At 49.9% G+C, this 57,671-nt stretch carries 48 protein-coding genes and 2 riboswitches (1 of these 50 running past the window's edge); of the genes, 22 read left to right on the top strand and 26 right to left on the bottom strand.

Features of this window, described 5'->3' with window-relative positions; all coding sequences use genetic code 11:
* Together ALO_RS10380 and ALO_RS10370 are read right to left on the bottom strand one after the other, a co-directional pair.
* A protein-coding gene (locus ALO_RS10380) for a cation:proton antiporter (RefSeq protein WP_004095458.1) crosses the window boundary here: on the bottom strand, positions 1-992 show its 5' portion. The gene continues 223 nt to the left of window position 1, outside the view; 992 of the gene's 1,215 nt are visible here — the first part of the coding sequence; its start codon is at positions 990-992; the stop codon falls past the left edge of the window.
* A 645-nt stretch (positions 993-1,637) separates the two neighbouring features.
* Positions 1,638-2,414, bottom strand: coding sequence for a M48 family metallopeptidase (locus ALO_RS10370; protein ID WP_004095456.1), 777 nt, complete (start codon positions 2,412-2,414; stop codon positions 1,638-1,640).
* A 376-nt stretch (positions 2,415-2,790) separates the two neighbouring features.
* Between ALO_RS10370 and ALO_RS10365 the strand changes: the two genes are divergently transcribed.
* The 5 genes from ALO_RS10365 to ALO_RS10345 all read left to right on the top strand — a co-directional run bounded on the left by ALO_RS10365 (position 2,791) and on the right by ALO_RS10345 (position 7,372).
* Positions 2,791-3,576 (top strand): aspartate dehydrogenase domain-containing protein, encoded by a 786-nt coding sequence (locus tag ALO_RS10365; RefSeq protein WP_004095455.1) that lies wholly within the window; start codon positions 2,791-2,793, stop codon positions 3,574-3,576.
* Positions 3,577-3,588: 12 nt separating this feature from the next.
* Positions 3,589-4,485, top strand: a complete 897-nt coding sequence (locus ALO_RS10360; protein WP_004095454.1) for a D-isomer specific 2-hydroxyacid dehydrogenase family protein — start codon at positions 3,589-3,591, stop codon at positions 4,483-4,485.
* A gap of 6 nt (positions 4,486-4,491) precedes the next feature.
* Positions 4,492-4,941, top strand: coding sequence for a GNAT family N-acetyltransferase (locus tag ALO_RS10355; protein WP_004095452.1), 450 nt, complete (start codon positions 4,492-4,494; stop codon positions 4,939-4,941).
* On the top strand, positions 4,938-5,855 hold the full coding sequence (locus tag ALO_RS10350) for a DMT family transporter (RefSeq protein ID WP_004095451.1): 918 nt from the start codon (positions 4,938-4,940) through the stop codon (positions 5,853-5,855). Before ALO_RS10355 ends, ALO_RS10350 begins: the two co-directional genes overlap by 4 nt.
* A 299-nt stretch (positions 5,856-6,154) precedes the next feature.
* Positions 6,155-7,372 carry a GNAT family N-acetyltransferase gene (locus tag ALO_RS10345; RefSeq protein ID WP_004095449.1) on the top strand — a complete coding sequence of 406 codons (1,218 nt, stop codon included), beginning with the start codon at positions 6,155-6,157 and terminating at the stop codon, positions 7,370-7,372.
* A 108-nt stretch (positions 7,373-7,480) separates the two neighbouring features.
* On the opposite strand, the gene ALO_RS10340 is transcribed toward ALO_RS10345, so the two are convergent.
* The 13 genes from ALO_RS10340 to ALO_RS10280 form a co-directional block, all read right to left on the bottom strand.
* Positions 7,481-8,830, bottom strand: coding sequence for an MATE family efflux transporter (locus tag ALO_RS10340; protein WP_004095446.1), 1,350 nt, complete (start codon positions 8,828-8,830; stop codon positions 7,481-7,483).
* Positions 8,811-9,782: a M14 family metallopeptidase gene (locus ALO_RS10335; protein ID WP_004095444.1), complete on the bottom strand. Its 972-nt coding sequence runs from the start codon at positions 9,780-9,782 to the stop codon at positions 8,811-8,813. The genes ALO_RS10340 and ALO_RS10335 overlap by 20 nt, the downstream gene beginning before the upstream one ends.
* A gap of 28 nt (positions 9,783-9,810) precedes the next feature.
* A complete protein-coding gene (locus tag ALO_RS10330; protein ID WP_004095440.1) occupies positions 9,811-10,764 on the bottom strand; it encodes an oligopeptide/dipeptide ABC transporter ATP-binding protein in 954 nt (317 codons plus the stop codon).
* Positions 10,757-11,542, bottom strand: coding sequence for an ABC transporter ATP-binding protein (locus ALO_RS10325; protein ID WP_004095438.1), 786 nt, complete (start codon positions 11,540-11,542; stop codon positions 10,757-10,759). Before ALO_RS10325 ends, ALO_RS10330 begins: the two co-directional genes overlap by 8 nt.
* 7 nt (positions 11,543-11,549) lie before the next feature.
* Positions 11,550-13,127: an ABC transporter substrate-binding protein gene (locus ALO_RS10320; RefSeq protein ID WP_004095436.1), complete on the bottom strand. Its 1,578-nt coding sequence runs from the start codon at positions 13,125-13,127 to the stop codon at positions 11,550-11,552.
* Positions 13,124-13,969, bottom strand: a complete 846-nt coding sequence (nikC, locus tag ALO_RS10315) for a nickel transporter permease (RefSeq protein WP_004095434.1) — start codon at positions 13,967-13,969, stop codon at positions 13,124-13,126. The genes ALO_RS10320 and nikC overlap by 4 nt, the downstream gene beginning before the upstream one ends.
* Before the next feature lie 6 nt (positions 13,970-13,975).
* Entirely contained in the window at positions 13,976-14,914 is a 939-nt protein-coding gene (gene nikB, locus ALO_RS10310) for a nickel ABC transporter permease (RefSeq protein ID WP_004095432.1), read from the bottom strand.
* 105 nt (positions 14,915-15,019) lie between these two features.
* Positions 15,020-15,274, bottom strand: a riboswitch (cobalamin riboswitch).
* A gap of 357 nt (positions 15,275-15,631) precedes the next feature.
* Entirely contained in the window at positions 15,632-16,357 is a 726-nt protein-coding gene (locus ALO_RS10305; protein WP_004095428.1) for a hypothetical protein, read from the bottom strand.
* A gap of 180 nt (positions 16,358-16,537) precedes the next feature.
* The gene (locus ALO_RS10300) at positions 16,538-17,017 is read right to left on the bottom strand and encodes an ACT domain-containing protein (protein ID WP_004095426.1); all 480 of its coding nucleotides are present in this window, start codon (positions 17,015-17,017) and stop codon (positions 16,538-16,540) included.
* Between the two features lie 124 nt (positions 17,018-17,141).
* Positions 17,142-17,243: riboswitch (SAM riboswitch) on the bottom strand.
* A 169-nt stretch (positions 17,244-17,412) separates the two neighbouring features.
* Entirely contained in the window at positions 17,413-18,822 is a 1,410-nt protein-coding gene (locus ALO_RS10295; protein ID WP_004095422.1) for a vWA domain-containing protein, read from the bottom strand.
* A gap of 5 nt (positions 18,823-18,827) precedes the next feature.
* Positions 18,828-19,952, bottom strand: coding sequence for an ATP-binding protein (locus ALO_RS10290; protein WP_004095419.1), 1,125 nt, complete (start codon positions 19,950-19,952; stop codon positions 18,828-18,830).
* Positions 19,953-19,975: 23 nt separating this feature from the next.
* Complete coding sequence (locus ALO_RS10285) at positions 19,976-20,782, bottom strand: hypothetical protein (protein WP_004095417.1); 807 nt, start codon at positions 20,780-20,782, stop codon at positions 19,976-19,978.
* A 168-nt stretch (positions 20,783-20,950) separates the two neighbouring features.
* The gene (locus ALO_RS10280; protein WP_274428127.1) at positions 20,951-22,903 is read right to left on the bottom strand and encodes a methyl-accepting chemotaxis protein; all 1,953 of its coding nucleotides are present in this window, start codon (positions 22,901-22,903) and stop codon (positions 20,951-20,953) included.
* A gap of 474 nt (positions 22,904-23,377) precedes the next feature.
* Between ALO_RS10280 and ALO_RS10275 the strand changes: the two genes are divergently transcribed.
* Positions 23,378-24,865 carry a DUF1538 domain-containing protein gene (locus ALO_RS10275; protein WP_004095408.1) on the top strand — a complete coding sequence of 496 codons (1,488 nt, stop codon included), beginning with the start codon at positions 23,378-23,380 and terminating at the stop codon, positions 24,863-24,865.
* Positions 24,858-25,535: a P-II family nitrogen regulator gene (locus tag ALO_RS10270; RefSeq protein WP_004095406.1), complete on the top strand. Its 678-nt coding sequence runs from the start codon at positions 24,858-24,860 to the stop codon at positions 25,533-25,535. The genes ALO_RS10275 and ALO_RS10270 overlap by 8 nt, the downstream gene beginning before the upstream one ends.
* 3 nt (positions 25,536-25,538) lie before the next feature.
* On the opposite strand, the gene yfbR is transcribed toward ALO_RS10270, so the two are convergent.
* A complete protein-coding gene (yfbR, locus tag ALO_RS10265; RefSeq protein WP_004095405.1) occupies positions 25,539-26,123 on the bottom strand; it encodes a 5'-deoxynucleotidase in 585 nt (194 codons plus the stop codon).
* 236 nt (positions 26,124-26,359) lie between these two features.
* On the opposite strand from yfbR, the gene ALO_RS10260 reads away from it, so the two are divergent.
* A complete protein-coding gene (locus tag ALO_RS10260) occupies positions 26,360-26,779 on the top strand; it encodes a bacteriohemerythrin (protein ID WP_004095404.1) in 420 nt (139 codons plus the stop codon).
* Positions 26,780-26,846: 67 nt separating this feature from the next.
* Positions 26,847-28,016, top strand: coding sequence for a Gfo/Idh/MocA family protein (locus ALO_RS10255; protein ID WP_004095402.1), 1,170 nt, complete (start codon positions 26,847-26,849; stop codon positions 28,014-28,016).
* Between the two features lie 109 nt (positions 28,017-28,125).
* Here ALO_RS10255 and ALO_RS10250 read toward each other — a convergent pair whose 3' ends face one another.
* Entirely contained in the window at positions 28,126-28,587 is a 462-nt protein-coding gene (locus ALO_RS10250; protein WP_004095399.1) for a hypothetical protein, read from the bottom strand.
* 376 nt (positions 28,588-28,963) lie between these two features.
* On the opposite strand from ALO_RS10250, the gene ALO_RS10245 reads away from it, so the two are divergent.
* Both ALO_RS10245 and ALO_RS10240 read left to right on the top strand, forming a co-directional pair.
* A complete protein-coding gene (locus ALO_RS10245; RefSeq protein ID WP_004095398.1) occupies positions 28,964-31,999 on the top strand; it encodes a bifunctional diguanylate cyclase/phosphodiesterase in 3,036 nt (1,011 codons plus the stop codon).
* Positions 32,000-32,145: 146 nt separating this feature from the next.
* Positions 32,146-33,459, top strand: a complete 1,314-nt coding sequence (locus ALO_RS10240; RefSeq protein ID WP_004095396.1) for an L-lactate MFS transporter — start codon at positions 32,146-32,148, stop codon at positions 33,457-33,459.
* Between the two features lie 282 nt (positions 33,460-33,741).
* Here ALO_RS10240 and ALO_RS10235 read toward each other — a convergent pair whose 3' ends face one another.
* The 8 genes from ALO_RS10235 to ALO_RS10200 all read right to left on the bottom strand — a co-directional run bounded on the left by ALO_RS10235 (position 33,742) and on the right by ALO_RS10200 (position 43,569).
* Positions 33,742-35,271 carry a tagaturonate reductase gene (locus tag ALO_RS10235; protein WP_004095391.1) on the bottom strand — a complete coding sequence of 510 codons (1,530 nt, stop codon included), beginning with the start codon at positions 35,269-35,271 and terminating at the stop codon, positions 33,742-33,744.
* Between the two features lie 89 nt (positions 35,272-35,360).
* Complete coding sequence (gene uxaC / locus ALO_RS10230; RefSeq protein WP_004095390.1) at positions 35,361-36,767, bottom strand: glucuronate isomerase; 1,407 nt, start codon at positions 36,765-36,767, stop codon at positions 35,361-35,363.
* A gap of 191 nt (positions 36,768-36,958) precedes the next feature.
* Positions 36,959-37,696, bottom strand: coding sequence for a response regulator transcription factor (locus tag ALO_RS10225; RefSeq protein WP_004095385.1), 738 nt, complete (start codon positions 37,694-37,696; stop codon positions 36,959-36,961).
* Positions 37,671-39,539 carry a sensor histidine kinase gene (locus ALO_RS10220; RefSeq protein WP_004095384.1) on the bottom strand — a complete coding sequence of 623 codons (1,869 nt, stop codon included), beginning with the start codon at positions 39,537-39,539 and terminating at the stop codon, positions 37,671-37,673. Before ALO_RS10220 ends, ALO_RS10225 begins: the two co-directional genes overlap by 26 nt.
* A 116-nt stretch (positions 39,540-39,655) precedes the next feature.
* Entirely contained in the window at positions 39,656-40,663 is a 1,008-nt protein-coding gene (locus ALO_RS10215; protein ID WP_004095383.1) for a TRAP transporter substrate-binding protein, read from the bottom strand.
* Between the two features lie 38 nt (positions 40,664-40,701).
* The gene (locus tag ALO_RS10210) at positions 40,702-41,709 is read right to left on the bottom strand and encodes a TRAP transporter substrate-binding protein (protein WP_004095382.1); all 1,008 of its coding nucleotides are present in this window, start codon (positions 41,707-41,709) and stop codon (positions 40,702-40,704) included.
* 49 nt (positions 41,710-41,758) lie between these two features.
* Entirely contained in the window at positions 41,759-43,048 is a 1,290-nt protein-coding gene (locus ALO_RS10205; RefSeq protein ID WP_004095379.1) for a TRAP transporter large permease, read from the bottom strand.
* Positions 43,048-43,569 (bottom strand): TRAP transporter small permease, encoded by a 522-nt coding sequence (locus tag ALO_RS10200; RefSeq protein ID WP_004095375.1) that lies wholly within the window; start codon positions 43,567-43,569, stop codon positions 43,048-43,050. The genes ALO_RS10205 and ALO_RS10200 overlap by 1 nt, the downstream gene beginning before the upstream one ends.
* 244 nt (positions 43,570-43,813) lie before the next feature.
* Here ALO_RS10200 and recA point away from each other — a divergent pair, with 244 nt between their 5' ends.
* The 4 genes from recA to ALO_RS10185 all read left to right on the top strand — a co-directional run bounded on the left by recA (position 43,814) and on the right by ALO_RS10185 (position 47,612).
* Positions 43,814-44,956, top strand: a complete 1,143-nt coding sequence (gene recA / locus ALO_RS10195) for a recombinase RecA (RefSeq protein ID WP_004095372.1) — start codon at positions 43,814-43,816, stop codon at positions 44,954-44,956.
* Between the two features lie 384 nt (positions 44,957-45,340).
* Positions 45,341-46,129: a GTP-sensing pleiotropic transcriptional regulator CodY gene (gene codY / locus ALO_RS10190; protein WP_004095367.1), complete on the top strand. Its 789-nt coding sequence runs from the start codon at positions 45,341-45,343 to the stop codon at positions 46,127-46,129.
* A 3-nt stretch (positions 46,130-46,132) separates the two neighbouring features.
* Positions 46,133-46,264: a hypothetical protein gene (locus ALO_RS23520; RefSeq protein WP_274428120.1), complete on the top strand. Its 132-nt coding sequence runs from the start codon at positions 46,133-46,135 to the stop codon at positions 46,262-46,264.
* Complete coding sequence (locus tag ALO_RS10185) at positions 46,257-47,612, top strand: MATE family efflux transporter (protein WP_004095365.1); 1,356 nt, start codon at positions 46,257-46,259, stop codon at positions 47,610-47,612. The genes ALO_RS23520 and ALO_RS10185 overlap by 8 nt, the downstream gene beginning before the upstream one ends.
* A 49-nt stretch (positions 47,613-47,661) precedes the next feature.
* On the opposite strand, the gene ALO_RS10180 is transcribed toward ALO_RS10185, so the two are convergent.
* Positions 47,662-48,570: a LysR family transcriptional regulator gene (locus tag ALO_RS10180; protein WP_004095359.1), complete on the bottom strand. Its 909-nt coding sequence runs from the start codon at positions 48,568-48,570 to the stop codon at positions 47,662-47,664.
* 249 nt (positions 48,571-48,819) lie between these two features.
* Here ALO_RS10180 and nifJ point away from each other — a divergent pair, with 249 nt between their 5' ends.
* From nifJ to ALO_RS10145, 7 genes are all read left to right on the top strand, one after another.
* Positions 48,820-52,350, top strand: coding sequence for a pyruvate:ferredoxin (flavodoxin) oxidoreductase (gene nifJ / locus ALO_RS10175; protein WP_004095358.1), 3,531 nt, complete (start codon positions 48,820-48,822; stop codon positions 52,348-52,350).
* Between the two features lie 229 nt (positions 52,351-52,579).
* A complete protein-coding gene (locus ALO_RS10170; protein WP_004095356.1) occupies positions 52,580-53,395 on the top strand; it encodes a transporter substrate-binding domain-containing protein in 816 nt (271 codons plus the stop codon).
* A 29-nt stretch (positions 53,396-53,424) separates the two neighbouring features.
* Positions 53,425-54,111 carry an amino acid ABC transporter permease gene (locus ALO_RS10165; RefSeq protein ID WP_004095355.1) on the top strand — a complete coding sequence of 229 codons (687 nt, stop codon included), beginning with the start codon at positions 53,425-53,427 and terminating at the stop codon, positions 54,109-54,111.
* 4 nt (positions 54,112-54,115) lie between these two features.
* Complete coding sequence (locus ALO_RS10160) at positions 54,116-54,850, top strand: amino acid ABC transporter permease (RefSeq protein WP_004095353.1); 735 nt, start codon at positions 54,116-54,118, stop codon at positions 54,848-54,850.
* Position 54,851: 1 nt separating this feature from the next.
* Positions 54,852-55,604 (top strand): amino acid ABC transporter ATP-binding protein, encoded by a 753-nt coding sequence (locus tag ALO_RS10155; protein ID WP_004095350.1) that lies wholly within the window; start codon positions 54,852-54,854, stop codon positions 55,602-55,604.
* Between the two features lie 16 nt (positions 55,605-55,620).
* Positions 55,621-56,112 (top strand): 1-aminocyclopropane-1-carboxylate deaminase/D-cysteine desulfhydrase, encoded by a 492-nt coding sequence (locus ALO_RS10150; protein WP_004095347.1) that lies wholly within the window; start codon positions 55,621-55,623, stop codon positions 56,110-56,112.
* Between the two features lie 326 nt (positions 56,113-56,438).
* Positions 56,439-57,638 (top strand): iron-containing alcohol dehydrogenase, encoded by a 1,200-nt coding sequence (locus ALO_RS10145; protein WP_004095344.1) that lies wholly within the window; start codon positions 56,439-56,441, stop codon positions 57,636-57,638.
* Positions 57,639-57,671: the final 33 nt, after the last annotated feature.

The raw sequence follows: 57,671 nt of genomic DNA, 5'->3' as shown, positions 1-57,671 counted from the left end.
TTAGCCGCTGCGCGGTGTGATAGCCCGCCAATACGCCCGGCAATCTGGCCGGCAAGAAAATTGGCGATTACCGTCAGCAATACTCCGGCAAGGGCGACTCCGACCGACCCACCCAAGGAAAAGGGGTCGATGCTCAGTCCGAAACTGAAAAAGAACATGGCGCCGAAGAAATCGCGAAACGGGATGACCAGGTGTTCAATTCGCTTCACATGCATGGAATCCGCCAGGACAATTCCGATTAATAATGCGCCGATAGCCTCCGCTACATGCAGGGTCTCGGAAAATCCTGCAACTATAAACAGCATGGCGACAACGAGGAGCAGGAAGATTTCTCCCGACTGAATGTTCAGTACCTTGTCGACGTGACCGATAATTTTTCGACCCATGAATAAACAGAACAGGATAAACCCGAGAGCCCCCAGGGAAGTTCCCAGTATACCCAGCAAAGTAGTCTGCCCGCTTAGCACCAACCCGGACAAAATGGACATGTGAATCGCGATGAATAGATCGTCAAACATAATCATGCCCATGATAATTTCCGTCTCCGGATTAGCCGTGCGTTTCAGATCAACCAGAACTTTGGCGACAATAGCGGTGGAAGAGCTGACCATAATACCGCAGACAACCATGGTTTCGGCTAGGGGATAACCCATCATCCAACCTAACAACAGCCCGGCGCCAAAATTGAGGGCCACATACAAGATCCCCCCTGTGATGATTGTCTTTCCGGATTTTAAGAGACGCCCCACGGAAAATTCCAGGCCAAGATAAAAAAGCAAAAACAGTACGCCGAGCCGGCCTAGAAAATCAATGAATACTACGCTCTCAATAAAGCGGAAATCAAAAATTCCAAGCTGCGGGGCATGTGGTCCAACCGCCATGCCGACGAGAATATAAAACGGAATAATGGAAAACTGAAATTTATTGGAAAGCAGCCCCGCAAAGGCAATTAAAGCAACGGCAAGGCCGAGCTCAAAAATGAGTATATGCATAGTTTCCCTCCCTCATTCCAAATTCGTATGAGTTGCTTTCATAAAATTGGCTTCCGTGCGGTAGGATATCTTTTAATGCTTTTACTTGTTGTATTCGCTGGCAATTACGAGGATGGAATCAGTGTCGAAAGTATAGTCAATCGTTTCTAACGCCTTAGGCACAGGCCATATCACCGATGATCCCGGTGAATCTGAGCTTCCTCATCATCCAGAATACCCACAGAGACGCTTGCGGCGGGGTTCTCCGACGCAAAAAATCAAATTTCTGCGGCCGTTGTTATGAATAACAATCGCCACTTTGTCACCGCTGCGGGGCATAAGCCGGAATTGCGCCCGATTTCTGGCAAATCGGATTCATAAATATCCACTGCAACCGTCTCTTTGACAAAACGGCAGTTGAAAATTTTTCTCACATTATTATTATAGCATAGGTAAAATTTTTGATCAAATTCCGTCTTTTTTGGTTGTTTTCTCATGTTAACTTCATAAAAGACTATTTAACTCAATATTACACCGGCTACCTTTATGATTTGAGGCCTAAAGTTGTGCTGACTCGATTTTTGCGCTGTACTGGCCGGGGAGTATCTGAATAACTATGGAAATATAAAACGGCATCTCGTAACGAGATGCCGTAGAAGTGCCCGGCTATGCGTTCGTATGTCCATATGCTGTGGGCGTTGCTGTGCGGGCATAATGGGCGCTCACATCGGTAATGGCCTTGAGTCGTTTTGTCAAGGGGGGATGAGTCGAAATAATGGTGGCCAACCAAACAAATAAACCGCGCTCCGTGTCGGCTTGCCGAAGAAAAGCGTTCACATTGACCTTGTTGTAGATCTTTTTGCCGGCGGCTAGAATCAACAGGCCGTTGACCGCGCCGTCAGGGACATAGTAAGCGCCGAAACTATCGCAAGTGTATTCGCAGCTGCGCGAATACGCTGGGCCCAAAAACGGAATCAACAAGCCTGGATACACCAACCAGCGGCGTGATAAGTGCTTCTGTTTGATGTGCGCCAGTTCATGGGCTACAATAAACGCCAGGGCATCCTCCCCTTCTTCATAGGCTAATTCCAAAACATCCGAAAAAATAATAACGAAGTTACGCCCCAGGAAACGAGTCGCCATAGCATTCAACGTTCCGCCAGCCTGCATGACATAAATATCCGGGACGGCCAGATTCATTTTGGCTGCCAGATCAGTGGCCAAATGATAGACCTCCGGGAATTGGCTTTCCGACACTTTGACGGAATTGGTGCGAACCTCTCCTAAGAATACTCCAGTAGCGATCCAGACCATTAAGGCAAGAAATAAGATATAAATGATTCCCACGATACTGAGGATTAACGCAAGATAGGTCATGATGCTGAATATGAGGCAAACAATAAAAAAAGCCTTTTCTTGCGGGTGTGGCAGTGGCTTATTCATGTACTCACTCCTTTGCAGTTATATTGGTTATCTATAATATATCGTAAGAACTTCGACATTTCTAAACAAAGTTGGCTAAGAAAACCGGCAAAATTGTGTGTCGGGGACGGGGTTATTAAGAAATGTCATAAAATCAAGCACCGGATGTTTCTTCTTTTCCGATAAGTTCTCGAAATCCTTTAACAGCTTTCCGCAGGAGCCATGACGCCACCTTTGTAGTTATAGGATGAAAAGGTTTAAGAGAAGTTCCTGCAATATGTTGATATTTGCAGGAACTTCTTTATTTGTATGGTAATTTATTGGTAGGAAGTAGAGCAGGAGTTGCCTGTTGGAGCTAAAGTACAAAAATCTAATAAGACTTGAAGAGAGGTAAACTATGGGTAAATTTAAATTAGCGCTTATCGGTTGCGGCTACCTTAACGAAATTGTAGCTAATGCATGGAAGGACGGCTATCTGCCGGAGTATGAACTGATTGGCGTTCTGGGAAGGGATTCTGAGCGTGTAAAAGCATTCGCGGAACGGCACGGTTGTAAGGCCTGGGCCGATATTGACGAACTTTTGGCAATAAAGCCGGATTTTACGGCGGAGGCCGCATCCGTTAAAGCTGTTCAGGATTACGGTGAGGCGATACTGAATGCCGGTTCAAACCTCGTTGTGCTGTCAATTGGCGCCTTTGCCGATCGCGAGTTTTACGAACGCATAAAAAATACCGCTGCCCGGAATAAGCGCCGGGTATACATCGCCAGCGGCGCTGTAGGCGGTTTTGATGTTCTGCGCACAGCCGCTCTGATGAGCCCGATTAGAGCTTCCATCGGCGCGCAGAAGGCTCCGGCTTCACTTAAAAATACGCCGCTTTTCAATGGGGAATTAATGGACATCACGGCGCCGCAACAGGTGTTCAGCGGCACCACCAAGGAAGCGATTGCCTTACTGCCGACCAAGGTAAATGTAGCAATTGCTACCGCCCTGGCCAGCGCGGGTCCGGAAAATACAGCCATGACAATCCAAGCCGTGCCGGGCTTCAAAGGCGATGAATATAAAATTGAAATACAAGGGGCAGAAGTACGCGCTGAGCTCAACATCTATTCACGTACCAGCGCGATTGCCGCTTGGAGCGTAGTAGAAGTTTTACAAAATGCCGTAGCGCCAATTGTATTTTAGGAGTATATGCAGATGTTTAAAAAAATAGTTGCCATAGAACCGGTAAGCCTGATACCGTCAGCTCAGCAGAAACTCTATGATTACGCAAAACAAGTCGTGTTGTTTGATAATATTCCGCAGGACGATGCAGAAATCATTCGCCGTATTGGCGATGCTGACGCCGTATTGCTCAGTTATACCAGCCGCATAGAAAAAAACGTACTTGATGCCTGCCCCAACATCCGCTATATTGGCATGTGCTGCAGCTTATATTCCGAAGCAAGCGCCAATGTGGATATCCGTACCGCCCGTGCCAAGGATATCACCGTTTATGGCATCCGCGATTATGGCGACCAGGGCGTTGTCGAATATGTAGTCTGCGAACTCGTCCGCTATCTCCATGGTTTCGGCGGTAAACAGTGGCAAGAACTGCCGGTAGAACTTACGGACTTAAAAGTCGGTATCGTTGGACTTGGTACTTCCGGTCAGATGATAGCCGCCGCACTTCAGGCCCTGGGGGCTGATTTATATTATTTCAGCCGCACCCGCAAACCGGAACAAGAAGCAAAAAATATCAAATACCTGCCGTTGAAAGAATTGCTGCCTACAGTGGATGTCGTCTGCACCTGTCTGAATAAAAACGTTATTTTATTCCACGACGAACAATTTGAGTGGTTTGGTCACCACAAAATCATGTTCAATACCTCCATAGGCCCGTCCCACGATGTTGCCGCCCTTGCCAAATGGCTCGCCCACGGAGATAATGAATTTTTCTGTGACACTGCTGCCGCCCTTGGGGATAACACAGGTAAGCTTCTTGCCAGTCCCCATGTAAACTGCATGAATATATCATCCGGTCGCACCCAACAGGCTTTTGACCGGTTGAGTGAAAAAGTGCTGAAAAATATTGAAACATTTCTAGGAGGCTAACTCACTATGTATCAGATCGTTATAATCCATGATTCGCAACAACTGGAACAAGCCTTTCACATCCGGCGTAAGGTCTTTATTGACGAGCAGCATGTGCCGGAAGAATTGGAAATGGATGATTATGATCGTCAGGCCGATACCCGGCACATTCTGTTGCTGGATGATCAGGGGCAGGCAGTGGGAACCGCCCGATTCCGCCCTTATGGCGGCGGCGTGCTGAAAATTGAGCGGGTAGCCGTGACGGGCAAGCAAAGGGGTCAGGGCGTTGGCAGAAGAATCATGGAAGCCATTGAAGCTGAGGCGAAAAAAGAAAAGTATGATTCGTTAAAACTATCGGCCCAGCTGCATGCCAAATCGTTTTACGAAGGTCTGGGGTATCAGGCTAAGGGGCCGATATATATGGACGCCGGCATTGAACATGTGGATATGTTCAAGCAGATATCCCAAGAACTATGACCGAGGTTAACAAAGCGTATGCTGCAGCTTTCCTATACGCGCTCATCATCGGCTTTTCCTTTTTGTTCGTAAAAATTGCTTTAAGCGCAGCCAGCCCAATGGATACTCTGGCTCATCGCTTTACCATTTCCTTTGCCGTTGCTTCTATCCCGGTTCTAACCGGGCATATCCGGCTGGAGTTGAACAGCAGGGATCTGATGACTATATTGCCCTTAGCGATATTTTACCCTGCCTTGTTTTTTGCTTTTCAGGCGTTTGGCTTAGCCTGTGCGTCTTCCTCAGAAGCCGGCATTATTCAAGCGACTGTCCCGATTTTTACCTTAATCCTGGCCGCACACTTTTTAAAGGAATATTCTACAACAAGGCAAAAATTCGCGACTCTAGTGTCCGTCGCCGGGGTTGTCTACATTTTCGCCATGAAAGGCGCTGCGCTTGAACTGACAAACGCCAAAGGAATGGCCCTGATTCTTCTTTCAGCGTTGTCCGCAGCGTGTTATAGTGTTTTGGCCCGTAAGTTGACCAGGCGATATTCACTGCCTTTATTGACATACATAATGACAGCGTTCGGCATGATTGCCTTTAACGGTATCTCAGTCATACAGCACTTCGCCGGTCAAACCCTGGCTGATTACTTTATCCCTTTGGCCAGCAGGAATTTTTTCATCGCCGTTTTATACCTTGGCGTATTGTCATCCCTGGGAACGTCCTTTTTGAGCAATTATGCCCTGTCTAAGATGGAAGCGGCTAAGATGAGTGTATTCAATAATTTAGCGACATTGATCACCATTTTTGCCGGCGTGGTTTTTCTGCAGGAACGGCTGGAATATTTTCATATCATCGGTGCGGTCATTATCATTATCGGCGTTATCGGCGCTGCCTCCCGGAGCCCAATGCATCGCGAAGAACGATCATAACAGACAGAAACCCTTGCGGCCGGTCCTGGCCGCAAGGGTTTCTGCTTTTCCGGAATTGATAAGGAGACCGTGCTGTTAGGAGCTGATCCGATGGTATTACAGAATAGAAGTAAACCGGCTCATTTTTGCCATACGACCCCAAATGAGCCGGTTCACTTTAACTGGCTTAACAGGGAAGGACTTCGTAAGAGCGCTTCGCGAAATATATAATTAAAGAAATGGGAATTGTAAAATGGCCAGTGACTATCATAATACTACCGATAAACAGTTGTAAGACCTTCTGCGAAAGGACGATTTATATGGCGAACAAAAGACAGTTGAAAATGAAAAGAGTTGGCGTGGAACATCTTGAACAGTACAATGAATTGCTGCGGTACGTGTTTCAGGTAACCGATGATGATCTGCGCAAGGTTGGCTGGGAGGAACGGGACATCGTTCATGCCAAATCGCCGGCTTTGGAACAGGCGGAGGTCTGGGGCTGGTTTAACGGCGATAAGTTAGTGTCGCAGGTGGCGGTTTATCCGCTTCAGGTAAGGATATTCAATAGAACCTACGACATGGGCGGCCTTACCGGTGTCGGTACTTTCCCGGAATACTCCAATCAAGGCTTGATGCACAAGCTGCTGTATCAGGCGCTGGAAAAAATGGCGGAGAAAAAGCAGTCGATTTCCTACCTGTATCCATACTCCATTCCTTACTATCGCCGCAAGGGATGGGAGATCATTTCCGATAAAATTGTTTTTGAGGTGAAGGATTATCAGCTGCCAAAAATTAAGCAGGTTTCCGGTGAAGTCGGGAGGGTTGGCATCGAAAGTGACGATGTAAAAAAGGCGTATCACCGGTTTGCCCTTCAAACCCATGGAGCCATGCTGCGGGATGATTTGGCCTGGAGCGAATACTGGCGGTGGGATCTGGATGATCTGATGGCCGCTGTGTATTACAGTGATGACGGACAGCCGGACGGCTATATTCTTTACTGGATTGCAGACGAAATTTTCCACATCAAGGATATGATTTCTGTCAATGAAGAAGCCCGCAGCGGGCTGTGGAATTTTATCAGCGCTCACTTTTCCATGATTTCAAAGGTCGTAGGCAATATTCATACGGACGAGCCGCTGGCATTTTTACTCGAGGACGCAGACATCAAGGAAGTAATATCACCTTATTACATGGCCCGTATTGTGGATTTGGAGCAGTTTATCGCCCAGTATCCCTTTAAGCCGGATACCAAAGAGCGGGAATGGAGTTTTATTCTCGATGATCCGATGCTTTCCTGGAACCAGGGGTCCTTTACCCTGCGCATCGACCCGGACGGGAAGGGGGCAGTCGTCCGCACGGCGGAGCGCCGCCGCCGCAGCGCCAGGATCGATATCCAAACCATGACGACCATGCTGCTGGGATACAAGCGGCCGGATTATTTGCATAAAATCGGACGCATTGCCTGCGGCCCGGACACGGTGGATATGCTGGAGGATGCGATTGAGCAACAGACCCCTTATTTTTCGGACTACTTTTAGAAAACGGAAAAATGGGGCTATCTCCTGCTTTAACGGACAGCGCCATTTTTTCCTATTATGTTTGAGATATTTCGACAGGCTTTGTTTTGTAGAATAAGCTGGCTCACGTTACCATTTTTTGCGAAGCTTCAGATAGTACAATCCCATACAGACACTTGTCGTAAGCCAGGTAATGGGATAAACCCAGGCAATCGCCACAGCGCCGGGCGCCATATGGGATATAATCATTACATAAATGGGGCGAATCAGACACATATTCACCAGAATAATTAAGGTTGGTTCCAAATTTTTGCCGCTTCCCCGAATAAACGCAGCCAAAATCTCTAAAAACACATACATAAAATACCAGGGAAAAACATTCATGGCAATCTGTGTCCCAATGCCAATGACTGCCGTATCCTTTGTAAACAGGCGAAAAGCCTGCTGGCAAAAGACCAGGGCTGTTATGCTGGATACAGCGGCAACCCCCAGCCCCAAAGCAATGCTTGCCCTGGTTCCCCGGATCGCCCGGTTCGGCTTGCATGCCCCGATATTCTGGCTGGTAAACGTAATGTTAGCCTGACCGATAGCGACAATCGGCAGGTAAATAAACAGTTCTACTTTGAAATATGCCGTAAATGCCGCGATGCTATCGATTCCCAGCAGGTTGATGTGATTTTGCACAATCAAGTTCGATAAGGTTACCAGCATGGCCTGTATGCCGGCAGGCACGCCGATTCGCATAATGCTGCGCAGGGTATGGACTTTAAGCCGTATTGCCCGTATGGTAAGGCAATACGGCTGATCCAAAAATGCCAGCCGCCGAAACACTAAAACAGCCGCGAGACTTTGAGAGAACAGAGTAGCCAATGCCGATCCCTGTACACCCCAATGGAACCAACCGATAAACAGCCCGTTGGCCGCAATATTAACTATGCCGCCAATCAACTGATAGATCATCGGCGAGCGGGAATCGCCAAGCCCTCTGAGCACACCTGCGCCGATATTGTATCCGGCCATGCTTGTCAGACTTGCAATATAAATTCGCAGGTATTCTAAGGCAAGGCCATAGATGGCGTCAGGGACATTGAGCCATCGCAAGAACAGAGGCGCAAGCCCATAACCGGTCAGTGTCAAAGCCAGTCCGCCGGCGATGCTTACCATAAAGGCCATGGATACAACGGCTTGGAGCTCCCCATGCTGTTTGGAGCCAAAGAACCGGGCTGCCAAAACATTAGAACCAATGCTGGCACCGGTGAAGAAGGCCACCATGGACGCCACCAGCAAACTGCTTGCTCCCACTGCCGCGGCAGCTTCTTTTCCCAGCAGCTGCCCGATGAAAATAATGTCGACCGTATTATACAGCTGCTGAATCAGGCTGCTGCCCAAAAGCGGCAAAGCAAACAGAACCAGCGGTTTTATGATGCTGCCTTGTGTCAGGCCTGCCTGCCTTGCATCGTCAGATGTTTGATTCGGCATACCGCTCCAGGCCGTAAGCTACCAACGCTTGGCCCTGCTTTACCGCCAAGCTGCCTGTATAATAAAACACCGTTCCGTCAGCTTGAGCCCGGTACTCAGTTATGGTGTTCCCGAAAAAATCCTCCATCCGTCCGAGCAAATCACCCTCTTTGACATCTGTATTGGCAGTAATGGCAGGGAACCAGAGGCCTGTGTGCAAGGCAGACAAATAGATCGTTTTATGAAACACCTTTTTGGGGCATACAGTATGATTGTCATCGAAAGGATATACAGCCAGATGCCTGAGCAAAAGCCGGATATCCCGGTAATATGCCTCAACCCAACTATCTTTGCACAGGCCGCTGTGGCCGCGTTCCAACAACAGCCCCGGGATTTTCAAGGAGTTAGCGGCATAGCTGTAGTGGCCAGTTGTTGCCGTTGAGGCGATCAAATACGGAATATCGGTGACGTAAGCAGCGGCTTTGGCTGCCTGCCGCACCGCATCGCCTGCGGTATCCGGGAAAAACAGGCATGGCGTCAGCGGCTCCATGGCGCTCCCGCTATGCAAGTCAATGATAAAGTCTGTTTGAGGAAATATGTCTTTCACAAAAAAATCGGCGATTCGCTCGCCTGCCGTGCCATTAGGCTTACCAGGGTAGTTGGCGTTGAGATTGGCGCCATCTGACGGCACATCCCGGCTGCCTGTCCAAAATCCGCCGGTGTTAACACAAGGGATGATCAAGATTTGCCCGGTTACAGCCGCCGGGTCAATTTCCTTTGCTGCTCTGATTGCCGCAGCGATACCCGGATATTCATCGCCATGAACCGCCGCCGTAATTAAAATAGTTTTTCCGGGCTTTACCCCTTTGATCATCACCGCCGGCATTTCGCAGCCGGCCATATCCGCCGCCAGCATAATCTGTTTTTTTCCACCGGATGCGACAGTCTGCCCGCATATTGTCCAGATATTCATAGTATCCCGCTCCTGTCACAGTGCGTATTTAACTCAACAATAGATGACACGCCGCCTGATGCTCCGCGGCAATCCTTCGCAGCGCCGGCTGCTCATGCCGGCAAATCTCCGCGCAGCTGGGACAGCGGGTATGAAAAGAGCAGCCCTGCGGCAGGTCAAGGGGACTGGGTACATCTCCTTCCAGCGTGTTGACCGGTTTGCCAAAATCCATATCTGTTGCGAAAACAGAACTCAAGAGCGCCTTGGAATATGGATGGCAGGCCTGATCCCACACCTGATCCCCGGGCAGCGATTCCACAACACCTCCCAGGTACATAATCATTACCCGATGCGCCATCAGCTGGACGAGGGCCAGATCATGACAAACAAAAATGATCGACAGTCCGCGCTGACGTTGAATGTCCGCCAGCAGCTCAATAATCTGCCGCTGCACCGACACATCCAAGGCGGAAGTGGCCTCGTCACAAATCAAAATATCCGGGTCAAGGGCTAGCGCCCTGGCTATACCCAGCCGCTGACGCTGGCCCCCGCTCATAGAATGAGGATATCGATTCGCGTACTCTTTGGGCAAGCCCACCAATTCCAACAACTCGTCCTGCTTGTCCCTCGTTTCTTGCCGGGAAAGCCTGCGAAAATTGCGGAGGGGTTCGGTAATGGCTTCGCCGGCCTTCATGCGCGGAAAAAAACTGGCGGCCGGATCCTGAAATACCATTTGGATATGGCAGCGATGGCGGCGCAATGATTCACCTTTGAGAAAAGTGATCTCTGTGCCATTGAAAAACAACTGGCCTTCCGCAGGGCGCTCCAATTGTGCCAAAATCCGCAGCAGTGTACTTTTGCCGCAGCCGCTTTCGCCCACGATCCCCAGTGTTTCTCCCTTGCGCAGCCTGACATCCACAGCGCGGCAAGCGGTGAGAATGCAACCGGTATCGGTTTTGTAGCGCTGGGTCAGTCCTTTCCCCTCCAAAATAAATTCAGACATAGCGTTTCCCCCTCATGGACGGGACGGCATCCAGCAGATCCCGGGTATAAGCGGCAGCCGGCTGATGCAAAAGTTCCTCCCGGGTTCCCTGGTCAACGATGCAGCCATCCTTCATGACAATGATGCGGTCTGCCATATAGGCAGCCACACCAAGGTTATGGGTTACCAGCAGAATCGCAGCGCCATATTTCTCGCGAAGCTCCAGCATCTGCCGGATAATTTGCGATTGGGTTGTAACATCCAGCGCGCTGGTGGGCTCATCAGCCAAAAGAAGCTGCGGCTGAAAAACCATCGCCATAGCGATGCCGACCCGCTGGCGCATCCCGCCGGAAAGCTGAAAAATATAGGAATTCATGATGGTTTCGCTATGGGGCAGCCCCATATGCTCCAGCATCACCCGTCCCATCTCCCAGGCCTCCTTCTTCTGTACAGACCGGTGGGTACAAATGTATTCAACAAACTGGCTTCCAATCCGGCGGATGGGGTTGAGCATAGCCCCCGAATCCTGAAAAATCATCGATATTTGCCTGCCGCGTAAAGCCCGCCATTCGTTGGGCGATAACGTGAGCAGAGAGTTTCCGTTAAACAGAATATCCCCGTTGACGACTTCGCCGTCGCCGGGTAAGAGCCCAATTGCCGTCCGGATGGCGGTAGTTTTGCCGCTGCCGCTTTCCCCGACCAAAGCGACAATCTCTCCTTCCGCTACATCCAGTGTAAAGTCTGTAAGGGATGGCTCTCCATCCCCATAGGCAACCGATATATTACGGAATTGAAGCATCATAGCATCACCTTGCAGGCTTGATGTCGGTGGTCAGCCAATAATAGTCGATAGTGGCAATATCTGCCCCTGAAACCTTGCTGGCCCGGCTGAACATCCGGCTGTTATAGTAGCCGTAGGCGATTGTAGCGGCATCGTCAATCAGAATCTGCTGCAGCTGGGTAATGAGCTCCACCCGGCGATCTTTGTCCATCTCTACCATCAACTGCTCAAAGATAGCGTCATACTTGGGATTGGAATAATAACCGAAACCGCCGGAATTGCCGGAGTACCAGTTACCTAAGAAGGCTTGGGGGTCACCTACACCCATGGTAAGCGTATTGCATGTCCACAGGTCGAACTCTCCTGCCTTTAACAGGGCCAGGGCAGTGTCATAAGCCCGGATATTGACCGTTACCTTAATGCCGATTTCGGCCAGCTGGAGGGCGACAGCCTCGGCGAAATCGTTCAGATTGCGGCTGGTAAAGGCAACATGATCCAGATTGATCATTTTTCCGTCAAGTTCCCGCCAGCCGTCACCGTCTGTGTCCACAATGCCGGCCTTGTCCAATAGGGCGATAGCCGCCTGTTTGTTGAAGGGGAACGGGTTGGTCAGCTGGTCATAATTATATGCCAGGGAGGAAGGCAATACCGAGATACCCGGTTTGTACATGCCTGCCGTCGTGATATCGCACATAGTTTGTTTATCCAATGCCATCATAATGGCCTGACGCAAGGCATCATTTTTCAGCACCCCGCGGAAATTCATATAGGCGTTGGCGGTACGCACGCCTGCCGCAGTGGAGACATAGTAGGCATTGTCACCGGAAAGCGCCTTCAAATCGCTGGCGGTGGTAATGTTCTCGACCAGATCCACATCGCCGCTCTTCAGGGCCATGGCTTTGGTGGAACTATCGTCAATAAACATAACCGTAACCTTTTCATAAGGAGCAGCTCCATTCCAGTAATGAGGGTTGCGGGACATCTCCACGCTGACGCCGGCTTTAAAATTGTCCACCTTATATGGCCCTGTCCCGATAATTTCCCGGTCGGCCACAGACGCATCAATAATGGCGAAATAGGGGTGAGACAGAATGCCGGGAATATTAGAGGTAGGCTTACTGCACACGATGGTTACCGTTCCGGCTGCGTCATCTGCCGTAATGGAATTGTAAATCAAGTAACCCTTCGGCTTGGAGTTGCCTTTGCCGCCCTGGGCGGCATCGGTATTTTTGTACAGACGTTCAATAGACTCCTTGACGGCGGTAGCGGTAACATCGTTGCCGTTGGAGAACTTAACGCCCTTGCGGATATGCAATGTCCAGACGGTGTAATCGTCCGAAGCCTTATAACTGTCGCACAGATTGGGCTCGGCTACCACCTTGGAGGAAAAGCGGAAAAGACTCTCAGTGACGGCAAACCGCATCGCGACCCAACTGGAATTCTCATTATTTGCCGGATCGAAGGAATCTGAATAATTGTAGCAGCCAAACTTCAGATGATTTTCGGCGGATACCTGCTGTGAACTGCCGCCGCAGCCCGTTAATGTGACAGCCAGGATGCAGACAACCAGCAGCAATGCTGCAATTTTGATTTGCTTGTTCATGTTGTTACTCTCCTTTTTTTCTGGAAAATATTGGTTTGCTCCTTCGGGTCAAGAATATCCCGCAAGCTGTCCCCTAAGAGGTTGAACGCCACCACGGTAATGAAAATGGCAAGCCCGGGAAAAATCATCAGCCAGGGCGCCGCTTCCAGGTAGGCCCGCCCTTCATTGAGCATATATCCCCACTCAATAGAGGTGGACTGTGCGCCCAGACCCAGGAACGAGAAGGCGGCAAGCTCCAGCATCATTCCCCCCATATCGGTGGCGGCCGCAATGGCTAAGGTGGGCAAAACCGAAGGCAGCATATATCGCCAAAGGATATACCGCGTGCGGGAACCGGACATAATGGCAGCTAAAATATAATCCTGATGTTTGGTTTTTAGTACCAGGCTGCGGGCCAATCTTGCGTACTTGGTCCAGCTAACGATAGTGATGGCGATTACGGCATTGGTGATGCTCGGCCCCATGATGCCGGCCATTGCGATGGCAAGCGCCATACCCGGGAAGGATACCATCATATCGGAAGCACGCATGATTACAGTATCGGTCTTGCCGCCTATGTACCCGGACAAAACCCCGAGTCCGCCGCCTACGGTAAAGATGCTTAGCACTAAGACCAAAGTGGAAGCCAGCGAGGTGCGAGTACCATAAATAACCCGCGAGAACAAATCCCGCCCCATACGATCGGTTCCAAACCAGTGATCGCTGCTTGGCGGTTTGTTGGCTGCCGTCAACACAGCCTGTCCCGGATCATGGGTGGCAATCTGCGGCGCAAACACCGCCACTGCCACGATGCATAACACAAAGGCTAGAAATATGTAAAATTGATATCTGCTCCGCGCCATCGCCGGTTATACTCCCTTCTTGAGGCGTGGGTCCAGAAAACCGTAAGAAACATCCACTGCCAGATTAACGATCATATAAATCAGGGCAATCCACAAGACATATCCTTGAATCAATGGGTAGTCCATTGACGTAATGGCATTAATGGCCAGGCTGCCCAGCGCCGGGTAGGAAAAAATGACTTCGACAACCGCTGTGCCGCCGAGCAGCGAACCTAAGGACAGACCCAGCAGCGTTAAGAGCGGCAGCATTGCATTGGGGATGATGTGCCGCCACAGTACAACCGCTTCCGATAGTCCTCTTGCCAAGGCTCCATAGACATAGTCCTGGCTCATTTCCTCTAAAATGGCCGCGCGAACCTGACGCGCATATTTTCCTGCCATGGCAAAGGCCAGGGTAAAGGCCGGCAGAATCATCTTTTGAAGTCCCATGCCGGTGGAAACGACCGGCAGCAATCCCAGCTTAAGCGCCACAAAATAGATGAGCAGCAGTCCTGCCCAGAAGTTCGGCAAAGAGATGCCAAAGAAGGTAACTCCCCGTATAAAGTAGTCCAAAAATCGGTTTTGATGTAAGGCCGATAGTACGCCTGCCGGTATCGCCATCACCATCATCATCACCAGGGATAAAAACGCCAGCTGCAATGTGGGAAGAACCCGCACCGCCAGCATTTGAGACACCGGCTTGCCCTGGGAATAAGAAGTGCCAAAGTCTCCGTGCAGGCAGTTCATCAGCCAATTTACATACTGCACCAGAAACGGACGGTTCAGCCCCATTTGTTCACGCATATCTTCCAATATTTCTTCTGGAGGAATATTGCCGGTGACGGCAAACATGGCCCGCACCGGATCGCCAGGCGCCAGATAAATGAGCAGAAAACTTAAGAAGCTAATACCCAGAAGCACGATGCCGATTTGAAGAAGCCGCTTCAGCAGTTGTCGCTTAAGCATACCCCATCACTCCTTTCATGTTAAATAAAAAAACAGATACGCCAATTTTGTTCCCAAAACTGGCATACCCGTTTTGCATGCACAGCACATGCATTTACCCTGCATGTGTACACAAAGAAAGATGTAAGTCTCCTGACTTGCGTTAGGGAAGCATTTGCTTCCTGCGTCCATATCCTACCTTCCCATGCTGCGATAAAACGCATTCACAGTGGCGGACTTTCGTCCATACAGCAAAATTTTGCTGCTTTGGTATGGCCTCACGCTTACAGTGCCGGTTGCGCGGGGAGTTTAACCCCATTCCATCTACGCTACAGACCATGTAAACACGGTCTTATAACGACAACTTTCTATTAATTTTTACACCTTTATTTAAAATATCATACAGGCGAGTTCAAAGTCAAGCCTTTATTGTCCAGGGCTTTGCACTGTTATTGTTGTTTATAGATCAAAGTTAATGCATCATTTACCTTTAATGTTTGAGATATCCGACAGGTCTACCGGAGGAAAATGTTAACGCCCGGTCGGGCCACAAGTGCAGGCCGAAGATCGCTGCTGTATCATCCGGCAGACCGTCCTGAATGAAATGGCAGGCGTTGCTCCTTCGCTGGCTGAAACAGCAGCTTGCCAGAAATCCAGGGATGGTTAGCCCGGCTGTAAAAAGTAAGATTATACAGTGGGGGCTGCCTCCGCTATAGAGACAGCCCCCACTGTAAGCGATTAGCTAATGTTTACCGTGCCTTCCTGCAGGATCTTCCATAAAGCTCCATTGCGGTTAATAACGCTCTTCAATTCAGCGTATGGAATCTTATATCCGCGCAGCCCTTCCGGCTGCACTGAATAAACTATTATGGAATCACTAAGCAGAACAAAGGAACCAGTTTCTTTATTCCATGTTTCGGAAAAATCTTCATAGGTCCATTGAATTGATGGGGATGTATTCGTAATTCGCAGTTTGCTGTCATTAGTTAAGCAGATTTTTTTAATTGTCCTTTCAAAATCAACTGGTTTGAAAAGATCTTCAAGTTTATATAGTTTTCCGGTCGTTAGATCGATATGTACGGTTTTATCAATATTACTTGGTTGGGAGCCTTCGGAGGATGAAGTTACGCCTTGAAAGTGAATACCTAGTAGTTTTGGGCTATAAAAGGTTACTTCAAAATCACCTTTTAAAGAAGTGTTCGGTGGTATTATGGATATCTTCAGAGTATTATTAATTGTATCCTGCAGAGCAGTATCTTTCATTCCGTCTATTTGAGGAATAGAGGCTTCACTGTTATTTTCGGAATATGTAGCTTTAAAAAGTTTAACCTGTCCCTGCTGTTCGGACTGCGCTTCTTGAGTTTCAGGTTCCTGTGCGGGTACGGCGCTGCTTGCATATACATTTACCGCACTAAGACTTGCTGCTAAAAAAGCAGCTAAAACTAATTTTCTCAGTCTGACCATAAGGTATACCTCCAGCTTTTGTTTAGTAGAAAGCTTTGGTAAACTTTCACAAAGTCATTATACATCCTGTTTATGACAAAAATACGACAAGCTAAACAGAGAATCAGGAACATCAAGGACAGTTCTCCTGATGCGTTGAAGTTAAGGGTATGACAGGCTGGAACAATTATTTTCACTGTTTCAACCATGATCTTCCGAAAAGGTACAATGCGCCTCGATAGCGCCTTTTGCCTTTGTCAGATGACATTGTTCAATCAAAATCGATATAAAGGTTTGGGAAGTGTTCAATTGGAGAAGCGGGATACTCATGGAATGCAGCATTTTTAAAATGTTTGCTGTGATTTTTGGCACATCGTCCACTTGTCCGCCGGAGATATTGATTGTCGCGCAACGACTGATGGTTGTTATGTGATATTCCAATTTAGGGAGTAAAGACAGAATAGCGCCAGTCATTGCAGATGGTATAGAAAATACTATTTGGTTCTTTTGCAAGTTAATTCGCTGTAAAGCGATCTGATGATCAGCCACCGTTTGGAAAACAGCTTGAATTTCCTGATTGCTGAACGGATGATTGGCCAGAATTGCTATCTGGGTGATTTCGGATTGACAGGATAGGACAGGGGGAGTTCCGTCCATAATGATAATGGCTTCAGTCTCCATCGAAAACTCCTTTTCATCTAATAATTGCTGCAGGGTAGCTGGAGGCCTTAATCGGCATACCGCGCTCCTCTGTTTTTTGCCATAAAAAAGACCCCCTGGAGAAAGGGGGTCAGCGCATCCCTTCCTCTCATCTTCCAGGATATAATCCTGCTGGAATTAGCACCACTGCATTGCTGCCGGTTGCCGGGCGTCATCGGGCCAGTCCCTCGACCACTCTCGATAAGAGAATTTCGAATATGCAATTTAAAATTATCTTACTATACCGGATATTCTGGAGTCAAGCAAATTTCTCCTTATGGCCGTATTACACAAAAGTTCGGCAGTTTGGCAGGAGTCCTCTTTATTTGTAAAGCTTCCAATGAAGCATATTAGCAATACGCCCGTTACTTTGTAGATTACATACCTATTTTCTCCTGATGATTCATTGAATAGCCGCCTTTTTCCACCTGAATCATATCCCATTCATTCGTTTTTATTTCAATCGGATCGAGTTTTTTAACCACGCCATAGGCTTCTTTTAATGAAAGCCGGTCACCTTTGCCGGAAATAACCCATAGAGTTTTATATCCCTTCGGTTTGACGCGAAGCTCATCTTCTCCTTTGCCGTCGGTGAAATACACTAGTAAATTGAGCTTCTTGGTGTTGGCAAATTCAAAAACCGGGGTAAACCGGGTGCTGCCCCGTATTTTGCTTCTGGATTTTATATCCTTGACGGATTTAAGTGTATATACACGTCTGATTTCGCTGTCGCATTCTATCATCAAAATTTCGTGATTGTAGTTTTTTACAATGCTGAGGACTTCTTTTACTGCCTGGTTAAATTCCTCGTCACTAATGCTGCCGCTGATGTCAAGCGCAACGGCGATTTTGGCTTTATAGCTCTTCAGTTCACCGCGCAAATCCAAGCGGTCAGGCTGCCGGCGATTTCTTCGGGTAACCGTTTTCTTGGGATTGCTGGTCACCGATCCCATTAACCTCTGAAGATACAAATTCCAGGACAAGTCAGCCTTGCTGCTTTTTAAAGAAGATATCAGGCTTTCCAAATAGGCTGGAATACTGCCTTTTTGTGAAGCATCAATCACTTTTTCGGTAAATCCCCGGAGGGTTTGTTCATCCACCGGGTCGGACCTTTGCCAAATATCATGGGTTTTTTCAGGATCATAGGCGGTTTCGGCCGGTTGATTTTTGCCGGGGTCTTCAGTTGCCTCTCCCGCTTCCTCCAGCAGGTCCAGAGCGGTTTGGACCTTTGCCGCATAGTATTCAAAGGTCTCGAACGGCAGCAGCTTTAATCCGTAATTTAAATTGACCCATTCTAAAGTAGTAGCATAGGGCGGCAGGTAATCCAAGTAGGTATTGATGGTGATATCCATGGCGATATTCATCGCTAAGGCGCTGCAACTGCCCCGCAGTTCTTTGGCCCGGATTAAATGCAGGGATACGACATGGAGGATTTCATGCTTAATGGTTGTTTCCATTTGTTTGAGAGTAAGAGTCAGAAAAATGACAGGATTAAAATAGATCACATATTTCGCAGCTTTAAAATTTACCCCGGTGGGGCTGCTGATATCAAAACGGATTTCCTTGGACATTTGAAACAGAAAATACCCGTAGAAGTTGTCCTTATCTTCCATCAGACCCAGATTTACTTTGTCGACAAGGCGGAAAAACTCGGCTGCAAAATCTGCCGGAATGTGAACCTGAGAAGGCCCCTGAGACTTGTTCTGCCTGGCTGCCCTCAAAAAATCCTGAACCAGTTCATAGGATCTTATATAAAGTTTTTGCGCTTGTGTATCAAACGTTTCCATCCCTATCACCTGATTGAACGATACGCCGCAAAATAGGCTTCGACAAAAGCTTCATTTTCCAGGGCGTATTCGTATACGCCGCTATAACTGTTTTTGATATCTTTCATGATTCCGACCATTAAATCGACCGGATATAGTTTTAAAAACTCAATGAGTCGCTCCGACGTACTATGATCATAATCCCCGGCTTTTATATTCGTCTCTAACCGGCTTAGCATATTCTTGGCCGCCAGGTAGAGCCGGGTATGACTTTCCGTTTTAATTTTTTCACTCACCGATTTAGCCAGAGAACTTCCCGCAAACACATCTTCATACGAAATAAGCGGCCGATAATCGGATTCCAGAAAGTGAACCAGTTCTTCAGCGATGAGTTTTCCCACATTGCCCCTGACGACATTGAAAAATACCGGCCGGGGTACGCTATCCTTTTTCTGCTGATAGACCTTATAAAGGTGAGAAATCCTTTCGTAGCTTCTTGGCGTTGCTTTGATATCATTTTCATTGGTTTTATGCAGGTATTCCGGAAAAGTGGAGATAAACTCGATCACCTTGGGCTCAAGGCCGGCATTCATGGCCCAGTCTACCCACTGCATCGGATCAGGTTCCATGGGCAGCCAGACAAAACGGTTTTCCTGAGCGGCGTCCATGTCGACCACCTGATAATCAAATTCCTCGCCGTATTTGCCGGAGGGGTTCATGGCGGCAATGATTTTTACGGTTTCAGGCAGTTTATAGCCGTTGATTTCCCGGTTTAATATCAAATTCATCAGTTCCTGCTGCACGGCGTGTTCACAGCGATTAATCTCATCGATCAATAAAAGAACAGTTTTGCCGGCGGCTGTTGCCTCATCAATTTCTCTCAGCTTATGATGTACGGCATATACGGTGGTCTTCTTTTCCGGCCTGTCTCCCGGCCGATTTACGCCGGTATAGGATTCTATCGTGGGCAGACCGCCGATTTCCCCTTCTTTCAGAAGATTGCCGTCAATCACAATGAAACTCCAATGGTTCTCCTGGGCGATTTGCTTGGCTAAGGCTGTTTTTCCCACGCCGGTTTCTCCGACGATCAAAGGCACTTCTCCGGTAGCCAGTACTAAATCAACACTTTTTAATGTATCAATAAAATTCATGGTATCTCCTGCCGTTTTATATTTTATATCTTTAGTTTTTCATCTACAGCGATTTTCCTGGCCTTCTTGCTGCCGTGCTGATCAATAAACCGGATCTTGTCCAGAGGGAAGAACTCGCTGCTTGTATCGATGACACTGCAATTTAGAAAGTCTCTTACATATTTTTCTTCAACGGCTTCATTGGATAATGCCGCCTTTAACACTTGCTCCAGTTCCCCTTGAGATATACCCGCTTCTTTTGTCACATACTTAATGACTAAACTATTGATCTGCAGAAACTCCAGTATTTTATTTTTACCTAAATCATTGATCAGGCGAATGGCCCGCTCGTCCTTTCTGACAGCAATACGCTGGGCCTGATCGGTAGGGGAAGGGATATAGCGCAATGCCTCATAACTGATTGTTACGGCCTCTTCCTGGGCCCTGGCGCAGGGCTTCTTTATAAATTTGACGGCGTCGAAATTTTTTCTGACAGCCAATACCTGCAATTCCTCACTGGGATGATCGACATATTGAATCGCCCAGCCGGCCTGACTGACGGCTAGTTGAATCAGGGAGTCCGGCGGGTTTTTAATATAGGCCAGGTTGTTCCAGCCGTCCTGGATGGCTTTGACCATCATCCCTCCGGTCGGATTCGCGATAAATTGAATGGCCCGGGGATTGTTGGCTATGGCTAATTCCTGCATCTGGCGGGTCGGATGGTCGATATACTGTACCGCCAGTCCGTTTTTTTGAACGGCCAGCAGCTTCATCTCTTCGGTGGGATGATCCATGGACGCTAACGCATAAGGATTATTTTTTATGATTTCCATGAGCTTTGCTTGTTCCATATGGTCCTCCTTCGCAGGCCGCTGATATTTCCATCTTAATCGAAATAGCGCCTTGTTACAATACCGACGAGACGTTAGAAATAAAATTTACCGACAAAAAACAGGCATACTACCGAAAGCCGGTAAAGTATGCCTGTTTTCGTTATGAAAGGGTATGACGGCGAAAGATTACTTGTCCGACACTTTGAAGACCGCGGACAGGGTCTTGAGTTCAGTGGCCATGGCGCTGCTTTCTTCCGTACTGGCGGTAACTGTCTGCATGGCTGCTGAGGTCTGTTCGGTGGAGGCTGCCACTTCCTCAGCCTGAGCGGCGGTGGTCTCAATCACGCCGGCAAGACGGCTGATCAGATCTACTACCTTATCAGAACTGGCCACCTCTTCATTGGTCACCTGCAGCACATTATCGATGTCGCCTACTGTCACATTGACTGCCGTCACAATTTCATCCAGGGCTGATCCGGCTTTATTGACTACCTCTACACCCCGGATGATTTCAGAGTTGCTTTGATGCATGGCCTCGACCGCTTCTTGCGTGCTTTCGGCCACTTTCTTAACCAGTGCGGCTACTTCACCGGCTCCCTGATTGGACTGTTCGGCCAGCTTGCGGACTTCTTCCGCCACCACGGCGAATCCCCGTCCCGCTTCGCCGGCGCGGGCGGCTTCAATGGCCGCGTTTAAAGCCAACAGGTTGGTTTGATTGGCGATGCCGGTAATTGTATCGGTAATGGAAGCAATTTGGCTGGAGTACTGATTCAAGGCAGAAATAATGGCTGCGGTATCCTCGGTTTTTTCGCTGATGGATCCCATACAAGTCACGGTTTCCCGCACCGTTTCCTGGCCGACGGTGGCTGCCCGAAGGGTTTTGCGGGATTCGGATACGGCCGATTCGGCTTTGGTCTTGGCGATTTGGATCAAAGAGGACAAGTGCACCAGCGCCTGGGATGCTTCCACTACGGCGGCGTTGCCTTGAGTGGCATTCTCGGTGACATGGGCCATGCTCCTGGCTACTTCATCGGTGGTGGCATTGACCTCTTCGGCGGTGGCGGTCAATTCCTCGGCGGCGGCTGCTACTCCGTCGGCCTGAGCCTGAACCTTGACCACGACGTTGCGGAACTTGTCCGACATTTGTTGGAAGGCAAGGGCCAACTGGCCGATTTCATCCCGAGAGCGAATTTGGCTGTCCCGGGATCGAAGATCTCCTGCCGCCAACAGCAGCGCTTCGTCCCGCAGTCTGATGATCGGTTGAGCAAACCGGCGGCTGATAAATATCACCGACAGGGCCGCTCCAATCATAAACACGATTGACAGTATCAGCATCGTGTCGGCTAAAGCATCTGTCGCCTTGGTAGCTTCTTTCTCCGGTGCCGATACAATCATAACCCAGCGCTGGCCGCCGGCCAGCTCAATGGGCATATATACCGCTTGCCGGGTGACATTGTCCAGAAAGGCATACTGGCCGGAAGCCGGCTGTCCGGTTTTGACCACGGCGGCAAACTGGTTTATCATCCGTTCGTCCAGCTCGGCGTCTCCCAAATTTAATTCAGGATTGATTTTCTTCTGATTAAGATTGAGTTTGCCGGCAAGCTCAGGCCTTTTAGGATGGGCTAACAGCACTCCTTCATGATCCGCAACGAGACCGTAGCCGGTGTCAAGAAAGCGCAGGTTGGAGAGTAAGGAACTTAAACGGTCTAAACTGACTGTGGTGACGAGAACCCCGGTCAGTTGTCCGCCGTCCGTTACCGGCGCCGCCAAGAGGACCGATACTTTGCCGGTAGCTCTTGAAATCAGCGGTTTGGATACGTAAGATTCTTTGATCTCCAACACCTTTTGGAAATATTCCCGGTCATTAAAATGGCCTGTGGTGCCGTCAGACCGTATCCCAAATCCGTCTCGGCGGATATAAATCACATTATCGTAGGTTGCTGTTCCCAGCGTCTTATGTCCCTGGACGACAGCATTCAGGACTTGCGCCTGATTGCCTGACTGCAGCTGGGGCATATCTGCTATCCCCTCCAGGGAAAGGACCATTTTGTCCATATCAGCTTGGACGCGATGAGAGTAATCCGCTCCCACTGACATCGCTGTTTCATTTACACTTTGGGATAGCGCTTGATGCGACAAATAATAGCTAATGCCTGAAAGTAAGATGAGAGAAATGATAAAAAACGGTAATATAAATACTAGGAGTTTGGTTTGGATACTGGTTGTTTTCAAGAGGTTACCTTCCTTTCATTTTTTTCTATGCATGTCTGAAAAACATCCATAGATGTCTGAAAAGCATTCACAGATGTCTGAAAACATCCATGTCCATAACAGTTTCTCCCTGTCTATCCTAAAAACCTGCAATATTCGACAATAAAAATTCCGGAATTTGCTAGAGGAGGAAACCTTTATATTTTAAATAGAAAAAATATCCAATATTTTGCGACATTATTTTATATAGAGGTTTTGGCAAATTTACGCTGGGGAGGACTTTGATTTATGCAAATTGAAAAACAGTAATGTCAAGTGATGCCATAGGAAATGGTAAAATAGCGGGGTGATGCTTTAAGCTGAGTCCTTAACCAGACTTTAGGCAGGAAGGATGAATGATATTTGAATCAGGTAATTCTAAAGTTTAAAGAAGTGCTGTACTCTGTTCTCCCGATTACCATACTGGTACTGATTCTGCATTTTACTTTGACGCCCCTTGACATAACCTTAATTCTGCGGTTTCTTATCGGCGCCGCGGCTATTATTGTTGGACTGACGATTTTTTTAATCGGAGTGGATATTGGCATTACTCCCATTGGCAATACCATAGGTTCTGCCATTGCCAGGAGCAATAAACTGTGGATCGTGGCCGCGGCCGGATTCATCCTGGGTTTCTTTGTTTGTGTTGCCGAGCCTGACCTGCACATCCTGGCGGAGCAGGTGGATTCCGTTTCATCCGGTCTGATCCCCAAGATCAGCATTGTCGTGATTGTATCCATTGGCATTGCGGCTTTACTTTCTCTGGGTTTGCTCAGAATCGTCTACAATTTTCCTCTGTCGAAATTGCTGACGATCCTCTATGGTCTCGTTTTTTTGTTGGGGATTTTTACATCCCGTGAGTTTTTGGCCATATCTTTTGATGCTTCGGGAGCAACCACCGGAGCTTTAACCGTTCCTTTTATTTTAGCTCTGGCCATGGGTGTTTCCAAGTTGAAAAAAGACAGCAAGTCTTCTGAGGAAGACAGCTTTGGATTAGTAGCCGTAGCTTCCGCAGGAGCTATCATATCAGTGATGATCATGAGTATTATATCAAAGACGGGTGAAATTACCGGCAGTCTCGCGACGGCAAGCGCTTCGACCGATATTTTCCGGCCCTTTTTCACTCACTTGCCTACCATAGCCGGTGAAATTCTTTTGGCGTTGTTGCCGATCCTGGTTATTTTCCTGTCATTTCAAAAAATATCCTTTAAACTGTCCCAAAAGGATGTCCGCAAGATTTTATTCGGCATGCTGTTCACCTTTGTGGGGCTGGTACTGTTTTTAGTCGGCGTCAATGCCGGCTTTATGGAGGTGGGGAATGCCGTTGGCTATAGCCTCTCTTTGCTGGACAATAAGGCCTATGTGGTTTTATTCGGCTTTATTCTGGGGCTGGTTACGATATTAGCCGAACCGGCTGTGTATGTATTGACCCATCAAATCGAAGACGTTACCAGCGGCTATGTCAGGAGAAAAGCGGTTATGATCAGTCTCGCCATAGGGGTGGGCATGGCTGTTGCCTTATCCGTCATCCGTATTCTGGTCCCGCAATTGCAATTATGGCAATATTTGCTTCCCGGCTACATGATTTCGTTAGCCATGGCTTTCGTTGTCCCGGACCTGTTTGTCGGCATTGCCTTTGATTCAGGCGGGGTAGCATCGGGGCCGATGACTGCGACCTTTATATTGGCTTATGCCCAGGGAGCTGCAGAGGCGATCGAAGGCGCCAATGTGTTAGTGGACGGCTTCGGCATCATCGCCATGGTGGCTATGACACCGCTCATCGCTTTGCAGATATTAGGTTTGATTTTCAAAATGAAATCAAAAAAGGGAGGAATGGAAACTAATGGTTAATCCTTCTGGCTCGTCTGATATGCCGGAGATCGAGCTGATATGCGTCATTATCAATTTTGGTTTGGCAAGCAAGCTGATACAGACAGTGAAACGCTGCGGCATTTCCGGCGGGACAGTATTATTGGGAAAGGGTACGGTGAATAGCCGTATTTTGGATTTTTTTGGTCTGGCTGAAGTAAAGAAAGAGATTGTCTATATGGTGGCTGAGCGTGGCACAGCTTATCAGGCTCTCAAGAAGCTGAACCAGGAGTACGAGTTTCATAAGCCAAATCATGGCATAGCGTTTACGACTTCTATTCATAGCGCCGCCGGCACAAAAAGTATTAAAGGGAACTACATTGAAGAAGAAAGAAATGGGGATGACACTATGTATCATGTGATCACGGTCATCGTCGATAAAGGGGAGGCCGAGGAAGTCATTGAAGCGGCCGCTAAAGCAGGGTCCAAGGGGGGGACGATTATTAACGGCAGAGGCTCAGGCGTCCATGAAACCAGCAAATTGTTTTCCATGGAGATTGAGCCGGAAAAGGAAATTGTCGTCATTCTCTCAGAAGTTGATATGACCGAACCCATTGTATCCTCTATCAGGCAAGCGTTAAAAATCGATGAACCCGGCAAAGGGATCATTTACATTCAGGATGTCAATAAAACCTATGGGATCTATAAGTAACAGTTAGTTCAACTCATCCAAGGATAAAGAAAAGCTCGGCGCGAATACCTGTATAAAGTACTGAATCTCGGGCAGGCCCATGGCATCCAGTTCTGCTAAGACGCTTTTCGCGGCGGCGGCGAATTCCTGATTGCCCGCCTTTAGCTCTTCCACGCATTTTAAATAGGCACACAGCTTATCGGCAGCCTTTACAATCTGCCACAGATCGGCTTCTGCTGTCTGCGGAAACAGCAATGGTTCATAAACAGCCGCCATTCCAGGCGGCAGCATGCTGTGCAGCTTTTCTTTGGCCAGATGTTCAATATTACCGTACACCGCTTTAATCTGCGAATTAAAATACTTGACCGGTGTGGGTAAATCCCCGGTAAACACCTCGGAAACTTCATGGAACATGGCCAGGGTGGCTGCTCTGGCCGGATCGATTTTTCCTCCGAAATGCGCATTGCGGATCACCGCCAGCCCGTGAGCGATCATTGCTGCCTGCAGGCTGTGCTCCTGGATATTTTCCGGCGTGGTATTTCGCATCAGCCCCCAACGCTGAATAAATCTCATCCGGGACAAATAAGCAAAAAAATGACTTGTTTTCATCTATATCTCCTTTTAAAAACCCATTTAGAGTTTCGAAACAGGGACCGTTCAAAAAGGTCCAGAAGCAACACCGCAGATGGGCCTTTTTCAACGGTCCCCCAGCTTATTTTCGCCAAACACCGCTGCCATCCTTCTTGTCGCTATAGCCGGCTCTATAGCGACACTGGAAAAAAATCTGGACTTTTTTCCGGAAAGCTGTATATTAAATAGTAAATACTATCAGGGAGGCATGATCAATGTTTGGCTGGAAAGAGCAATACAGTTGCAATATTGCTGAAGTGGACAAGCAGCACAAACAGCTTTTTCGTCTGGCGGGAGATCTGCACGATCTCTTGCAGGCCCCGGAAAGGTTTGACAAGTATGATGAAATTCGCAGGGTATTGGGCGAGCTTGCCGACTATGCTGTTTATCATTTCAGCTTTGAAGAAAAATTAATGACCGAACACGGCTTTGATGCCGCTCAGTTTAAATATCATCAAGCCGAACACACTGCTTTTACCCATAAAATCAAACATCTTGCCCAGCAGGACTTTGATAAGAACCAGCAACAGACAATAGCAAATGCACTGGTTTTTGCTGTTAATTGGATCGATAAACATATCTTAGATACGGATAAACGATACGTGGAATTTTTGAACAGTAAAGACGTTCATTAGAATGAAAAGCGATCTTCGTTAAAGAGGGTCGCTTTTTCTGAATTTCTTGATCGTGAGGAGGAAGCCAATGAAAAAAATCAGAGTCGGGCTGGTAGGCAGCGGCGCTATGGCCCGGATGCATATGTACGCCTACCGCAGGGTATATGGCCTGGACATTGAAGTAAGCGCTGTAGTTTCCCGCGGCGACCATGTGCTGGACTTTGCCAAACAGCATCGGGTACCGGCAGTATATCGGGACTACCGTGACCTATTGGCAAACCGGGATATTGATGTGGTGGATATCTGCACACCGCCTGCCCTTCATGTCTCTATGGCGATAGACGCCATGCGGGCTGGCAAGCATGTGATCTGTGAAAAACCCCTGGGCGGCTATTTTGGGCGCGCCGGGGATGCCGTTCCCATTGGTCGCAAGGTATCCAAAGGGTTGATGTATGAGCAGGTTATGACTCAAATTCAGCAGGCCCGTTTGGCCATGGAGACCACGGGACAATTGTTTCTCTATGCCGAAGACTGGGTGTATGCGCCGGCAGTGAGCAAAATGGCAGAGATGCTCCAGGCGACTAAAGATAAAGTACTGTTTATGAAAGCTGAGGCCAGCCACAGCGGGTCCCATGCCGACCATGCCGCCAGATGGGATATGACTGGCGGCGGGGTGTTGATTCGCCAAGGATGCCACCCCCTGAGCGCTGTGCTTCACCTCAAGCAGGTGGAGGCTAAGTCCCGGGGAGAAACCATCTCCATTGCCAATATTGTCTGTGATGTGGGGAACCTGGGGGATGGGCTGACCGATGCTGAGCACAAGTATGTCCTATCCCATCCGGTGGATGTAGAAGATTGGGCTATGCTGAATTTAACCTTCAGTGACGGCTCCAAAGCAACGGTATTTGCCGGCGACATGGTCCTGGGCGGGGTGCGCAATCTGGTGGAGACCTATACCAATGGCGGTATTCTGTTAGCCAATATTACGCCCAACAATCAGTTGGTAACCTATATGACCGACGAGCAAAAGCTGGCGGATGTGTATATTACCGAGAAGGTGGACCGCAAGACCGGCTGGCAATATGTCTGTCTGCAGGAAGAATGGACCCGGGGCTATGTGCAGGAAATCCAGGATTTCATGGAATGCATCGCTACTGGCCGCCAGCCCTTGTCGGGATTGGGTCTGGCCCTGGATACCACTCAGGCGATTTACGCTGCCTATTGGTCAGCGGAGGCGGGGCGGAGAATCAAGCTATAATATCTGTGCCTCAGTAAAAAAGACCGGATACCCAATCCGTGTGATGCGGGGTTGGGTATCCGGTCTTTGCATTTCGAATTATGAATCCTAACGGCAAGTACCGGTCTTTTTATTTCAGGAGAAACTGGTTATCTTTGGGGTGCCAGCCGGACCTGCCAATGAATATTTCTTTAGTGGGCATGTCGCGGCCGTCTTTTTGCAGGTTAAATTTCAGAGTATCTCCCCTTCTTACTTTAAAATTAACTTCATCAAAACCGCGACCGGTGAACCGGAAGCGGATGGCGTTGCGATCCCGGTCTATCTTGACAAAGTCCCCATTTTCCAGCTGTTTTTCGTCTACATCGAAGAAACGGCCATTGGTTTGAATCATACCGCTAAATACGTGCCGACCCTGCAAGTTGGCGGATTTTACGTGGAATGTGTCATTGCGGTCATGCCATATAGACAGACTGGGGGCGGCGAAGATGCGAATCTGCGGTGCGCCTTCAGAGCGGTCGCTCCAGGCAAAAGCAGTTCCCGACAGAGTCAAAAGAAAGCAGGCAAGGACTATGAAACAGGATACTTTTTTCATATGTTCATCTCTCCTTAACAGGATTACTTATCGATTCTAACAGTAGTATATAGCAGTCTTTTGACAAAAGTATGACATAGCCAGATTCAGCAGAATATAGTTTTTAAAGAGCATTAGGTATTTAAAGAAATTCAGCAGGTATTGACCGGGCAGCTTGAAACAGCTGTCGCCCAGTCTTCGCCGCGGGAACCGGGTGGTTCCCGGTTTTAGTTTAAAAGAATCATCGGATAAAAGTCCTGCTACAAATTGTGACAATAATATCGTAAAATAATGATAGAAGACATGGCCGAATTCCCTTAAGCAAGACTTGTTGCAGATAATTGAAACGGATGCAAGAAGTAGGTTTTTATCGAACTCTGATTCGGGAGGGAGCGATATGGCTGAAAACAGGAGCAATCATGGCAATGCACCGAACAATTTGGGCAAAGCACATGAATGCGCTTCAAGGCACCCAGGAGAAAGAGGCATTTTCCAGCAGAAGAATGAAGAAATCTTCCAATGCCTCAATGAACGCCCGACGGCGGCTAATGCTGAGCTCATCGGCAGTAAAGCACAACTAAAACAGCAATATGCGGAATTCCTGATGCGCGATGCAGAGGTTCAACTCCAAAATGTGATTTTGACCTCACTGCATGAAACTGCCAAGGGACTCATGCAAAGCTTGAACATGAACGAGGTGCTAACTGCCATTATGCAGCATGCCACCGAATTAATCGGCACTTCCCACGGGTTTATCAATATTCTGGATGAGAAAAAGGGAGTTTTTGAGCGGGCAGTTGGGTTGGGACATTTTGCGCCGGACGTGGGACGCAAGCTGGAATTGGTCGGTCCCATCGGACAGATTTGCCAAACAGGGGAACTCATGGTGATCGGTGATTATGCCAAATTGGAAAATCGGCTGAATGACCCTTTTTTTGACCCGATTTATGAAGTGGTCATGGCGCCCTTAAAACAGGCAGACAAGGTCATAGGAATGTTCGGCCTGGCATTTTTGGAATCTGACCGTAAAATGACAGAACCGGAGATTTCGTTACTGATCCGGTTTGCCGACCTGGCCTCCATAGCCTTGGTGAATGCCCGCCTGCACAGTTTACTCCGGGAATCGGAACAGAAGCTGCAGCAAAGCAATGAAGAGATAACAGCGGCGAATGAAGAACTGCTGGCGGCAGAAGAAGAGTTAAAACAGCAAATTGATGAATTGCTGGTCAAAGAGGAAGCGCTTCATAAACAGAACATGATCCTGACCTCGCTCCATGAGACGGCATTGGGGCTGATGCATCGCTATGAGCCGGAGGATTTGCTGAAAACCATCATGACTGGCGCCGCCAAACTGGCCGGTACCCAGCATAGCTTCATTTATTATTTGGACAGGGAAAAGCAGATTTTTGTCAGAAGTTATGGAGCTGGTATTTATGCCCGGGATTTTCGGCGGAAAATACCCATGGAGCAGGGTATTGTGGGCGCTGTATACCGAACGGGAGAGCCGGTGATCATCAACGACTATCCCGAATGGCGCCGGCGCAATCCGGCCTCGGTACAATTTGCAGAATTGACTTCGGTCCTGCAGATACCGCTAAAGTCAGAAGGGATGGTCATTGGCACAATTGGTTTGAGCTATTGTGATGCGAGCAGAAGTTTCGGCAAAGACGAAGTGGAAATGCTGAGCCGTTTTGCCGAACTGGCCTCTATTGCTTTGGATAATGCTATACTGATGGACTCTTTCCAAAAAGAACTGGAGGTGCGCCGGCAGGCGGAAGAAGCTTTGCAAGCATCGGAGGAAAGATATCGGACCATTTTCGAAGCGGCCAATGACGGCATCTGTATCCACGATTTAGGCGGCACAATTTTGGATGTGAATGCAAGGGCCTGCGAACTCTTAGGCTTTACCAGGGATGAAATCCTTGCCGGTGAAGTGAACATTGCCGCTGCCGGAGACGACGCCGGGCGCTGGATGACTCGTGCCGCTGCCGGGGAGCCGCAAATGTATGAGTGGCAGTACACCCATCGCAATAACCGCTCGGTCTGGGTGGAAATCAATCTCAAGCGGACTTTTATCGGCAAAGAGGACCGTATTCTGTCTGTTGTGCGGGATATTTCGGAACGAAAAACCCAGGAAAGAGCCATTCGCCGCATGGCTTATTGCGATGCTTTAACCGGTCTGCCGAACCGGCAGTATCTGCAAGAGCGCCTGGCCGCTGAACTGGAGAAGGCTCAGCGGGGTGAAGCCTCCGGTGCAATTTTGTTTGTCGATATTGATGATCTAAAAATGATTAATGACACCATGGGCCATTCGTATGGCGATAGTGTCATTATCAAAGCCGGGGCCTATCTTTTTGCTGAAACCAGTAAAAACAGCATTGTGTCCAGAATCGGCGGCGACGAATTCATCGTTTTGATTCCTGACGCAAGCAACCGGGAGAAAGTGGGGCAGATTGCCGAGAATATGGTGAAACTTCTGAGCCGGGACTACGACATAGGCGCCTCCAGAAATCATATGTCAGCCAGCATTGGAATAGCTCTCTATCCAATGCACGGAGCGACATCGGATGACCTGCTGAAGAATGCCGACTTAGCTCTTTACGCAGCCAAGGACAGCGGCAAGAATACCTGGCGGTTTTATGAACCAGAGCTACAGACCGCTGCTTATGAAAAGATGATGCTCAAACGGGGACTGCGGGAAGCCATCGAACGGGGGGAGTTCCTGCTGCATTATCAGCCGTTGGTTGAGGCCGGCAGCGGAGAACTGATCAGCTTCGAGGCCCTCTTGCGCTGGACAGGCCCCGAGCGGGAAACCATTCCACCGGGGCGGTTTATTCCTTTGGCGGAAGAAAGCGATGTTATCATCAGCATCGGCCAATGGGTCCTGCGGCAAGCCTGTCGCTTTGCCCGCCGGCTGACTGTCGCAGGCAAAGGTCATATTCGCGTGTCGGTGAATGTATCACCGCGGCAGCTGATAGCTGACGATTTTGTGGCAATGGTGAGTCAGGCTGTTGTTGACGCCGGAATAAACCCCGATCAGTTGGAGATAGAGATCACCGAAAACGCGCTGATTCCCTCGCTGGGTGACAGCATTGAGAAGTTGGGTCAACTGCGCGCTATCGGCGTGCACTTGACCCTGGACGACTTTGGCACCGGCTACAGTTCCCTGACCTATTTGCGAAACCTGCCGGTGAGCAGGCTGAAAATTGATAAGTCATTTATTGACCAAATTGTTTCCGATCAGGTGCAAATGGAATTTATTCACTCTATTGTAAATATGGCTCATGTGCTGGGGTTGACAGTAGTTGGCGAGGGAGTGGAATCCCAGGAGCAGCTGAATAGACTCGTGGCTTGTCAGTGTGATTTTGTCCAGGGGTATTTAATCAGCCGTCCGATGCCGGAAAAAGATGCTATGCTTTTTGCCGAACGGTAAGGATCTGTGTAATACTATTTTTGGCCCAGGGGATAATTAGAAAAATTTTACATTTTACTTGGTTTATGCAGAATTGCATGTTGACACCAAAGATTTACAATTATATCATTTGTATATAAATGGTATGAGACGAAAAGGAGATAAGCATGCAAACAAAAGAACAAAACCTGCCAAACCGCTGGCTGGTTGCTATTATGGGAACTTTGCTGCAACTCTGCCTCGGGACTGTTTATGCCTGGAGTTATTTTCAAAACCCGATTATGGCGGCGAATCAATGGAGCAATGCCGAGACTGCCTGGACATTTAGTCTGGCTATTTTTTTCCTGGGATTATCGGCAGCCTGGGGCGGCGTCAAATTGCCCAAATTAGGGCCGCGAAGGCTGGCCATGTCAGGCGGCTTTCTGTTTGGACTTGGCAGCCTGGTTGCGGCTTACGCCCTTTCCAGCCAGAACTTGTTTCTCCTCTGGCTGGGCTATGGTGTCATTGGCGGCGTGGGACTGGGATTTGGCTATGTCACCCCTGTGGCGACTGTTGCCAAATGGTTTCCTGACAAGAAAGGGCTCATCACCGGCATGGTTGTCATGGGGTTCGGCTTTGGCGCCCTGGTGATGTCCAAGGTCCTGGCGCCGCTTTGCATGGAGCTGACCGGCGGCAATCTGGTTCTGGTATTTTTCTATGTGGGGCTCATCATGCTGGCAATTACCCTGCCTGCCGGATTTTTCCTGGTGAATCCCCCGGCGGGATACCTTCCGCAAGGATATATCCCGCCGGCTGTTTCGGCGGCCCAGCAAATTTCCGAGGATGCTACGGTCAAGCAGTGTATCTTCTCCCGCAAATTTGCGATGATGTGGACTATTTTCTTTTTCAATATTATTGCCGGCATCATGTTTATCAGCTTTCAATCTCCTCTGTTGCAGGGATTGTTGAAACAGACCATGGACCCGGCTGCTTTAAGCGATCCGCAAGTTGGCGCCGCTCTGGCCGCGGCCGGTGCTACTCTGATTGCCGCCAGTTCTCTGTTTAACGGGATCGGCCGCTTCTTTTGGGGCGGACTATCCGACAAAATCGGCCGGGTACAGGCTTTTCGCCTGATCCTCGGCACTCAGCTCGTTGTATTTATTGCCCTGCAGTTCGTCAATACCCCGCTGATTTTCAGCGCCCTGGTCTGCTACATCCTGCTTTGTTATGGCGGCGGTTTCGGCTCGATGCCGTCTTTTGTTCTTGATATTTTCGGTCCTAAGAACATGCCGGTGATTTACGGCGCCATTCTCACCGCCTGGGGCTGCGCCGGTATTGTTGGTCCTCAGATCGTGGCCTATCTTCAGGACTATTTCGCCCAGCAGGCCGCCCGCTATACTTTCATTTCAGCTTCGGTCATCCTCTTCCTTGGCCTGAGCATTGCACTCGCGCTCAACAATCAAAAATTCATTCCCGGCAAAGGATCGATTCACTCGCTGTAACACAATGGCGGCAGCCGTCATATGATATCACATAATCACACCTCAAGGGAGGAGTTATCATGGGATTTGGTGGATTTGGCGGCGGCCGTAACAGCTTTGCGATCATCATCATCATCATCATCATATTGCTGTTCTTCGCTATTGACGACGATTGTTCCAGCATCTGCTGACAGTTTGACCGCCCACTGCCCTACCGGCAACTCTTGAACAGGAAGTTACCTCCTATATCGCAAAAAACACGGCGCCATATTGGCCGCCGTGTTTTTTGCGGTATAGCTGGCTTTAACGAATCAATCCGGCTATGGTCTTCTGCATCCCCCTGGTATTGAGCAGGTGGAGATAATGGCCGGTCATTTCCGTCAGCCCGGCAATCCGGTTCAGGTTTTCACCCCAGATGGCCTCATTGGCCAGAATTTCTTTGGCTAACTTAGCGGCGCCGGCGGAGCTGCCGTCAAAAGCGCTCCACCGCTCAGCCATAAACTGCAGCACCGGCAGATCATCTTTCATGATGAATTCTCCTGCCGGCCGTCGGGCTTTCATGGAGGTCCCGTCAATGACGCCGTCCTTATAGACAAACAGCAGGGCTGACAGGGAAAATACCAGCCGCTTGGGCAGTGTGCCTTTAATTTTGGCGTATTCCAGGATCGAAGGCAGAACCCGGGCCTTAAATTTCGAGGAAGAGTTTAAGAGAATGCTCAGTAAATAGTGCTTAATAAAGGGATTTTCAAACCGCTCGACCACACTGGCGGAAAATTCATTGAGCATTTTTTTGTCCAGACCGCTGAATTCAAGGGAAGGAAGAATTTCGTCCTGCATAATCTGCCGGATAAATTTTCCGGTGACCGGGTGTTCCATCATTTCCTGCACTGTTTCCAGGCCATATAGGAAGGCGGCCGGCACAGACGAGGTATGAGCGCCGTTTAGAATGCGGACCTTGCGGGTCCGGTAGGGGGTCATATCGTTAGTCCAGATTACATCGAGACCGATTTTGTGAAAGGGAAGCCGTTCGGACAAAGCTTGGGGCCCTTCAATGACCCATAGATGAAAGATCTCGCCCGTATCCATCAGTTCGTCGATATAGCCAAACTGCCGTTGCAATTCTTGTGCTTCATCCCGGGGATAGCCGGTTACAACCCGGTCAACCAGGGTATTGGCGAAGGTATTGCAGTTTTCCACCCATTGGCTGAAGGCGGCAGGCCGGTTCCATGCTGCGGCCAGCCTCAATACGGCGGACTTTAAGTTGTCGCCGTTGCGGTCAATCAGTTCGCAGGGCAGCATGATCAGTCCTTTGGCCGGATCGCCTTGAAAATGAGTATAGCGGCGATAAAGATAAGCCGTTAATTTGCCCGGGAAGGATACCGGCGGCGTATGGGTGAACTTGTCGGCAGGGTCAAATACGATGCCGGCCTCGGTGGTATTGGATACGATGAATTCGGTGGAGGGGTTTTCCGCGCATTGGAGGACTTCTTCCCACTGGGTGTAAGGATTCAGGCCCCGGCTAACCGCTGCGATGATTTCTTTATGTTCTGTGATTTTGCCGCCCTGCAGGCCGCGCAGCAGCAAGGTATAGAGACCGTTCTGCTCATTGAGTTGGCCGGCCAGCCCTTCGGCAATAGGCTGCACGACAACGACCCGCCCGTTAAACAGATTATGCTGATTCAGCTGATGAATCATGCTGTCCACAAAAGCCCGGAGAAAATTCCCCTCGCCGAACTGCAGCACCCGTTCCGGCAAATGCTCCGTAGCTTTTCCAACAGCCAATCCTGATGCCGGCTGATAGGAGCGCAAAAAAGAAGCGCTTAGTTTTTCCATCGTGAGTTCCTCCCCTGTCAGTTTATAACAAAAACAAATATTTGAGATTTTGTGTCATATGACGGAAAGGGTACATTGTCGCGTCAGAATTACAGAGCAAAATACCTTTTGGCGTTACGGTAGCAGATGTCCTGTACCACTGAACCCAACAGCTCTATATCATTCGGCGCTTCGCCGGTTTCCGTCCATTCACCCAGAAGGTTGCAGAGCAGGCGACGGAAATAATCGTGGCGGGTGTAGGAGAGGAAGCTGCGCGAGTCGGTGAGCATGCCGACAAACAGGCTGAGGAGGCCGATGTGGGAGAGGGCGGTCATATGCCGGATCATGCCGTCTTTCTGATCATTAAACCACCAGCCTGATCCCAACTGGATTTTGCCAGGGATGCCGCTGCCTTGGAAGCATCCGGCAATAGTAGCCAGCATTTCATTGTCCCGGGGGTTTAAAGAGTAGAGAATGGTTTTAGGCAGTTCATCGGTAGAATCCAGAGTGTCCAGAAAGCGGGCCAGTTCCGGGCCGTAGCTGTAGTCGGCCATGGCATCATAGCCTGTGTCCGGGCCCAGGAGGCGCATCATGCGGGTATTGTTGTTGCGGATGGTGCCGATATGGAGCTGCATGACCCATCCAAGGCGGGCGTATTGCCGGCCTACATAGATCAAGACGTGGGTTTTGTATATTTGAATTTCCCCGGCTGTGAGTGTTTCCCGCCGCAAGGCTTTCCGGAAAATAATATCTGCTTCCTCTGCAGTGCCTGGCGCAAATACCATGGGATCCATAGCATGGTCAGATACGCGGCAGCCGACTCCGTGAAAGAATTCAATCCTTTGCCCCAGGGCGGCGGTCACATCGGAGATGGAACGAATCCGGAAGCCGGCGGCTGTTTCCAGTTTGCCGATATAATTGATAAACCCATCCTTGTCAATATTGATGCTTTTGTCCGGACGAAACGCCGGCAGTACCTTTACATTAAAGGAAGCGTTCTTCTCGTTGGCTATGGCGATATGATATTCCAGGGAGTCCGCAGGATCGTCCGTGGTACAGACTGATTCTACCCTGGAGCGCTTAATAAAGCCTCTGGCGCGATACTCTTCTTTTTGCAGCAAAGCATTGCAGGTTTCCCAGATCTCTTCGGCTGTGGCCGGTGAGAGGAGTTTCTGGATGCCGAAGTATTCTCGCAATTCCTGATGGGTCCAGTGATAGAGAGGGTTGCCGATGCATTTGGGCATGGTCTCGGCCCACTTCATGAATTTTTCTTTATCCGGGGCGTCGCCGGTGATATAGCATTCATCCACGCCGCAGGCCCGCAAGGCCCGCCACTTGTAATGATCTCCTCCCAGCCATACCTCGGTGATATTGCGCCATTGTTTATTCTCGGCGATTTCCCGCGGGTTCAGATGGCAGTGGTAGTCGATGATCGGCATGGACTTGGCATAGGTATGATATAAGGTTTCAGCGGTTTTATTGGTTAAAAGGAAGTTTTCATCCATAAAGCTTTTCATGGTTTTTGCTCCTTTTTTTGATTCTTAGGAGTTTGATAAAAAACTCATCTGTGGCCTCGAATCTGGGACCGTTCAAAAAGGTCCAGATGTTAGGAAGGACGAGGAAGCGCGCGCAGACAGTACGTTCGGGAGGTACGGCAAGCGCGCTCCCGCAGGACTGACAACGCAGATGGGCCTTTTTCAACGGTCCCCTAATGTTTATCCTTATTGCGATATTCCGAAGGAGACACGCCGGTTACTTTTTTGAAGGTGTTGCTGAAATAAGCGATATCGGCGTACCCCAGCCGCTCGGCCACCTCGGATATCCGAAGGGATGTGGCGGTCAGAAGCCGTTTGGCTTCGGTGATTTTTATTTCAGTGACATAATCCACAAAATTTACGTTCATTTCCTGTTTAAACAATTGACTTAAGTAGCAGGCATTCATCGGGATGCTTTTGGCTGCTTCCGTCAGGGTAATTAAGCTGGGCGGCGTGGTTTCAATATAGTGCAGGACCTTTTGAATAATGGGAGATCCGGTGGCCGCGTCAGCCTGGACGGGAATGGGTCCGTCGGCGGGTTTTCGCTCCTCCAGCCACTTGGTCAGGCACTGATGCATTTCCTCCGGCTGAACCGGTTTCAGGAGATAATCACGCACGCCGTTGCGCAGGGCTTTCTGAACAAAGGGAAAGTCGTCGTATACGCTGATGATCACCACATCAGGCGAACAGCTTTTACGGTGAAGTTCATTGACCAGGGTGATTCCGTCCATGACCGGCATCCCGATATCAGTCAGAACAAGGTCCGCCTGGTTGCCCCGCAGCCAGTCCAGTGCCTCCAAGCCGTTGGCGCATTCATGAACTACGTTGAAGGGGAGGCAGGTCTTTTCCACTGTCCATTTCAAGGCGCTTCTTACCCATTTTTCGTCATCCACCAGCAGAATGCGATTCATTCTCATGACCTCCCGTTGCATTGTGGGCAAGAGTTGCCGGCAGGGTGATAAACACTTGGGTTCCCTGACCCAGCCGGCTTTCCACCTGGATGCCGTACTCCGGTCCAAACAGATGGATGATTCGGCGGTGAACATTGATGATGCCCAGATTATCTCCTCCGGCCAGAATATCTTTTTCCGTCAGGTCCTGACGCAGCTTCTCCAAAACCGGTTGAGGCATTCCTGCCCCCGTATCGCTTACTGTGACCAAAAAGGAGTTTACCGTTTTCCGTCCGGCGGTAATTTCGATCAAGGTCGGATGTCCGTTGGACTGCAGACTGTGCAGCAAACAGTTTTCCACCAGAGGCTGCAGGGAGAACTTAACAATCGGCAGGTCAAGGGCCCATTCCGGAATATTCATGGTATAAGAGAAGGAGGACTCAAAACGGAATTGCTGGATTTGCAGGTATACCCGGCAGAAGTTAAGCTCTTCCCGCAGAAGGACAACTGGTGCCGTATTGCGCAGGTTATAGCGGAGAAGCGCCCCCAGGGATGCCGCCATAGTGGCGATATCTTCCCGGTTTTGCTCCAGGGCCATTCCCCGGATAGTCTCCAGTGCATTGCATAAAAAGTGAGGATTGATTTGAGATTGGAGCACTTTGATCTCCATTTCTTTTTGGCGCAGAGAAGCTTCCGTTTCCCGCAGGCGGGAGAAATAAATTTCCTCCATGAGGTCTGACAGCCGCATCACCATTTTATTAAAGCCTTGGGAAAGCTGGCCGATTTCGTCGTTGGAATCCACCTGGATTTTGGCGCTGAAATCTCCCACCTCGATTTTGCGCATAAACTGCTGCAGTTGGCGGATGGGGGAAATAATAGCGGAGGCGAAGGCCATTCCCAGGATGTAGGCTGCCGCCAATGACAGGACCACAGTCCAGCTGATGGCTTGCCCGATGCGTCCCGCTTCTTTTCTCAATTCGGCGTAAGGAATCGAAGTGACAAACGTCCAACCCAGATTGGGAGAAAAGCTGTAAGTGAGAAAATCCGGCTCTGGGTCGCTGGATACCAGCGTACCGTTTTTTTGGGACAGGATGATATCTTTGTCCGGTTTTTCCGTCTTTTGACCGATTTTATTGGCATCCGGATGATAAATATAGTGTCCGCCGGCATCCAGAATGTAAAAATACCGTTCCCCGGTGTTGAATGCTTCTGATACCTCGCGCAGACGGCGAAAATTAATATCGAAGATCAGCATGCCTGCCATCTGCAGGGTAGTGGGGCTTTGAATCCGCCTGGCCAGGGTGATGACCGGTTCCTTGTGATCTTTCCAGTCAATGGAGCGGCTGATAATGATCGGCAGTCCGTTGTGAGGCGCCGATACATACCAGTATTCATCCCGCAGCTGACTGGCAGGATAGGGGCTGCGGAGCTCCAATGTGTCAATGGCCAGAATGTTGTCTAAAATGAGAGTAATATGGGAGATATCCGGCCGGGAGTACATTTCCGCCCGGATCAGGTCTTGGATCTCGTAACGAATCCGGCTCTGCTCCACTTCTTCGACTGTGCGCATGTGCAGGAGCCGCTGCATATCCGGATGATTGATGATCTTCAGGCTGCTGCTCTCAAAGTCCCGTACATAGTACTCGAGATGAGTTTCTATCGGCTCAATGGCCTGCCGGTTATTGAGGATGGCTTGCTGCTCCAGGCTATCGGCCGATTGTTTATAAGAAAGAATGCCGACCACGAGCATAGGGATCACGATCAATATCGACGAAAAAACAAATAATTTCCAGGAGAGAGGCTGGTTGCGCAAAAAGCGGCTGCGGTTCAAGAGAGAGGCGATCTTTTTCGTAAAGCGGTCCATCTCTGCGCCTCCTTTTCAGCTCTTCCGTAATATTCGCCGTTTTCCGGGCCCGTTCCTTTCATCTGAGCCGGCTGAAAGAATCAGAGAGGCCGCCGGCCTCTCTGATTCTCCCGTTATTATTTCTTGCGAGCTGCTGCAATGGCAGCCAAATCGTCTTTATAATCGGCGGAGTATTTATCAATGACCGGTTTAACAGCTGCCTGCCAGGGCTTCACATCGGTAACTTCGGTGATAGTCACGCCGGCGGCTTTCAGCTTATCCATAGATTCTTTCTCGAATTTGTCCCACAGATCCCGCTGGGTGGCAACCGAGTCCATGGCGGCTTGCTTGATCAGTTTGCGGTCTTCTTCCGAGAGTTTATCCCAGGTTACTTTGCTGATCATCAGCACTTCCGGAACACGCTGATGGCCGTCGAGAATAAAATTCTTTACTGCCTGGAAATGATTGGCGGTCAGATAGCTGGGAGAATTATTTTCGGCGCCGTCAATAACGCCGGTCTGCAGACCGCTGAATACTTCCCCGTAAGGCATTGGCGTGGCGCTGGCCCCCAGGGCGCTGATCAGGTCCATGTTCACTTTACTCTGCTGTACGCGGATCTTCAAACCTTGCAGATCGGCTACGCTTTTTACCGGCTTTTTGGTATAGAAGCTGCGGGAGCCGGAACTATAGTATGCCAGACCTTTGAGCTTGGATTTCTCCAGGTTGTCCAGCATCTTTTGCCCATACTCGCCATTCAGAAAGTTCCAGACATGCTCATCATTATCGAAAATGTAGGGCAGGGAATATACGCCGAATTGCTTATTGAACTCGGCCAGAGGCGAGCTGCTTACCCTGGTGAACTCAATCGCTCCCAGCTGCACCTGTTCAATCACCGATTTTTCTTCTCCCAGCTGGGCAGCAGGAAACACATCAATTTTAATCCGGCCCTTGCTGCGCTCCAATACCAGTTCGGCGAATTTCTTATCGCCCAGGGTGGTAGGATAATCCGCCGGATGCGTCTCGGCCAGACGGAAGTTATATTTGGGCGCCTCCCCCTTCTTATCGGCGGTGCTGCTGCTGCCGCAGCCAGTTGCCAGTATGGACAGCATAACCACCAGGACTGCCAGTGAGACTAACTTTTTCATACTCATTCTCCCCTCCAGTATATATTTTCAACGATCCCCTACTTGCGGGCTTGGTCAATGGCCTCCAACTCTGATTGATATTCAGCGCGGTATTTGTCGATAACCGGCTTCACCGCTGCCTGCCAGGGTTTTATATCGGTTACTTCCGTTACGGTTACGCCGGCGGCTTTAATTTTTGTCAAAGCGCCGTTTTCAAACTTATCCCATTCGGCCCGTTGGGTCGTCACAGAATCCATGGCAGCCTGTTTGATGATTTTCTTGTCTTCATCGGACAATTTGTCCCAGGTCACTTTGGAGATCAACAGAACTTCCGGCACCCGCTGGTGCCCGTCCAAAATATAGTTTTTGGCAATTTGGAAGTGATTCTGCACCATCATGGTAGCGGCATTGTTTTCGGCGCCGTCAATAACCCCGGTCTGCAGGGCGCTGAAGATTTCCCCCGAAGGCATGGGAGTAGCGCTGGCATTCAGTGCGCTGATCAGTTCCATACTGATTTTGCTTTGCTGCACCCGGATTTTCATGCCGGCCAGATCAGCTAAGGTTTTTACCGGTTTTTTTGTGTAGAAACTGCGGGCGCCTGCATCATAGTAGGCTAAACCCTTCATCTTGGATTTTTCCAGGTTATCCAGCATTGTTTGGCCATCGCCGTTTAAGTATTTCCACATATGATCGGCATTGTCGAAAATATAGGGCAGGGTATACACCCCGAAGGATTTATTGAACTCGGCCAGAGGCGCGCTGCTCACCCGGGTGAATTCAATGGCGCCTAATTGCACCTGTTCAATGACTGACTTTTCTTCCCCTAATTGAGAAGAGGGAAACACGTCGATTTTAATGCGGCCATTTGTCCTTTGAGTTACCAGCTCGGCGAACTTTTTGTCCCCCAGGGTACAGGGATGTTCAGGCGGATGCTGCTCTGCCAGGCGGAAATTGTACTTGGCGCCTTCCGCCTTTTGGCCGGCGGTTTGGGTGTCATTGCCGCCGCAGCCGGCCGCGATAAGGACCAGCATGAACATAAGAAGAACGGTCAATAGTTTTTTGTTCATAATCTTCCTCCTTTATTATCATAGCGGGGGAAATCCCGCCACATGCTCCTTACTTAAACAGAGTGGGCAGCCACAGGACCGTTTGCGGTACATAGGTAATCAGCAGCAGGACTACTATCATGGCGCAGAAGAAAGGCATCATGGCCTTTGTTCCCTGAGAGATGCCGATACCGCCAATGGCGCAGCCTACAAACAAAACAGTTCCTACCGGCGGCGTCAATAGTCCCATGCCGGCGTTAAAGATCAGAATCAGCCCGAAGTGAACCGGATCAATGCCGATAGCGGTGCATACCGGCAGCAGCACCGGCGTCATAATCAGAATCATGGGGGCCATGTCCATGGGCCCGCCCAGGATTAAGAGCAGAATGTTAATCAGCAGCATAATAATGATGGGGCTGTCCGAGATCGTCAAAAAGGCTTGGGTAATCAATTCCGGCAGTTTGAGATAAGCCATTATCCAGCCAAAAGCCGCCGAGGTGGCGATCAGGAAGTAAACCATCAGCACGGTGCGGAAGGTACGCTTCAGCACCGGAATCATACTCTTTAAGGGGACCTCCCGGTATATGCCAAAAGCCAGAATAAAGGCGTAGAGCGCAGCCAGGGCGCCTGACTCGGAAGCGGTAAACAAGCCGGAGATAATGCCGCCTAAAATTACAAAGGCCGGGGAGATAGATACCAAGCCATTGAGAATGATGCTGGGGCGCTGCTCTTTCGGAACGGGTTCCCCCGGTTGGTAGCCCCGCTTAACGGCGTATATATATGCTACCGTCATCAATGTTCCCAACAGGATAAAGCCGGGAACAATTCCTGCCAAAAACAGCGATTTAATCGAAATGCCGCCGGCGACGATGGAATAAAGGACCAGATTATGACTGGGGGGGACTACGACCCCCTGAATCGCCGAAGAAATCGTAAGACCTACCGAGTAGTCCACATCATACCCTTTCTTTTTCATCATCGGGATCATAACCGAACCGACGGAAGAAGCGTCAGCCACCGCTGATCCGGAAATGTTGCCGAAAAACATACAGGCGACACAGTTTACCATCGCCAAACCGCCTCGGATATGCCCCACCAGAAGCTGGGCGAAATTCACCAGCCTGAGGGCCAGGCCGCCTTCTCCCATAATCTGACCGGTCAGAATAAAGAAGGGAATGGCCAGAAGAGAAAAAGAACTGATTCCGTGGACCATCTGCTGTCCTAATACCGGCAGGGGAATTCCAACGTAAATCAGCGTCGCCAGGGTAGCTCCCGCCAAGCTAAGGGCTACCGGAAATTTAAGCAGCATCAGTGCGATAAAGCTAACCGTTAATATGATAATTGCCATCGTCGTATCCATTATTTATCACCGCCTAGGCCTGCGCCCATCTCAATTTCGTTTCCTTTGTGCCGTTTTGTATTGATATTGGCTATATGCAGCAGGGAATAGGCACAGATCATGACGCCGGTGATGGGCATGACAATGTACAGAGTACTGTTAGGCAGCTTGGTAGCCGGCAGAGTGGAATCATGCATCAATACAGTAAATTCCCATCCATACACAATCAAATACACGCCAAAGCACAAAACACAGACTTCAATGAATAGCTCTACCATCTTTATCACTTTAGCCGGCAGCAGATCAATCAAGGAGTCCATTCCCAGATGCAGCCCTTCGCGAAAGCCGATGGCCATGCCCATAAAAGAAAACCAGACCAGTAAAAGCAGCGTGACCTCTTCTGACCAGAAGAACACAAAATTAAACAGCTTACGGGTCATGACCTGTGTTGTCACTACCAGTATCATGGAGGTTAATCCAATCAGAGCAGCCGACTCAAAAATAGTGTCAATAAGGAGAGCTAGTTCCTTGATTTTCTTCATCATTTTCCCCCTTTTCGTCTATTTATCCTTATCGTAGTGTCTCTTTTTTTATTGTACGAGGGTATTGACAGAATTAACAGACGAATCATTTCGGAATGTTTTGTGTTTTTTTTAGATTATTTAAAATTATTCAGAAGAAACAAAGCTTGCCGAGAACAATAAAAAAAACCTGCCCAAACCCTTTACAGAACCCTTGTTCGGTGATAAAATAGAGTCAAACATTTGTTTGGCGGAGGAATGAGATATGGCGGAACAACCAGAAAGAGCGGAGAAAATAGAGAGAGCAACCAAAACGGAACGAGGGGAAAAAGCGGAAAAGGCTGCGGCCGCAAACGAGAAGCAAAGGGCGCTGGAAGGCGCATTGAAACAAATCGAAAAAGATTTTGGCAAGGGATCGATTATGAAACTGGGCGAGGCAGCCGCGAAAATGACGGTGGAAGCCATCCCCACCGGTGCCCTTTCCCTGGATATCGCGCTGGGGATCGGCGGCGTTCCCCGGGGCCGGGTCGTGGAGATCTACGGCCCCGAATCCTCGGGTAAAACCACCGTCGCCCTGGAGATCATCGCCCAGGCGCAAAAAGCCGGCGGCATTGCTGCCTTCATTGACGTGGAGCATGCTCTGGACCCGGTCTATGCCAAGGCTTTGGGGGTCAATACCGACGAAATGCTGATTTCTCAGCCTGACTACGGCGAGCAGGCTCTGGAAGTAGCCGAGGCTCTGGTCAGAAGCTCGGCCATTGACGTGATTGTCGTGGATTCGGTGGCGGCCCTGGTGCCCAAAGCTGAGTTGGAGGGCGACATGGGAGACGCCCAGATGGGTCTCCAGGCCCGTTTGATGTCCCAGGCTCTGCGAAAGCTGACCGGTATTATCAGCAAATCCCGCACCACGGCTATCTTTATCAATCAATTGAGAGAAAAAGTCGGCGTGATGTTTGGCAGCCCGGAAGTAACCACCGGCGGCCGGGCCTTAAAGTTTTATGCCTCGGTGCGGCTGGACGTACGGAGAGTGGAAAGCATCAAACAGGGAAACGATGTCGTTGGCAATCGCACCCGGGTGAAAGTCGTCAAAAATAAAATCGCCCCGCCTTTCAAGCAGGCCGAATTTGATATTATGTACGGCAAGGGAATCTCCCGGGAAGGCATTTTGGTAGATATGGGCACAACTCTTGAAATCCTGGATAAAAGCGGTTCCTGGTATTCCTTTGAAAATGAGCGCATCGGACAGGGACGGGAAAATGTAAAGCAGTTTTTAACCGACCGGCCGGATATCGCCGATAAAATTGAGAAAAAAATTCGGGAAATGTCGGTCGCGGTCGCCAATGTCATGACCGCGGCGCCAGGCGCCGGTAATGATCCGGAAGACGTCGGTCCGGAAGAACTGGAATAAGAGCAAAAGATCCACCGAACAGAAAAAGGATGATCAACCTGCAACAGGCTTGTCATCCTTTTTTATATATCCTGGTTACTTTAGCCATTGCAGGAAACAGCCCGGCGCCAACCCCGTCAGTTGCTTGAGGTTGTGGTACGAAATAAGGGAAAGAAATGTAGATAATTGTCGCAGAATATGTTATAGTAAAAAATGGGGAGCAATGCGGCTCAAGGACTATATAGTCTTTGAGTTTTTGGGTTTTTCCTTTTCAATATGGAAATCACCGGAAGCGGCATGGATGTGAATGGCATAGCAAGTCAATGCTGCAAACTGGATATGCTATGTATGAACCCATTTACAAATTCTCAGTAAAAAGCAAAAGAAAGTAGGCGAATCATAACCATGTTATCATTATTGGAACGCACGCGCAAAATAAATAAGCTGCTGCAAAAGTCGGAGAAAGTTCAGTTTGAAGAAATTTCCGCTGTGCTGAGCAGCGTCATCAGCGCCAATGTCTATATTGTGAGTAAGGACGGGCATATTCTTGGCTATACCTGCATGGATAATTTTGAATGCAGTCTGATGCAAGACACTGTATTGGAAAAAGGAATATTTCCGGAACGGTATGTGGAATGGCTGCAGCGCATTTATGAAGTCTCCCCCAATATTTGTCTCAAGGACGGTCTGTGCGCCTTTGCGGAGGAGGGTACCAAATGTTTGTTTAACGACAAGTTCACCACGATTATTCCGATCTTTGGCGGCGGCGAAAGGATCGGCACTTTGCTCGTGGCTAAATTCCATGATAAATTTGTCGACGACGATCTGATCTTGGCAGAGTATGGCGCTACAGTCGTAGGCATGGAGATTCTGCGGGATCGCAGCGGCAAAATCGAGGAAGAAGCCCGGAAAAAGGCAACCGTTCACATTGCTTTGGGGACTCTTTCCTACTCGGAGCTGGAAGCCGTCGTGCATATCTTCAACGAACTGGGCGGCAACGAAGGTTTGCTGGTGGCCAGTCAGATCGCTGACCGGGTCGGCATCACCCGCTCGGTCATTGTCAATGCCCTGCGTAAATTTGAAAGCGCCGGCGTAATCGACTCCAAATCCTTGGGGATGAAAGGGACCTACATTAAAGTTTTAAACGAGTATTTATTGGATGAACTGGGGAAGATGAAAAAGAGTGGTTTGTAAAACGTGGCAAAACTCAGCCATTATGCTGGACCACAGGATAAATGGGTGACGCCGGAATGGTCACTCATTTTATTCTTTTTCCGGTCCGATTCAGGAATTATTGGCGGCGAAGGGTTGGGTGGCGGTTATGAATAAGGCGCAGGCCTTAGGAGAAGATAGGATATCTTCTTTGTTGCGGAGCTATTCCGTTCCTGCGATTATCGGGATGGTCGTGAATGCGTTATATAATGTGGTAGACAGCGTTTTCGTCGGACAGGGAGTGGGAGAAGTAGGGCTTACCGCCGTCACTATCGCCTTTCCTCTGATGTCGGTTCTCATGGCGGTGGGCATGCTGGTGGGCCTGGGGGCAGCCGCCTTGGTCTCCATCCGGCTGGGCAAACAGGACAAAGCCGGCGCTGAACTGATTTTAGGCAATGCTTTTACCATGATCAGCGGATTTGTTTTGGTCACCACAGGGGTGGCCTTATATTTTCTGGACCCCTTGCTGCTTTTGCTGGGGGCGACGCCAGAGGTACTGCCCTATGCCCGGGATTTTTCCTTCATTATCCTGGCCGGCAGCGTATTCATGCATATCAGCTTTGGCCTCAACGGCATTATCCGGGCTCAGGGCGACCCAAGAACAGCGCTTTTAACCATGCTGATCGCGGCGATTTTAAACATGATCTTTAATCCTCTGTTTATTTTTGGTTTTGGTATGGGAATCAAGGGATCAGCCTGGGCCACCGTTCTGGCTCAGGCCATTTCCACCGCCTGGGTTATGGTGTATTTTATCAGAGGATCAGGTACGCTTACGCTAAGACGGCGCTGCCTGGCGGTAGACGGAAAAATTCTGGCGGGGATTACCCGAATCGGCATGGCGCCTTTTTTGATGCAGATCGGCAACAGCCTGGTCATGGTCATTTTTAATTTTACCCTGTTAGCCCATGGGGGAACTTCAGCGGTAGCAGCCTTTGGCATCATTAACCGGATGCTGATGCTGCTTTTAATGCCTATCATAGGCATCAGCCAGGGTGCCCAGCCTATCATTGGCTATAATTATGGCGCCGGCCAATATAAAAGAGTGATCGAGACTGTTAAAACAGCCGTATTGGCCGCAACCGTCCTGTGTTTGTTGGGTTTTACCAGTGTGCAGCTTTTCGCGGAACAGATCATTCGTCTGTTTAACGGTAACCCGGAACTTGTTCATCTGGGGGCCACCGGCCTGAGACTCTTTTTAGCCATGTTGCCGGTAATAGGCTTCCAAATGATCAGCGCCAATTATTTTCAGGCTGTGGGTAAGGCGGGATACGCTATTGTCTTCAACCTGCTGCGGCAAATTATCATTTTAATACCCATGGTCTATCTGCTGCCGCAATTCCTGGGCCTGATCGGTATTTGGCTGGCCGGACCCATCTCAGATATGGGCGCGGCTCTCTTGACCGGTATTGTCATGGTCCGGGAGATAAAACATCTATCGCTGCAGGAGCAGGCAGACAAGTCGTAAATAATATTAAAGAGGATGAGGCGTTTGGGCCTCATCCTCTTTTTCAATGCTATGCCAGTTCTTCATCGGTATCTTCCTGGAAAAGATACTTCCGGGCAAAGCTGAGCCATAATTGAGCCGCATGGGAAAGATAGCGGCCTTTTTTCCAGATCACTGACATCTGGTGCCAAATAGGAGGATTTACCAAGGGGATGGTGGTAATTGTATTCATATGGAGGTCTGCACATAATCGGCTGGGCAGAAAAGCGATGCCCAGATTGGCGGCGACGGTTTGAATCATGAGTTCCTGCTGGGATGTTTCGAAAATGATTTTGGGCTGAAATCCGGCCAGTTTGCACTTATCGATGATTTCATCATGCAGGCTGAAATCGTCGCGATAAATGACAAAGGACTCGTAAGCCAGAGACTTTAAATCAATGCTCTTCAGCCGGCTCAAAGGGTGGCCGGTATGGATGATGACTCTAAGAGGGTCATTGGACAGGGCAAAAGAATCATATATGGTCATATCAGGAATATGGCAGACAATACCGATATCCAGGCTGCCTTCCCGAATTTTTTGCTCTACTTTTTTGGAACCGTGTTCATATAACTCAATATCGATTTGTGGATACTGCTTTCTAAACTCGCCCAGCAATTGGGCGAAGACAGTCGCCTCGGTAATCGGCGGCAGTCCGATCAGGATCTTGCCCCGGGCCAGTTTGTATTCTTTTTCAAACTCGGAAGTCAGGCTGTCGAACAGGGAAACTACCTGCTGGGCCTGGTTGAAAAAAATGATGCCGGCATCAGTCAGCTCCACTGCCTTGGAATTCCGGTTCAGCAGGGTCACTCCCAGTTCAGTTTCCAAATCTTTAATGATCTTGCTGATGGCAGACTGGGACACATGGATGATCTGCGCCGCTTTGCTGAAGTTTTTCTGACGGGCCACTTCGGTAAAGTATCTTAAATGTAAGATATCCATAGACACTCCCCCCTTGATTAAGATTTTACTATCTATTTTGCTCATGGTAAAGATTAAAATGATATATTTTCTTTATAGATTAAAATCAATTATGATAAAAAAAGGATCACCAGGCAGTATTCCTTTCGTAGATGAGCACTATGAGTTTTCTGTATAGTTTCAATTTAAAGGAAAATGAAAAGTTATGATTAAATATTGTATTTAGGAATACTTGAATACCTAAAAACTAGAGAGAGAGGGATTGAACGGATGAGAAAAATGAAGACCATGGACGGGAATACGGCAGCGGCTCACGTATCTTATGCCTTTACGGAAGTTGCCGCTATTTTCCCGATTACTCCTTCGTCACCGATGGCCGAGTATGTGGATGAATGGGTTGCCGAAGGCAGGAAAAACATCTTCGGCCAGCCGGTGAAAGTGATGGAAATGCAGTCCGAGGCTGGTGCCGCCGGTGCTGTTCACGGTTCCTTACAGGCCGGTGCCTTGACGACGACTTACACCGCCTCGCAGGGTCTCTTGCTGATGATTCCCAATATGTACAAAATTGCCGGCGAACTTCTGCCGGGAGTGTTCCACGTCAGCGCACGGGCGCTGGCTGCCAACGCTCTTAACATTTTTGGCGACCACCAGGACGTCATGGCCGCGCGTCAGACCGGTTTTGCTCTGTTAGCCGAAAGTAGTGTGCAGCAGGTTATGGACCTGAGCGCTGTTGCCCATCTGGCGGCGATTAAAGGCCGGGTTCCCTTCGTGAATTTCTTCGACGGCTTTAGGACTTCGCACGAAATCCAAAAAATTGAAATTTTTTCTTATGAGGAACTGGCCAAACTAGTGGACCACGACGCCCTGGACGCTTTCCGCAGCCGGGCTTTGAATCCTGATCATCCCGTGATCCGCGGCACTGCCCAGAACCCGGACATTTACTTCCAGGAAAGAGAAGTGTCCAATCCTTACTATGAAGCCATTCCGGCCATTGTCGAGGATTATATGGCTCAGGTCAGCAAGCTGACCGGCCGGGAATATCATCTCTTCAACTATTATGGCGCCAAAGACGCCGACCGCATCATCGTGGCCATGGGCTCGGTGTGCGAGGCCATCGAGGAAACCGTAGACTATCTGAATGCCAAGGGGGAAAAGGTGGGTCTTTTGACCGTTCATCTGTACCGTCCTTTCTCTCTGGAGCATTTCTTCAAGTATATCCCCAAAACCGTCAAGAAAATCGCTGTTCTGGACCGCACAAAAGAACCGGGCTCCATCGGCGAACCCTTGTACCTGGATGTAAAAAGCGCTTTTTACGGCAAGGAATGGCAGCCGGTTATCGTTGGCGGCCGCTACGGCTTAGGCTCCAAAGATGTGGTGCCGGCCCATATTATTCCTGTGTTTGACAACCTCAAACAGGCCCAGCCCAAAGACCGGTTTACCATCAGCATTGTGGATGATGTGACCCATACCTCCCTGCCCACGGGCAGCGATGTGGACACCACCCCGACAGGCACTACGTCCTGTAAGTTCTGGGGACTTGGCTCCGATGGCACGGTGGGCGCCAACAAAAGCGCCATCAAGATCATCGGCGATCATACCGACATGTATGCGCAAGCTTACTTCGCCTATGACTCGAAAAAATCCGGCGGCATTACCATTTCCCACCTGCGGTTCGGCAAGAAGCCGATCAAGTCTCCTTATCTGATTAACAAAGCCGACTTTGTGGCCTGCCACAACCAGTCCTATGTCACCAAATACAACGTGCTGGACGGCTTGAAACCAGGCGGTTCTTTCCTCCTGAACTGCAGCTGGAGCGAAAAAGAACTGGAAGAGAAACTGCCGGCAGCCATGAAACGCTATTTAGCCGACAAGAAGATCAACTTCTATATTATGGACGCTGTCAAGATCGCTCAGGACCTGGGGCTGGGCGGCCGGATCAACATGATCATGCAATCGGCCTTCTTCAAGCTGGCCAACATCATTCCGGTGGAAGAGGCTGTCAAGTATCTGAAAAACGCCGTGGTAGACTCCTATGGCAACAAAGGGCAGAAAGTCGTGGATATGAACAATGCGGCCATTGATCAGGGCGTCAACGCCATGGTGAAGGTTCAGGTGCCGGCGGCCTGGAACAGCGCCCAGGATGAAGCGGCTGCTGCCAGCAATGCGCCGGACTTTATCCAAAACATCGTGATTCCGATGAATCGTCAGGAAGGCGACAATCTGCCGGTCAGCGCTTTTGTCGGCATGGAAGACGGCACCTTCCCCGGCGGCACCGCGGCTTATGAAAAACGCGGCATAGCCATTGATGTGCCTCAGTGGGAAATTGACAAGTGCATTCAATGTAACCAGTGCGCCTTTGTTTGTCCTCACGCCGCCATCCGGCCGGTTCTGGTCAGCGAGGCTGAGGCCAAGGCAGCGCCGGCGGGCTTTACCGTTAAACCGGCGACAGGCATCAAAGACTTTAATTTCCGCATCGCCGTCTCCCCTTTGGACTGTGCAGGCTGCGGCAACTGTGCCCAGGTCTGTCCCGCCAAAGAAAAAGCCCTGGTGATGAAACCCTTGGAAAGCCAGCTGGATCAGGCGCCTCTCTGGGATTACGCCATGGGCCTGTCTCCCAAAGCCAACCCCTTAAATGCGCAAACCGTAAAAGGCAGCCAGTTCGAACAGCCCCTGCTGGAGTTCTCGGGCGCCTGCGCCGGCTGCGGCGAAACTCCTTATGCCAAGCTGATCACCCAGCTGTTCGGCGACCGTATGATGATTGCCAACGCTACCGGCTGTAGCTCCATCTGGGGCGCCAGCGCACCCAGCACCCCTTATACCAAGAATCACCGGGGACATGGACCTTCCTGGGCTAACTCCCTGTTTGAAGATAATGCCGAGTTTGGCCTGGGCATGTATCTGGGAGTAAAACAGCTCCGGGAAAAACTGGTCCTGCAGATGCAGGCGGCTTTGGCACTGAACGTAAGCGCCGGCTTGAAGGCCGCCATCCAGGAATGGCTGGATAACTGGAATAACGGCGCGGGCACCCGGGCTCTGGCTGATAAGCTCACCGGTCTCTTAGAAGCCGAAAAGTCCAATGAACCGTTGATAAAAGAAATCTACAAGCAAAAAGACTTCTTTGTCAAGCGTTCCCACTGGATTTTCGGCGGCGACGGCTGGGCCTATGACATCGGTTACGGCGGCCTGGACCATGTGCTGGCTTCCGGCGAAGACGTGAATGTCTTTGTATTTGACACCGAAGTGTACTCCAATACCGGCGGTCAGTCCTCCAAAGCCACCCCGACCGCGGCTATTGCCAAGTTTGCCGCCAGCGGCAAACACACCAAGAAAAAAGACTTAGGCATGATGGCCATGAGCTATGGGTACGTTTATGTCGCCCAGATTTCTATGGGCGCCGATAAAGCGCAGACTCTGAAGGCCATTGCCGAAGCCGAGGCGTACCCCGGCCCGTCTCTGATTATCGCCTATGCTCCCTGCATCAACCACGGTCTGAAAGCCGGCATGGGCAACAGCCAGCTGGAGGCCAAGAAAGCGGTGGATAGCGGATACTGGTCCATGTACCGCTATAATCCGGCTTTGAAAGACGCCGGGAAAAATCCCTTCAGCCTGGATTCCAAGGAACCTACCTCTGACTTCAGGGAATTCCTCATGGGCGAGGTCCGTTACTCTTCCCTCAAGACCCAGTTCCCGGAAACAGCGGAAGCTCTGTTTACCAAAACCGCCAAAGACGCCGCCGAAAGACGGGAGTCTTACAAACGGCTGGCCAAGCAGTATGAGGAAGCTGCCGCTGGCAAGCAGTAACCCGACAGCCGGTGACTCAATAAGAGCCGCCCGATTGACAACGGGTAACCGATCATCTATAATTGATGTAAGCTAACTGGAAAACCAGAGGCGCAGAGGATCTGTGAATGCACAGTCCCCTGCGCCTCTTTATTTTAGCGAGGGAGGTGCTGGCAGTAAGAATAATCTCAGGAGTAGTTCAAGATAACGATTCGCAACTATATATTCAGGAAGAAAGAGGAGATTGGATATGAGAAAACAGCTTTATGGGTTTATCGGCTGGGGAGTTTTGGCAGGAGCCTTACTGCTGGCGGGATGCGGCAAGGAGCCGGCGGTGCAGACTCCGGCAGCATCGCCGGTGCGGCAAATAGCGGTTGGGGTCGGCTCGACCTTTGAGCCCTATGCCTATATTGACGCCAATAACCAGCCCGCCGGCTATGATGCGGCGGTTCTGAAGGAGATTGATTCCCGGCTGCCGCAGTACGAGTTTCAGTATCAATCCATTGAACTGAAAAATCTGCTGCTCAGCATTGATGCAAAAAAGGTGCTCATCGCCACGCAGCAGTTTGAAAAAAACCCCGCCCGCGAGGCCAAGTACCTGTTCACTAATGAAGGCTTTGCCAACTATGACAAACGAATCGTTTTCGCCAAAGGGCGGACGGATCTTAAAACGATCGACGATTTAGCCGGCAAAAGGGTCGGCTGCTCTCAGGGCAGCAATACCGCCGCGATTTTAGAGAAATACAATCAGCAGCATGATAAAAAAATTAACATTGTCTATACCTCCGGCGGCAACGGCGTCGTGTACGACGACCTGGTCAACGGACGGCTGGACGCCGGCGTCATGACGCGAAAAACTTTTCATCGCAATAATGAAGCTTTCGGTGGCGGGCTGGCGATTAACAATGAAAGCTTATTCAGCGAATCCCAGGCTTACTTCATTTTGAGCAAGAAAGAAACGCAGCTGCGCGACGATATTGACCGTGTTCTGAGAGAAATGAAAAAAGACGGCACTCTTTCCAAACTGTCCTATCAATATACGAACACCGACTATAGTGCGGAATAAACGGCGGGCCAGCCGAGAGGAGATCGGGCATGGGCAGTCTGTTTGACATACGACTGGTCTTTGAGTATTTTCCCAGTATTGTATCCCGGTTTCACATTACCCTGTTGATCGTAGTCTTCTCGCTTGCAGTCGGAACGCTGCTGGGATTCATGATTGCCATGGTCCGCCTTTACCGGTTACCGGTCTTAAACCGCCTGGCGCTGGTTTATGTTTCCTTTATCCGGGGGACGCCGGTTATCATCCAGTTATTCATTGTCTATTACGGGCTCCCGCTCTTGCTGGAAACGATAGGGCTCGATATTAATCACTGGGATAAGCTGTACTTTGTGCTGGTGGCCTACGGCTTCAACAATGCGGCGTTTATGTCGGAAATCATCCGCTCGGCCATCGCCAGTGTGCCGGCCGGGCAAAGGGAGGCGGCCTACTCGGTCGGGCTAAGCCGCTGGCAGGCTTTGCACCGGGTGATTTTGCCGCAGGCCTTCTTAACGGCGTTTCCCGTTTTCGGCACACGGGTGGTTGATGTCTTCGAATCGACCTCGCTGGCGTTTACCCTCGGCATTCTCGATATGGTCGGCCAGGCAGAGGCTATCGGAAACCGCACCTATCATGAACTGGAAGGCTATGTAGTTCTGGCGGTTATCTTTATCGCGGTCAGCCTGCTGCTGGAAACGCTGTTTACCCGGGCCGAAAAAACGCTCATTGCCAACAGGAGGTGACATCATGATTTTTGAGTTTCAATATGTTGCCGCATCCTTCAAGGTGGCCGTGCGGTATATTCCGGTCACGCTTGCCCTGTCGGTGATTCCCCTGGTCATCGGCATTGTGCTGGGCACGCTGATCGCCATTGTCCGCAGATTCAGGGTCCGGTTTATCGGCAGGGCGGCCGATATGGTGATTCCTGTCGTCAAGGGCATTCCGCTGGTGCTGCATATCTTTATCATGAACTTTTTGATATTAAAGCCGTTTGACGCGCTGGCAAAATGGTATAGCTGGGCGGATATCTTCCGGTTCATGGATAAAACCTATATCGGTATTATCGCCCTGGCGGTGTATGCGGTGGTGATTGTGTCGGAGACCATGCGCAGTGCGCTGCTGTCGGTCAATGACGGGCAGTATGAAGCCTGCTATTCGGTGGGCCTGACCAAATGGCAGGCATTGCGGCGGGTGGTTCTGCCGCAGGCATTTCCCTTCGCCGTACCGGTTTTATGCAATAATTTTATCGGGCTCATCAAAGGTTCTTCCATCGTCTATCTGATCACGGTGGTCGATGTGTTGAACGGCGCCCTGACCTCCGCGCAAATTAATTATCGCTTTCTGGAGGCGTATATTGCGGCGGCGCTGATTTACTGGGCGATGTGCCTGTTGGTGGAGAAATTTTCTGACATCTTGGAAAAGTATTTCAAGCGCTATCAGTTCAGACTGCCGGAGAGCGGCTGGCGAAGAGAGGTGTTATAGCATGATTCAACTGAATGGGGTTCGTAAATCGTTTGGCAGGAATGAAGTGCTCAAGGGAGTCGATTTGAGTGTGAACAAGGGCGAAGTCGTTGTCGTTCTAGGGCCAAGCGGCTCCGGCAAAACGACGTTACTGCGCTGCATCAATTTTCTGGAATCGGCGGATGACGGGGAAATGACGCTCGGCGCCACGAAGGTCAACTTCAGGCATGTCAGCAGCAAAGAAATTCTGCATATCCGGCGTCAAACTGCGATGGTTTTTCAAAACTATAATCTGTTTAACAATATGAACGCCCTGGAAAATGTGATGGAAGGGCTGGTGACCGCCAGGAAGATGCCGCGGGAGCAGGCGAGAGAGATGGCCCAAAAAGCGCTGGACAAGGTCGGCCTCAAGGATAAGTACGGAGCCTACCCCCTGCAGCTTTCAGGCGGCCAGCAGCAGCGGGTCGGCATTGCCCGGGCGGTGGCGCTGAACCCGGAAGTGATCTTGTTTGACGAGCCGACATCCGCCCTTGATCCGGAACTGGTGGGAGAAGTGCTGTCGGTTATGCGCCAGGTCGCCCGGGATGGCATTACTATGGTGGTTGTAACCCATGAAATGTCGTTTGCCAGTGATATCGCCAATCACATCGTATTTATGGACGGCGGCGTGATCGTGGAAGAAGGCAGTCCCCAGGAAATTTTCACGCAGCCGAAGGAAGAGCGGACCAAGCAGTTTCTGGAGCGGATATTGCCGCGCTGGAGCTTCTCGATTTAAAGAAAGCAGGTGTGAGATGTATACGGCGGCTCAACTGGCGGACAGCGGCGCAGCAGGCGATTATTTATTCCATGCCACCGGTTCCGGCGGCACTCTGGCCGGGCTGGTGGCCGGCAAAAAGCTGCTGGGGTCTTCCCTGCAGATTGTTTCGGTTGCTGTCGGCGAAAAAGGCGCCGACTATTTGCCGAAGCTGCTGACGCTTAGCAGTGGGACTTTGGCGAATCTGGGCCTGTCAGTTCCGGTAACCGCAGCCGATATTGACGTTGACCACGACTTTTATCCGCCGGGCTACGAGATCCCCAACGCCGCCGCCACGGCCGCCATCCGCCTGCTGGCGGAAACCGAGGGAATACTTCTGGACCCCGTCTATACCGGCAAGGCCTTTGCCGGACTGCTCCGGCATATCGCCGATGGCAGAATCCGCCGCGGCAGCAGGGTGGTATTTTTACACAGCGGCGGCACGCCGGCGCTGTTTGCCGAGAAAGCCATCGTGGGAGAGATTGGCTGACCGCCGGGTAAGCAGGCGNAAAAATTCTGTTGGTTCAATAACCGAAGGCAGCAAATTTTCATTTAAAGAATTCCTTTATATAACATATTTGTTACTTTTATGTAACGGATATGTTATAATTGTGTTATAACTATGATGACAGTACATATGCCACAAAAGTTTTTCTGCTGACGGTGCAGACAGGCAGAGGTGTGTTATATGCGGGGTATGGCATGCCATGAGGCCGGGAGACAGTTTGTATTCATATCAGGCAATGGCATAATACTTGCATAACATAAGAATGTCTTGAAATTCAAGGCGCAACTTTTATTGGGGAGGGGATCCATATGTGGGAACGAGAGATTGACATTCATCAGGTGGCAGAGGTCCGCACCAAAACAACGACCTATTTGGGCGCAGGCGCAATCAACAAGATGAGTGATATCGCCGCTGCGCTTACCGGCCGGGGGATCAAGAAGGCAGTGGTTGTAACCGGCAAGGGCTCGTATATCAAATCAGGCGCCTGGGATGTCGTGAAAAAGGCTCTTGATGAAAAGGGGATCGGTTACGTCGTATATAATAAAATTACTCCCAATCCCACTGCGGACCAAGTGGATGAAGCTGTGAAAATCGCCCGGGATTTTGGGGCGACGGCGGTTATTGCCATTGGCGGCGGCAGCCCGATTGACGCCGGCAAAGGGGTCGCCATTCTGCTTGCCTATCCTGACCAAACGGCGCGGGACCTTTGCGAATTTAAATTTTCCGTGGAAAAAGCCGTGCCGGTCATTGCCGTCAATTTGACCCACGGCACAGGCACTGAAGTTGACCGGTTCGCCGTTATTACCATTCCGGAGAAAGAATTCAAACCGGTACTCGCTTTCGATTGTATCTATCCGCTGTATTCGATTGATGACCCTGCGCTCATGACCTTATTGCCGCCTGATCAGACATCGTATGTTTCCGTAGATGCGGTCAATCATGTGATTGAGGCGGCTACCACCAAGGCGGGAAACCCGCTGGCCGTCAGCCTGGCGAAAGAGACCATCGACATTGTGGCCCGCTACTTGCCGCAGGCAAGAAAAGATCCCGGCGACCTGGCAGCCCGCTATCATTTGCTGTATGCCTCGCTGATTGCCGGCGTCGCTTTCGACAACGGGCTGCTCCATTTGACGCATGCTCTTGAGCATCCGCTGAGCGGCCTGAAGCCTGAGCTGGCGCACGGCCTGGGTCTGGGAATTCTCTTGCCGGCAGTGGTGAAACAGATTTACCCGGCAAAAGCCGGCATTCTGGCTGCCATACTGGCCCCGCTTGTGCCTGGATTGCAAGGTACTCCCGATGAAGCCGCCCAGGCTCATGACGGACTGAAAAAGTGGCTGAAACAGGTCGGAATCAAACAACATCTGACGGAAGAGGGCTTTACGGCGAAGGATATCGACCGGCTGGTCGAACTGGCCTTTGATACCCCCAGCCTCGGGTTGCTGCTGAGCATGGCGCCGGTCGAAGCATCCAGAGACGTGGTGAGGACGATATATGAGGATTCGCTGTAAGACGAGATCATTATTTTAAGAGACCATAAAAAG

Origin of the sequence: Acetonema longum DSM 6540 (assembly GCF_000219125.1) — a bacterium.
Taxonomy (GTDB): Bacteria; Bacillota; Negativicutes; order Sporomusales; family Acetonemataceae; genus Acetonema; species Acetonema longum.
Note: the sequence above shows the minus strand (reverse complement) of the source record. Positions and strands in the feature narration are given on the sequence as shown.

Bases quoted from the DNA above. Each gene is read 5' to 3' on its own strand.
- ALO_RS10370 (WP_004095456.1), bottom strand. From the start codon at position 2,414: ATGAATAAGCCACTGCCACACCCGCAAGAAAAGGCTTTTTTTATTGTT.
- ALO_RS10365 (WP_004095455.1), top strand. From the start codon at position 2,791: ATGGGTAAATTTAAATTAGCGCTTATCGGTTGCGGCTACCTTAACGAA.
- ALO_RS10360 (WP_004095454.1), top strand. From the start codon at position 3,589: ATGTTTAAAAAAATAGTTGCCATAGAACCGGTAAGCCTGATACCGTCA.
- ALO_RS10355 (WP_004095452.1), top strand. From the start codon at position 4,492: ATGTATCAGATCGTTATAATCCATGATTCGCAACAACTGGAACAAGCC.
- ALO_RS10350 (WP_004095451.1), top strand. From the start codon at position 4,938: ATGACCGAGGTTAACAAAGCGTATGCTGCAGCTTTCCTATACGCGCTC.
- ALO_RS10345 (WP_004095449.1), top strand. From the start codon at position 6,155: ATGGCGAACAAAAGACAGTTGAAAATGAAAAGAGTTGGCGTGGAACAT.
- ALO_RS10340 (WP_004095446.1), bottom strand. From the start codon at position 8,830: ATGCCGAATCAAACATCTGACGATGCAAGGCAGGCAGGCCTGACACAA.
- ALO_RS10335 (WP_004095444.1), bottom strand. From the start codon at position 9,782: ATGAATATCTGGACAATATGCGGGCAGACTGTCGCATCCGGTGGAAAA.
- ALO_RS10330 (WP_004095440.1), bottom strand. From the start codon at position 10,764: ATGTCTGAATTTATTTTGGAGGGGAAAGGACTGACCCAGCGCTACAAA.
- ALO_RS10325 (WP_004095438.1), bottom strand. From the start codon at position 11,542: ATGCTTCAATTCCGTAATATATCGGTTGCCTATGGGGATGGAGAGCCA.
- ALO_RS10320 (WP_004095436.1), bottom strand. From the start codon at position 13,127: ATGAACAAGCAAATCAAAATTGCAGCATTGCTGCTGGTTGTCTGCATC.
- nikC (WP_004095434.1), bottom strand. From the start codon at position 13,969: ATGGCGCGGAGCAGATATCAATTTTACATATTTCTAGCCTTTGTGTTA.
- nikB (WP_004095432.1), bottom strand. From the start codon at position 14,914: ATGCTTAAGCGACAACTGCTGAAGCGGCTTCTTCAAATCGGCATCGTG.
- ALO_RS10305 (WP_004095428.1), bottom strand. From the start codon at position 16,357: ATGGTCAGACTGAGAAAATTAGTTTTAGCTGCTTTTTTAGCAGCAAGT.
- ALO_RS10300 (WP_004095426.1), bottom strand. From the start codon at position 17,017: ATGGAGACTGAAGCCATTATCATTATGGACGGAACTCCCCCTGTCCTA.
- ALO_RS10295 (WP_004095422.1), bottom strand. From the start codon at position 18,822: ATGGAAACGTTTGATACACAAGCGCAAAAACTTTATATAAGATCCTAT.
- ALO_RS10290 (WP_004095419.1), bottom strand. From the start codon at position 19,952: ATGAATTTTATTGATACATTAAAAAGTGTTGATTTAGTACTGGCTACC.
- ALO_RS10285 (WP_004095417.1), bottom strand. From the start codon at position 20,782: ATGGAACAAGCAAAGCTCATGGAAATCATAAAAAATAATCCTTATGCG.
- ALO_RS10270 (WP_004095406.1), top strand. From the start codon at position 24,858: ATGGTTAATCCTTCTGGCTCGTCTGATATGCCGGAGATCGAGCTGATA.
- yfbR (WP_004095405.1), bottom strand. From the start codon at position 26,123: ATGAAAACAAGTCATTTTTTTGCTTATTTGTCCCGGATGAGATTTATT.
- ALO_RS10260 (WP_004095404.1), top strand. From the start codon at position 26,360: ATGTTTGGCTGGAAAGAGCAATACAGTTGCAATATTGCTGAAGTGGAC.
- ALO_RS10255 (WP_004095402.1), top strand. From the start codon at position 26,847: ATGAAAAAAATCAGAGTCGGGCTGGTAGGCAGCGGCGCTATGGCCCGG.
- ALO_RS10250 (WP_004095399.1), bottom strand. From the start codon at position 28,587: ATGAAAAAAGTATCCTGTTTCATAGTCCTTGCCTGCTTTCTTTTGACT.
- ALO_RS10245 (WP_004095398.1), top strand. From the start codon at position 28,964: ATGGCTGAAAACAGGAGCAATCATGGCAATGCACCGAACAATTTGGGC.
- ALO_RS10240 (WP_004095396.1), top strand. From the start codon at position 32,146: ATGCAAACAAAAGAACAAAACCTGCCAAACCGCTGGCTGGTTGCTATT.
- ALO_RS10235 (WP_004095391.1), bottom strand. From the start codon at position 35,271: ATGGAAAAACTAAGCGCTTCTTTTTTGCGCTCCTATCAGCCGGCATCA.
- uxaC (WP_004095390.1), bottom strand. From the start codon at position 36,767: ATGAAAAGCTTTATGGATGAAAACTTCCTTTTAACCAATAAAACCGCT.
- ALO_RS10225 (WP_004095385.1), bottom strand. From the start codon at position 37,696: ATGAATCGCATTCTGCTGGTGGATGACGAAAAATGGGTAAGAAGCGCC.
- ALO_RS10220 (WP_004095384.1), bottom strand. From the start codon at position 39,539: ATGGACCGCTTTACGAAAAAGATCGCCTCTCTCTTGAACCGCAGCCGC.
- ALO_RS10215 (WP_004095383.1), bottom strand. From the start codon at position 40,663: ATGAAAAAGTTAGTCTCACTGGCAGTCCTGGTGGTTATGCTGTCCATA.
- ALO_RS10210 (WP_004095382.1), bottom strand. From the start codon at position 41,709: ATGAACAAAAAACTATTGACCGTTCTTCTTATGTTCATGCTGGTCCTT.
- ALO_RS10205 (WP_004095379.1), bottom strand. From the start codon at position 43,048: ATGGATACGACGATGGCAATTATCATATTAACGGTTAGCTTTATCGCA.
- ALO_RS10200 (WP_004095375.1), bottom strand. From the start codon at position 43,569: ATGAAGAAAATCAAGGAACTAGCTCTCCTTATTGACACTATTTTTGAG.
- recA (WP_004095372.1), top strand. From the start codon at position 43,814: ATGGCGGAACAACCAGAAAGAGCGGAGAAAATAGAGAGAGCAACCAAA.
- codY (WP_004095367.1), top strand. From the start codon at position 45,341: ATGTTATCATTATTGGAACGCACGCGCAAAATAAATAAGCTGCTGCAA.
- ALO_RS10185 (WP_004095365.1), top strand. From the start codon at position 46,257: ATGAATAAGGCGCAGGCCTTAGGAGAAGATAGGATATCTTCTTTGTTG.
- ALO_RS10180 (WP_004095359.1), bottom strand. From the start codon at position 48,570: ATGGATATCTTACATTTAAGATACTTTACCGAAGTGGCCCGTCAGAAA.
- nifJ (WP_004095358.1), top strand. From the start codon at position 48,820: ATGAGAAAAATGAAGACCATGGACGGGAATACGGCAGCGGCTCACGTA.
- ALO_RS10170 (WP_004095356.1), top strand. From the start codon at position 52,580: ATGAGAAAACAGCTTTATGGGTTTATCGGCTGGGGAGTTTTGGCAGGA.
- ALO_RS10165 (WP_004095355.1), top strand. From the start codon at position 53,425: ATGGGCAGTCTGTTTGACATACGACTGGTCTTTGAGTATTTTCCCAGT.
- ALO_RS10160 (WP_004095353.1), top strand. From the start codon at position 54,116: ATGATTTTTGAGTTTCAATATGTTGCCGCATCCTTCAAGGTGGCCGTG.
- ALO_RS10155 (WP_004095350.1), top strand. From the start codon at position 54,852: ATGATTCAACTGAATGGGGTTCGTAAATCGTTTGGCAGGAATGAAGTG.
- ALO_RS10150 (WP_004095347.1), top strand. From the start codon at position 55,621: ATGTATACGGCGGCTCAACTGGCGGACAGCGGCGCAGCAGGCGATTAT.
- ALO_RS10145 (WP_004095344.1), top strand. From the start codon at position 56,439: ATGTGGGAACGAGAGATTGACATTCATCAGGTGGCAGAGGTCCGCACC.